General features: G+C 45.0%; 39 protein-coding genes and 3 tRNA genes (1 of these 42 running past the window's edge). 22 read left to right on the top strand and 20 right to left on the bottom strand.

Annotated features, from left to right (window positions below):
* The 3 genes from H9628_RS10605 to porU all read right to left on the bottom strand — a co-directional run.
* Window positions 1-2,232, bottom strand: partial view of an FUSC family protein gene (locus H9628_RS10605; protein ID WP_251834118.1) — the 5' portion only. 30 nt of this gene lie to the left of the window's left edge; 2,232 of the gene's 2,262 nt are visible here — the first part of the coding sequence; the start codon lies at window positions 2,230-2,232; its stop codon lies beyond the left edge, outside the window.
* 240 nt (window positions 2,233-2,472) lie between these two features.
* Complete coding sequence (gene porV, locus H9628_RS10600; protein ID WP_251834117.1) at window positions 2,473-3,591, bottom strand: type IX secretion system outer membrane channel protein PorV; 1,119 nt, start codon at window positions 3,589-3,591, stop codon at window positions 2,473-2,475.
* A gap of 25 nt (window positions 3,592-3,616) precedes the next feature.
* Window positions 3,617-7,582, bottom strand: a complete 3,966-nt coding sequence (gene porU / locus H9628_RS10595; protein ID WP_251834116.1) for a type IX secretion system sortase PorU — start codon at window positions 7,580-7,582, stop codon at window positions 3,617-3,619.
* 164 nt (window positions 7,583-7,746) lie between these two features.
* On the opposite strand from porU, the gene gldJ reads away from it, so the two are divergent.
* Together gldJ and H9628_RS10585 are read left to right on the top strand one after the other, a co-directional pair.
* Window positions 7,747-9,351, top strand: coding sequence for a gliding motility lipoprotein GldJ (gene gldJ / locus H9628_RS10590; RefSeq protein ID WP_251834115.1), 1,605 nt, complete (start codon window positions 7,747-7,749; stop codon window positions 9,349-9,351).
* 63 nt (window positions 9,352-9,414) lie between these two features.
* Window positions 9,415-10,686 carry a UDP-N-acetylmuramoyl-tripeptide--D-alanyl-D-alanine ligase gene (locus H9628_RS10585; protein ID WP_251834114.1) on the top strand — a complete coding sequence of 424 codons (1,272 nt, stop codon included), beginning with the start codon at window positions 9,415-9,417 and terminating at the stop codon, window positions 10,684-10,686.
* Window positions 10,687-10,692: 6 nt separating this feature from the next.
* On the opposite strand, the gene H9628_RS10580 is transcribed toward H9628_RS10585, so the two are convergent.
* A complete protein-coding gene (locus H9628_RS10580; RefSeq protein WP_251834113.1) occupies window positions 10,693-11,298 on the bottom strand; it encodes an NUDIX hydrolase in 606 nt (201 codons plus the stop codon).
* 36 nt (window positions 11,299-11,334) lie between these two features.
* Between H9628_RS10580 and H9628_RS10575 the strand changes: the two genes are divergently transcribed.
* Window positions 11,335-11,721, top strand: a complete 387-nt coding sequence (locus H9628_RS10575; RefSeq protein WP_251834112.1) for an SRPBCC family protein — start codon at window positions 11,335-11,337, stop codon at window positions 11,719-11,721.
* Window positions 11,722-11,769: 48 nt separating this feature from the next.
* On the opposite strand, the gene H9628_RS10570 is transcribed toward H9628_RS10575, so the two are convergent.
* From H9628_RS10570 to H9628_RS10550, 5 genes are all read right to left on the bottom strand, one after another.
* Window positions 11,770-12,468 (bottom strand): ABC transporter ATP-binding protein, encoded by a 699-nt coding sequence (locus tag H9628_RS10570; protein WP_251834111.1) that lies wholly within the window; start codon window positions 12,466-12,468, stop codon window positions 11,770-11,772.
* A gap of 269 nt (window positions 12,469-12,737) precedes the next feature.
* A complete protein-coding gene (locus tag H9628_RS10565; protein WP_251834110.1) occupies window positions 12,738-12,935 on the bottom strand; it encodes a GIY-YIG nuclease family protein in 198 nt (65 codons plus the stop codon).
* A 58-nt stretch (window positions 12,936-12,993) separates the two neighbouring features.
* Window positions 12,994-13,067: transfer RNA gene (locus H9628_RS10560), tRNA-Arg, on the bottom strand.
* 125 nt (window positions 13,068-13,192) lie between these two features.
* Window positions 13,193-13,267, bottom strand: a tRNA-Pro gene (locus tag H9628_RS10555).
* Between the two features lie 18 nt (window positions 13,268-13,285).
* Window positions 13,286-13,372 (bottom strand) — tRNA-Ser (locus H9628_RS10550).
* Window positions 13,373-13,508: 136 nt separating this feature from the next.
* Between H9628_RS10550 and H9628_RS10545 the strand changes: the two genes are divergently transcribed.
* The 3 genes from H9628_RS10545 to H9628_RS10535 all read left to right on the top strand — a co-directional run bounded on the left by H9628_RS10545 (window position 13,509) and on the right by H9628_RS10535 (window position 18,966).
* Complete coding sequence (locus H9628_RS10545; RefSeq protein ID WP_251834109.1) at window positions 13,509-14,537, top strand: N-acetylmuramoyl-L-alanine amidase; 1,029 nt, start codon at window positions 13,509-13,511, stop codon at window positions 14,535-14,537.
* Window positions 14,538-14,646: 109 nt separating this feature from the next.
* Window positions 14,647-16,047, top strand: a complete 1,401-nt coding sequence (gene aspA, locus H9628_RS10540) for an aspartate ammonia-lyase (RefSeq protein WP_251834108.1) — start codon at window positions 14,647-14,649, stop codon at window positions 16,045-16,047.
* 48 nt (window positions 16,048-16,095) lie between these two features.
* Window positions 16,096-18,966 carry a M16 family metallopeptidase gene (locus H9628_RS10535; RefSeq protein WP_251834107.1) on the top strand — a complete coding sequence of 957 codons (2,871 nt, stop codon included), beginning with the start codon at window positions 16,096-16,098 and terminating at the stop codon, window positions 18,964-18,966.
* A 210-nt stretch (window positions 18,967-19,176) separates the two neighbouring features.
* Here H9628_RS10535 and H9628_RS10530 read toward each other — a convergent pair whose 3' ends face one another.
* Window positions 19,177-21,318, bottom strand: a complete 2,142-nt coding sequence (locus H9628_RS10530) for a S46 family peptidase (protein ID WP_251834106.1) — start codon at window positions 21,316-21,318, stop codon at window positions 19,177-19,179.
* A gap of 174 nt (window positions 21,319-21,492) precedes the next feature.
* Between H9628_RS10530 and H9628_RS10525 the strand changes: the two genes are divergently transcribed.
* The 4 genes from H9628_RS10525 (at window position 21,493) to H9628_RS10510 (ending at window position 26,014) form a co-directional block, all read left to right on the top strand.
* Window positions 21,493-21,909, top strand: coding sequence for a hypothetical protein (locus H9628_RS10525; protein ID WP_251834105.1), 417 nt, complete (start codon window positions 21,493-21,495; stop codon window positions 21,907-21,909).
* 34 nt (window positions 21,910-21,943) lie between these two features.
* Window positions 21,944-22,408, top strand: a complete 465-nt coding sequence (locus H9628_RS10520) for a hypothetical protein (protein ID WP_251834104.1) — start codon at window positions 21,944-21,946, stop codon at window positions 22,406-22,408.
* Between the two features lie 246 nt (window positions 22,409-22,654).
* Window positions 22,655-24,559 carry a 1,4-alpha-glucan branching protein GlgB gene (glgB, locus tag H9628_RS10515; RefSeq protein ID WP_251834103.1) on the top strand — a complete coding sequence of 635 codons (1,905 nt, stop codon included), beginning with the start codon at window positions 22,655-22,657 and terminating at the stop codon, window positions 24,557-24,559.
* A 48-nt stretch (window positions 24,560-24,607) separates the two neighbouring features.
* Window positions 24,608-26,014, top strand: coding sequence for a glycogen synthase (locus H9628_RS10510; protein ID WP_251834102.1), 1,407 nt, complete (start codon window positions 24,608-24,610; stop codon window positions 26,012-26,014).
* 23 nt (window positions 26,015-26,037) lie between these two features.
* On the opposite strand, the gene H9628_RS10505 is transcribed toward H9628_RS10510, so the two are convergent.
* Both H9628_RS10505 and H9628_RS10500 read right to left on the bottom strand, forming a co-directional pair.
* Entirely contained in the window at window positions 26,038-26,571 is a 534-nt protein-coding gene (locus H9628_RS10505; RefSeq protein WP_251834101.1) for a hypothetical protein, read from the bottom strand.
* Window positions 26,561-27,895, bottom strand: a complete 1,335-nt coding sequence (locus H9628_RS10500) for an aspartyl protease family protein (protein WP_251834100.1) — start codon at window positions 27,893-27,895, stop codon at window positions 26,561-26,563. Before H9628_RS10500 ends, H9628_RS10505 begins: the two co-directional genes overlap by 11 nt.
* Before the next feature lie 89 nt (window positions 27,896-27,984).
* Here H9628_RS10500 and H9628_RS10495 point away from each other — a divergent pair, with 89 nt between their 5' ends.
* From H9628_RS10495 to H9628_RS10485, 3 genes are all read left to right on the top strand, one after another.
* Window positions 27,985-30,525, top strand: coding sequence for a phosphoenolpyruvate carboxylase (locus H9628_RS10495; RefSeq protein ID WP_251834099.1), 2,541 nt, complete (start codon window positions 27,985-27,987; stop codon window positions 30,523-30,525).
* A gap of 13 nt (window positions 30,526-30,538) precedes the next feature.
* Window positions 30,539-30,895: a DUF2200 domain-containing protein gene (locus H9628_RS10490; protein WP_251834098.1), complete on the top strand. Its 357-nt coding sequence runs from the start codon at window positions 30,539-30,541 to the stop codon at window positions 30,893-30,895.
* Between the two features lie 147 nt (window positions 30,896-31,042).
* Window positions 31,043-31,801, top strand: a complete 759-nt coding sequence (locus H9628_RS10485; protein WP_251834097.1) for a 4-hydroxy-tetrahydrodipicolinate reductase — start codon at window positions 31,043-31,045, stop codon at window positions 31,799-31,801.
* 57 nt (window positions 31,802-31,858) lie between these two features.
* On the opposite strand, the gene H9628_RS10480 is transcribed toward H9628_RS10485, so the two are convergent.
* Window positions 31,859-33,463 carry a S8 family peptidase gene (locus H9628_RS10480; protein WP_251834096.1) on the bottom strand — a complete coding sequence of 535 codons (1,605 nt, stop codon included), beginning with the start codon at window positions 33,461-33,463 and terminating at the stop codon, window positions 31,859-31,861.
* A 231-nt stretch (window positions 33,464-33,694) separates the two neighbouring features.
* Between H9628_RS10480 and H9628_RS10475 the strand changes: the two genes are divergently transcribed.
* From H9628_RS10475 to H9628_RS10455, 5 genes are read left to right on the top strand one after another with little or no spacing between them, the layout of a single operon-like run.
* Window positions 33,695-34,831, top strand: a complete 1,137-nt coding sequence (locus H9628_RS10475; protein ID WP_251834095.1) for a DegT/DnrJ/EryC1/StrS family aminotransferase — start codon at window positions 33,695-33,697, stop codon at window positions 34,829-34,831.
* A 59-nt stretch (window positions 34,832-34,890) separates the two neighbouring features.
* On the top strand, window positions 34,891-38,796 hold the full coding sequence (locus H9628_RS10470; RefSeq protein WP_251834094.1) for a response regulator: 3,906 nt from the start codon (window positions 34,891-34,893) through the stop codon (window positions 38,794-38,796).
* Window positions 38,797-38,810: 14 nt separating this feature from the next.
* Entirely contained in the window at window positions 38,811-39,170 is a 360-nt protein-coding gene (locus H9628_RS10465; protein ID WP_251834093.1) for a response regulator transcription factor, read from the top strand.
* An 11-nt stretch (window positions 39,171-39,181) separates the two neighbouring features.
* Entirely contained in the window at window positions 39,182-40,234 is a 1,053-nt protein-coding gene (locus H9628_RS10460; RefSeq protein ID WP_251834092.1) for a HEAT repeat domain-containing protein, read from the top strand.
* Complete coding sequence (locus H9628_RS10455; RefSeq protein ID WP_251834091.1) at window positions 40,231-43,650, top strand: sulfatase-like hydrolase/transferase; 3,420 nt, start codon at window positions 40,231-40,233, stop codon at window positions 43,648-43,650. Before H9628_RS10460 ends, H9628_RS10455 begins: the two co-directional genes overlap by 4 nt.
* A gap of 215 nt (window positions 43,651-43,865) precedes the next feature.
* On the opposite strand, the gene H9628_RS10450 is transcribed toward H9628_RS10455, so the two are convergent.
* Window positions 43,866-45,098, bottom strand: a complete 1,233-nt coding sequence (locus H9628_RS10450; protein WP_251834090.1) for a YaiO family outer membrane beta-barrel protein — start codon at window positions 45,096-45,098, stop codon at window positions 43,866-43,868.
* Between the two features lie 170 nt (window positions 45,099-45,268).
* Here H9628_RS10450 and galE point away from each other — a divergent pair, with 170 nt between their 5' ends.
* Complete coding sequence (galE, locus tag H9628_RS10445) at window positions 45,269-46,285, top strand: UDP-glucose 4-epimerase GalE (protein WP_251834089.1); 1,017 nt, start codon at window positions 45,269-45,271, stop codon at window positions 46,283-46,285.
* Window positions 46,286-46,393: 108 nt separating this feature from the next.
* Here galE and H9628_RS10440 read toward each other — a convergent pair whose 3' ends face one another.
* The 5 genes from H9628_RS10440 to pnuC form a co-directional block, all read right to left on the bottom strand.
* On the bottom strand, window positions 46,394-48,919 hold the full coding sequence (locus H9628_RS10440; RefSeq protein ID WP_251834088.1) for a TonB-dependent receptor domain-containing protein: 2,526 nt from the start codon (window positions 48,917-48,919) through the stop codon (window positions 46,394-46,396).
* A gap of 103 nt (window positions 48,920-49,022) precedes the next feature.
* Entirely contained in the window at window positions 49,023-50,057 is a 1,035-nt protein-coding gene (mltG, locus tag H9628_RS10435) for an endolytic transglycosylase MltG (protein ID WP_251834087.1), read from the bottom strand.
* A 14-nt stretch (window positions 50,058-50,071) separates the two neighbouring features.
* Window positions 50,072-50,839 carry a diaminopimelate epimerase gene (dapF, locus tag H9628_RS10430; protein ID WP_251834086.1) on the bottom strand — a complete coding sequence of 256 codons (768 nt, stop codon included), beginning with the start codon at window positions 50,837-50,839 and terminating at the stop codon, window positions 50,072-50,074.
* A 105-nt stretch (window positions 50,840-50,944) separates the two neighbouring features.
* The gene (locus H9628_RS10425) at window positions 50,945-51,541 is read right to left on the bottom strand and encodes a hypothetical protein (RefSeq protein WP_251834085.1); all 597 of its coding nucleotides are present in this window, start codon (window positions 51,539-51,541) and stop codon (window positions 50,945-50,947) included.
* A gap of 16 nt (window positions 51,542-51,557) precedes the next feature.
* Entirely contained in the window at window positions 51,558-52,214 is a 657-nt protein-coding gene (pnuC, locus tag H9628_RS10420; RefSeq protein WP_251834084.1) for a nicotinamide riboside transporter PnuC, read from the bottom strand.
* Between the two features lie 233 nt (window positions 52,215-52,447).
* Here pnuC and H9628_RS10415 point away from each other — a divergent pair, with 233 nt between their 5' ends.
* Both H9628_RS10415 and H9628_RS10410 read left to right on the top strand, forming a co-directional pair.
* Window positions 52,448-54,124 (top strand): amino acid permease, encoded by a 1,677-nt coding sequence (locus tag H9628_RS10415; RefSeq protein WP_251834083.1) that lies wholly within the window; start codon window positions 52,448-52,450, stop codon window positions 54,122-54,124.
* 217 nt (window positions 54,125-54,341) lie between these two features.
* Window positions 54,342-55,367: a WD40/YVTN/BNR-like repeat-containing protein gene (locus tag H9628_RS10410; protein WP_251834082.1), complete on the top strand. Its 1,026-nt coding sequence runs from the start codon at window positions 54,342-54,344 to the stop codon at window positions 55,365-55,367.
* Between the two features lie 30 nt (window positions 55,368-55,397).
* Here the strand turns inward: H9628_RS10410 and H9628_RS10405 are convergent, their stop codons facing one another.
* Window positions 55,398-56,114, bottom strand: a complete 717-nt coding sequence (locus H9628_RS10405) for a hypothetical protein (protein ID WP_251834081.1) — start codon at window positions 56,112-56,114, stop codon at window positions 55,398-55,400.
* A gap of 333 nt (window positions 56,115-56,447) precedes the next feature.
* Here H9628_RS10405 and xerA point away from each other — a divergent pair, with 333 nt between their 5' ends.
* Complete coding sequence (xerA, locus tag H9628_RS10400; protein WP_251834080.1) at window positions 56,448-57,491, top strand: site-specific tyrosine recombinase/integron integrase; 1,044 nt, start codon at window positions 56,448-56,450, stop codon at window positions 57,489-57,491.
* Window positions 57,492-57,671: the final 180 nt, after the last annotated feature.

Here is a 57,671-nt window from a genome sequence, read left to right as displayed (position 1 = left end):
CGGATCCAGGTGCTCCGCTACTTTTCGCTGTTCCCGTGCTACCTCATAGATGAGTTCCAGCACTTCCTGCAGGTTACGAAGTTCCGTCAGATGGGTAATCCTGTTCGGATCACGACGGTCTGTGATATCGTAATCGCGGATTTCTTTTTTACGTTTCTCAAGCAGTTTTTGTACGGAATCTCCCGGCTGCAGACGGCTTTCACTTATTATTTCATCTTTAAGTTCTTTCTTAGCTAAAATAAGTGTGGTTCGCAGCAATTCAGCGGAAATTTTAGTCATCCAGCTGCGGAAATCGATTTCGGGATACTCACGGCCGCTTTTCGAATACTGCGAAAGCGAGGCAATATAAGCCGTAAGCAATTGTGCGGTATTCACGAACTGGTGAATATGCTCCATCTTTTTCTGTTGGTTTTTCGGATCCGAAAGCATTCGCTGAAAACTGTCAGAAAGGTTCGCAAGGTCAATTACGGCATTCTTCCGGCTAAGTTTGTAATCCTCAACACCAATTTTTTTATTCATCAGCACATCCATCACAGAGCGGAAATATCGGAGATTACTTTTTGCTGATTTTTTCATCAAGCCGAGATTCTGCGTGTGTTCCCAAACAGGGAAGACAAAATAGGAAACCGCAAAAGCCACGATTCCGGCGATTGCCGTATCCGTAATGCGGTCTTTGAATAACAGATTAATATTCCCCGGATTCAGAAAATTAAAAGTGAGGAAAACGTAGATCGTCATGAACAGTACAGCCCAGAAATACTGTGCTTTTAAAAAACTGAAACACAGGATCATGCTGAGCATAAGCACGGCAAATAAAATTGAACTGTTATCAACTAAATGCAGCAGTCCGTACGCTGCAAACGCGCCTACTACTGTACCATAAAGCCGCAGAAGATTACGGTGTTTGGTGGTGGAATATGCGGGTCTCATGATCGCCAAAATGGTTATGAGCACCCAATATGAGCGTCCAATCCCGAGAAAACTGATACTTGAAATAAAATACCCCAAAAGCAGTGCGATCGTGACCCGCAGCGCATGCCGAAAATGCGAAGATTTAAGCGAAATATTTCCCACTAAAAGTTTTAGGTTGATTTTTTCCTCATCCGGGACAAATTTATTCAAATCAAGGCCTGTGGAAAGGCTTTTCGCAAGTTTTTGGTTTTGTGTAAAGACCCTGTACATCGTGCTGATATCTTCTGAAACGCCCGTAATCCGTACCAAGATCAGTCTCAGAATCATGAAGTTTTCTAAAGTAGACGCGTTCAGTTTTCTGTTTCTAAGGTCGAAATATTGATCATAAATGCGGTCAAGTTCTGTATCCAAATTGGTGACAGGACGCGCTTTCGTGCCGCTCTGCAAAGCAATTCCGATATTTTCCAGCTCATCTGCGAGCCCCGATAGATACGCACTTAGAGATTCCAGAAATCCGCTGTCATCAAAACTGTCATGAATCTTTCGGTAGTCACTTTCTGAAGTCATCAGTTTTTCGTGCAGATCGATGGAATTCAGGAACATAAGCATCAAAAGACGGCTCGTGGTGGTAGATTCATTGACGATCTTCCGTGTTTTAAAAACCGTTTCTCGGGTATCTTCCTGCAGGTTTTTTATTTTAACCTGTTGGGCGATTACCTGAAGATTCAGATCATCATAATCAGGGTTTTTGGCGTAATATTTTGACTTAATTTTTAAATAGTTCCCGAGTTCCACGTAGTTTTCACCAATCATCTGGCTGGCGAGTTTGTAAGGTTGGATTTTCGAAACTATCAGAAATACAATTAGATAGCAAATTCCACCGGCTAAAAATGTCAGCGAACTCTTTATCACTCCGCTATCACTGAGATGGCCGTCTGCAAAAATGGCGAGGACGACCAGTGAGAGTGAGCCGATTGCCGCGAAACGCTGACCGTAAACCCCGATCATTGAGAAAAATAAACCGAAAAGGAGCAGCTCCAGATAAACCAAAGGCGTAATACCCTGCAGTAAACTGGCGATCACGGCAACCACCGAAAATATACCGATTGCCATGATGAGAGCATTTCGGCGGCGGATGAAGGGTCCGGGTTGGTCTGTAAGACCTACAAAACTGGTTGCGAGCGGAAACAGGAAATATTCCTGCAGTAAACCGAAGTGCGCTAAAATGATACTTGGAACCACAATCGCCAGCGTAATCCGAACCGCAGAGTAAATATACTGGCTGGAGGCGAATTTTTTCAGTTCTGTGGCGTAATTCATTGTGCTAATTTAAGGGTATTTTACCATATAAAGCCCCATTAGAAGGTGCTTGGATTGGGAATAAAGCTGGTTACAAAAAAACGTGGCGCTGCAATTTTTGTGCTAATGTTTGAGGATTTATGATGTGCTGTTCGTAATTGTATCTGTGTTTCGAAATCTATTTTCAGCTTTGAAGATATATTTAATAAAAAAGCGGCCCCATTTACGGAGCCGCTGTATTTAAATAAAACACTGATTAACTTAATAATCGCTGTTTGAAGATTCTTCGCCGATGTTCCAGGTCAGACCGAAACGCAGGGTATTATCCAATGCTGAATTTACTTTAGAAGTATTGATGAGGTAAGACATATCAAGTCCGAATGACTGATACTTCAAACCTACACCCACGGTTGCAAACTGACGTGCTCCCTGCTCTTCGCTTTCGTGGAAGTAACCGCCACGCACGGCAAAAGCATTGTCGTATTCATATTCTACCGCACCACTGAACATGGTGCTTTTCTCGTTGTTGAATGATTTTCCGATACCTTCAATCACGCCTACATTTGGTACCACGCCATTTTCAGGTCCCGGAACAAGAAGTTTGGAGGCCTCGAAACTTAATCCTACACGGTTCAGGTCATCTACGAAAAGGTCATAACCTGCACCCAGTCTCGCCATGGTAGGAAGATAAGATCTCGATGCATCGTCGCCCGTATAGTCGAGTCGGGGACCAAGGTTCTGGATTGAGAAACCTGCACGCGCACGACCTTCAAAATCGTTGATGCTGGTATGTTTTTCAGACTGGAAATATCCGGAAACATCTACCGCGAAACTGTTCGCCGGCTTCAGTGTGTTGTCGGAACCAAGTCCGCCGCCCAAATCTGAACGGATGAAACGGCCGGTAACTGCCATCGAGTAATAATCTGAAAGCTTCAGACCATACGCCACGTCAATTGAAAACTCATTGGGCTTTGAAATACCTGCAGATTCCGGAACATTGCCACGAAGTTCGGTAAGTGCAACTTCGCCCATATTGAAGTAATAAAGACTCGCAGAGATGGTAGATCTTTCTTCTTCACCTAAAAACTGATGGTAAGCACCGTAAAGAAGGAAGACATCATTGGTCAGTTTTCCCATGTAGGGTGTGTAGTTGACACCTACTGCCGCAGTAGTTTTGCTGAATGGGTATTTTGCCGCGTTCCAAAACTGGGAAAAAGCGTCAGTGGTTGTAGCTACCCCCTGGTCACCCATACCGCCAGAGCGTGCATCCGGTGAAATTCTGAGAAATGGTGCACCCGTAAGAACAATATTGCTTTGTGAATAAGCCATCATGCTCATGCCCAGACCCAAACCTAAAAATAGTTTTTTACCTAATGTCATAAAGTTTTTTTTATCGTTTAATATTCTATTTCAATAATACCATTTTTTCGACTGCAGTTGCGCTTCCTTTGCATTTATCCTGATTTTGGCTGCGTGCAAATATCTTAAAAATGTATGTCCCTTTACCTACTGCATCGCCGAAATCATCCAGTCCGTCCCACTCGATCGCGGTGCGCGGCGTGCGGTAACCCTGGAAAAACGGTTCTGCCGTCACTGTGCTGCTGATGGTTTTCACCAGTTTACCGGTGATCGTATAGATCTGTACATTCACATCCAACATATCATCACAGTTGTGTTCAAACTGAACATAAGTCTTGCTCGTAAAAGGATTTGGCCAGTTCAGAGGCTTGTTTATTATCAAATTCTGATTCACCTCGTCTTTTACTACAAAATTTAACGTCCCTGTAGTAGAATTATTGTTGATATCCCAAACTTTGAACTGTAACTGATGCGGACCCGGCGCAAGATTACGGAACGGATAGCTTACATTGCCCTTTTGGTAATCTTTTAATGTTGGGTTTGTACAGCCGTTTCCGTCACCTGAGAAGTAAAAATCATTCAGTACGACTGTATCTATAATCTTTCCGTCCAAAATCACAGTAATGTCATGCCCGATACCGGAACCAGTAGAATTGACGCCTTTATCGTCTGTGACGCATGCAAGCAACATCGGATTCTGGTCTGTAATACCACCATCAGCAAAATTGGTGTTGTTCATGAAAAGCTGAATCTTCGGCGCTTCAGTGTCATTGATGCCATCCGGATTGATTCCGCCTACTTTTTGAACCTGATTATTAAAGACATCTAATTTCTTATTGTCTGCATAAACCAGTATTCTGCCGTCACCGTTTTCATAATTAATATCTTTTGGAACATAAAATTCAACCGTAAACTCACCGTTTACAGCCAAACCGGATGACTTCACGATCGGTCCGCTTTCTTCCGTATAGTTTAACAGAGGATTCATCTTCGGCATGTTATCGTTGTTCAAGGTCTTTTTGTTGATTCTTTTATCAAATATATTGATTGCAACGCGACCATTAAAACTTGTATCAATACCGCCTCCGGCCTTACTTATGTGACCTTTAACTTTCACAAAATCCAATGCACGCAACTGTCCGGGGACCGGTGATTCTACTTCATCGATTACAAGCAGCCTTTTAGGTCTGCTGAGTTTGGTAGCCGGGTCGCCAAGAAGATTTACGCGCAGATGATCTTCATTTGGGCCTTTTTCAAATTTAGCCTTTAAAAATGCATCACCCAGATTAATAAAATCGTCGTTAACAAGCTCGAACATGTGCTTCGTGAAAATGGTAGTGAAACTTTCACCATAGCCAACGCCAATTGCTCGGCTGGAAGTAATCATGATCGCTGCACCACCTTGCTTCGATTTCATGACCTGCTCACCGGCAGAAAAGGTGGAAGGTTCGTCCCAAAGTGTGAATTCACATGTTATAGTAGATACCAAAGGAAACCTTGAATATACATTGTTCCAGTTGTTGAACTGTTGAATTTCATCAATTGAAAGTACACGTTCCTGTGCCCAACCGTTGATGCCGCCATGTCCGAAGTAGAACATATAAAGACTGTTGCCCATATCATTCGAGATGGCCTGATTGACTTGCGGATAACGCTGGCCACCTGCTGATGTTTGCGCCTGGAATGCATCCAGATAAAGTTTGCGGATGTTGTATTCGGGAATTTTATTTACATAATTGGTAACCACTGGCGGCCCGCTTGGCGTATTTACGGTGATAGATCCGGTCTCCATGCTTGCTTTGAGGATTGCGTCATTCATCGTGTTGTGGAACGGAACTACATTATCTGCATCATCATCCACTACAAAATCGAGTTTCATGCGCCACTCGCCAAACGGTGTAGATTGTCCTGGTAGTGCGTTATTGTACGCAAGTGCTTTGTCAATGAGGAGTTTAGCTTCAGCAACATTGGCGGCCGGTAATCTGCCGACCGGAAAATCGGGTAAAATATTCGCAAGAGACACTGTGCCGGCAGCCTGCGGTTTGGTCATCGCGAAATAGTCATCCGTTACGTAAGACTGTTCGTAGTTATTACTTCTCTCACTTTGATAGGACGGAATAATATCAGACCCGGGATTATTTTTGCCTTTGAAATCATAGGAAGTATCACCGAGTATGAACATATATATTAGGTTACCTTTTGATTTTAATTGAGTCGCAAAATCGCGAATTGCGGTGATATCTTTTCCGCCACTGCTGAATTCGTTGTAGATTTTGTTTACATCTACCACCGCCACGTTGTATTTGTCCTGATAGTAGTTGGCCAGCCGCTGGGCCTGCCCCATCATCTCCGGCACGGTGATCATCAGGTAATCAATATTTTGCAGTGCCGCCAAATCCTGATTTTCAATTCTTCCAACAAATGCCGGGGCAAAGGCATCTTCTGCCTTGAAAGCTACAAACTCATTCACGAACGTGTCGCTGTTCGCCAGGTAACCAAAGGTAAACAGCGTACTGCTGCCAGATTTATTGACTTTCCGTTTTGCGTTGGTAATATCCGAAACCTGCCAAACCTGTTCGATAGCTGAAGCATCCGCAATGCCGAATGTGTATCGTGTACCAGTGTTCTCCGCGATGGCGTAGCTTCGGAAATTGAACTGCGAATTGCGGTATTTTAAATCCTCTTTATACTGCACCTCAGCATAATCGAAGTAGAATTTTCCGTTGGGGTTGCTAGACACCGTAGGGTTGTACGTAAATGTGAGCTGCGTTCCCTCCAGGTTGGTCATTGTGCCCGCACTGCCGCCCTGAAGCGGGTAAAGGATCTCGACATAATCTTTCGCATCGGTTTGAATGGTAGTGGTGCTGCCAGGCTTGTTGTTCAGACTTATTTCAATTTTATTACCCGCAGACTGATAACCTACAACGCGCGTCCGGAATCTGATGTCGTCTGTAGGTAAAATGGCTGATTTTGTGTTGAAAGTAATTGTCTTTAGGTCATTGAAGGCATCGCCAGTCCAGTTACGGCCTACCTTCATCAGGTTAAATTTTTCTTCATCAATGTACTGATACTCATCATAGCGCGTGATGACATCTGTAGTTACCGATTGATCATCAGCCTGTACCCGTTTTCCCGGACCGATATCGAAATTGATAAAATAATAGGCGAAATCTTCGTAGATATTCTGCACATGCGCAGCTGTATCTAGCCGGGTTTCTGTTCGCCGGTTGCCCGTTCCGTTTCCGGGGCTCTGATAAATATTATAACCAATCGGTCCCTGGGCATAAAAAAGAGCAAAATCCTGATCGTTCCATGCGCCGTCATCTTCTCCTACGACTTGAATGGCATTTTCCTGCAGGGCTGCGTAGCGGGTATCCAGATTATGCTCAGGAAGCATTACACCGCCATTACCGTAGATTCGGAAATTTTTAGGATTGATAGTAGAAGGATTAATACCGTTATCCCGCAAAAACTGTGATGTGATCTTGAAAATTCCGGATTTATCGACTTTGATTTTATAGAAATTTCCTGATTTCAGCGGGTTCTCCGTGCTGCCTACCAGGTTATTCCCCGGTGCCCGTCCCTGTGGATTTTTGGCAACAGAATTTACATCAAATGAAACCAGCCGGAAAAGGTTTCCTGACTCATTTTTTAGCAATGAGACCCGTATCAGGCCATGTTGTTCACCAGTGTATGGGTTTGCGAACGTTCCTGTTTCTGCTTTTTCAGTGCCCGGAATGTTATTCGGATTGAGATCGTAAAGGTCTTTAGCGGAAACTTTTTCCCAGATCAGATTTGAAACCGTTCGACCGGTGTTCGCTGACTTTTCATTCACTCTAATAAACAGGCTTCCTTCTTCATAAGCCAAACCTTCATTTTTGATTGCGGGAATCGTAACCTGGCTCGTGCCATAATCGATAACTTCAGTGCCTGACCATTCAATTTTATAAGACTGCGCAGATGCAGAACCTATCATAAAAAAAAGAGAGAAGATAGTAAATATGCGTATCATTTGGTTTTAAGTTTCGCGGTTACAAATTAAACGAAAAATAATATAATATAATATGACGCAATAAAATTAAAATGTAGGCGTTTTGCAGGAAATCAATATCATTTAATTTGATTAATTAAATAATTTCTATTTTCTTTGTACCCTGAAAATTATCTATGTAAACTATGAATAAACTGAAGTTGTTCACGATATTAATGTTTTGTTCTACACTTATCCTTATGAGTTGCGGCGGTGGCAACAGTAAGAAAGGTGGCGGAACAAAGCGTTTCACCAGTAAAACCGGCTGGAAACCCAACGACCAAAAAGGCTGGTTCTTTACCGGAAAACAGCAAAAACAGAAAGGTTGGCCAGGAATGGTTTACGTAGAAGGCGGTACCTTCACCATGGGTCTTGTGAAAGATGACGTGATGCATGACTGGAACAACACGCCGCGCCGTATGCAGGTAAGTGCCTTTTTCATCGGTGAAACTGAAATCACCAACTATGAATACCGCGAATACGTTACCTGGTTAAAATTTGTTTTTCCACCGTCTGACCCTAGCTTTAAAGAAATCTACAAAGGTGCTTTGCCAGATACACTTGTTTGGAATAATGAGCTTTCGCGAAATGATTTTGCTGAAACCTATTTCCGCCGTCCTGAATACGATTATTATCCTGTTGTAGGGGTTTCGTGGTTACAGGCGTCTCGCTACTGCGACTGGTTGACAGACCGTGCGAATGAGAAGGCGCTGATGGAGCAGGGTGTAATCTCGAAAGATTTTTACACGAATGATGCTAATAACCAAGGTGCGAACTCATTTAACCTTGATAAATTCAAAGCGAATGATCCGGAACTTGAAGCGTACATCAATACACAGCGTCTTCAGCAACGTTCGGGCATCAAGACGAGCAATCAGCGAATCTTAGCGGCAAACAGAAATGCTGCTGCAGGCGTAGTTGAAAAATTCCGTCTTCCAACTGAGGTTGAGTGGGAGTTTGCAGCACTGGGCATGCAAAAAGAACGCGAGTACAACCTTTATAAAAATAAAGAGCCACAAATCGAGGAGCTTAAAGGTAAAAAAGGCCGTGACCGCGGTATGTATCTTGAAAACTTCAAGCAGGGGCGGGGAGATTACTCCGGTGTTGCAGGTTGGAAAAATGACGGTTCACCTACAACGGCGGACGTAAAACAATACCCTTCCAACAATCTTGGAATCTATGGGATGTTCGGCAACGTTGCTGAATGGACTGCGGATGTGTACCGCCCGATCATTGATGATGAAGCAAGCGATTTCAACTATTACCGTGGAAATGTAGCGCAGGAAGTTGCAAGAAATGCTGACGGTACATTTAAAAAAGTAGAAGCGGCAAAATATGACACCTTAGCGGACGGCCGATTGGTTTACCGTGGATTGCCTGGTCAGTATGAGCGTGAAACCGTGGCAGATTACCGAAACTATCGTGACGGTGACTTCCAGTCTTCTCTGGACGCAGGTTATGGACGTGCGGAAGACAGTACTACTGCGGGATACAACATGTACAACTCTGAACGTAAAAGATTCATCGTAGATGGTCGCGGGCGTGTTGTGATGCAGAAAGATCCAATTGCACGTACGACAAGGATTTCGAATGAAGTCCGCGTCATCAAAGGTGGTTCTTGGCTTGACGGTGCTTATTGGCTCGATCCGGGTCAGCGTCGCTACAGAGACGAAGCCAAAGCGTATGGCTGGGTTGGTTTCCGTGTTGCGCAGGATGCTAAATCTGCCGGTAAGGGACGAACAAAACGTTAATTTAATTAAAAACATATTTAAAATCCTTTTGCTTACCGCAGAAGGATTTTTATTTTTGCGGTTATGAATGCAGCTATTTTTTATCCCGTTTTTTTGAAGGCAAACGGCGTGACCATTGACAGCCGGAAAGTAAAAACAGGAGACGTTTTTTTCGCTTTTTCGGGTGAAAGTTTTGATGCAGCGACGCTGGCCGAGGATGCGGTAAATCGCGGTGCAGTGGCAGTCATTGTGGAAAACGAAGCATTCGCTAACGCTTCCAGACAAATTTTTTACGTTCCATCGACGCTTGAATTTTTGCAGGAATTAGCGTCATACCACCGTCAGCAGCTGGATATACCGGTCATCGCGCTCACTGGCAGCAACGGGAAGACCACTACGAAGGAAATAATTCACGCTGTTCTTTCGCAAAAGTATAATGTACAGTTTACTCAGGGTAATCTGAATAATCATATCGGTGTACCGCTCACGCTGCTTTCTATCAATAAAACGCATGAAATGGCTGTAGTAGAGATGGGTGCAAACCATCAGAAAGAAATCGAGTTTCTGTGTGGCATTGCGAAACCTACAATTGGCTATATCACCAATTTCGGGAAAGCACATCTCGAAGGTTTCGGTGGGGTAGAAGGTGTGATCAAAGGAAAATCGGAGCTGTATGAATACCTTCAACAGAACGACGGCAAAATACTCCTAAATGAGAACGACCAGATTCAACTTGAAAAAACAGCCGGTTATCCGCACCTTATCACGTTTGGAAGAGAAAGTTCAGATTATTTTTTTAATGAAATCAATGAGCAGAATTTCGTTGGTCTGAATTACAAAGCCGAAAATGCACTTTCACGTTTGACCGGAGCTTATAACTTCACTAACCTGTGCGCCGCCGCGAGTTTAGGTTTCAATTTCGGATTGAATTTTACTCAAATCAAGACTGCGATCGAAAATTATCAACCGCAGAACATGCGCTCGCAAATCATGCAGAAAGCGGGCAAGACGCTTGTGTTAGATACCTATAATGCGAATCCGAGTTCTATGACAGAAGCTCTGAAGAATTTCAGCAATTTTGAAGGCTCAAAGACCGTCATCATGGGCGATATGCTCGAACTTGGAGCGGAATCGGATACCGAACACGCGTCCATCCTGCGTGAGGCGGAATCTTTGGGTTTCGAGGAAATAATTACCGTAGGAGAAAACTTTAAGAAAATAAACAATATTTCACAGGCGTATTCAAATGCTGCGGAATTCATTGAAATGCTGCGCCAGAATCCGCTAACATCGAAAAATATACTTCTGAAAGCCTCGCGCGGAATTGCGCTGGAGGCAGTTCTGGATTATATCTAAATATACTTAATGCTGAGCCCAGAAATCATTTAGAATCAATTTGATATTTTTAAAGGTTTGTGGTAAAACGTCGCGTGAAATGGCGTCGCTGTCTTTCCAGCAAACTTCCGAGATGCCTTCTTCAAGCTGGGGAACGGGTTTTTCGTTACCCACGTAACGCATTCGGAACCAATAAGTTGTTTTTAAGATTTTCTCGCCGTTGCGTTCGGTGTAGATGTGAAATGTATTGTTCAGAAATTCTTCCAGAATTATTTCTTTCAGCCCTGTTTCTTCCTCTATTTCCCTTACAGCAGCCTGTTCCAGCGATTCTCCTATCTCAATCTTACCTTTAGGCAAATCCCATCTGCCCAGTCGGCGTATAAACAGCACCTCGTTTTTCTGGTTGATCACCACGCCGCCGGCCGCTTCGATCACTTTGAACATATGCGTGAAGTCTTCCCAAATTTCCTCGATGTTTTCGCCATAAACATTAAGCTCTGGGCAAGAGGTGTTCTGAAGCAGGTCAACCGCAATCTCGAGTGTTGCAAATCCTTCGAACCTCAGTTTCTTTTCGATGTCCTCCGGGTACTTACTTAGTGTAAGTTTTTTTTCGTTCACAAAAACTTTATACATTTGCAACGGTATTTTAATCTTGCAAAAATATAAAAAATGAAGTTAGAAGGACGTAAAATAATCGTAAATAAATCCTCAGAACAATTGGTACAGATGCTTAAAAACCCGGCTGATTACCGTGATCTGATGCCGGATTCTCTGCAAAGTTTTGAAGCGCGCGAAGATGGTTTTAAATTCAGCCTGAAAGGTATGCCTGAAATTGCACTGAAAATTTCAGAGGTCTCTGACCGTGAAGTGGTGCTGAAATCAGCGGCATCCAATCTTGATTTTGAGCTGAAAGGAACGATGAATCCGATAGCTGAGAACCAAACGGAAGTTCAGTTGCTGTTCGACGGAAAATTCAATCCGTTCATTAAGATGATGGTGGAGAAACCGCTGCAAAATTTCATCAACTCCCTTTCAGACAGTTTGGAAAAGCTTTAATTGAAAGAAAAAATAGAAGCCCCGAAATCTTTCGGGGCTTTTTTTATGCTATTCGGTGGTGTAGTCTGCAAATGCTTCTTCGAGGCTTCCAAATTTGTCTTTAAATTCTGCGATAGGCGAATCCTGAATGATGTTTCCCTTGTGCAGTAAAATAACGCGTGAGCACAGCGCTTCTACCTCCTGCATCACGTGGGTTGAGAGAATCACGGTCTTCTCGCGCCCAATCTCTTTTATTACATTGCGTATTTCCACGATCTGATTGGGATCCAGTCCGTTTGTGGGTTCATCGAGGATCAAAAGTTCCGGTGAATGTAAAATCGCCTGCGCAAGGCCGACGCGTTGGCGGTAACCTTTGGAAAGCTGTGATATTTTCTTGGTTTTTTCCGGCGTAATACCCACAAGTTCAATCACCTCCTCAATTCTGGCTTTGGACACGCCGTGAATTTCTGCTACAAAAGTGAGATATTCTTTCACGTACATCTCGGCATAAAGCGGATTATTTTCCGGCAGAAATCCCATTTTACTTTTGGTTTCCAAAGAATGCTGGCTGATGTTTTTGCCTTCGAAAAAGATTTCGCCTTCATCAATTTTCAGTGCGCCTACAATCGATTTCATCAGGGTGGATTTTCCGGCCCCGTTCGGCCCGAGCAACCCAACGATCTCGCTTTTGCCGATTTTTAAACTGACGTTATTCAAGGCTGTTTGTGTTCCGAATTTTTTGGTGAGACTGTTTATCTGCAGCGACATATTTTCAAATGTTGAAGTGCAAATCTACATTAATTTGAAGAAAAAAGTAGTGATAAACGCTGCGAAGCTGTCGCTTTATCTTTAAATTCAGTTAGAAAAAATACATTTTGGGATGACTTATTTAAACAAAAAAAGACCGAGAAAAATCTCAGTCTATTTTTTAAGTGAGCGCGCCAGGATTCGAACCTGGGACCGGCCCTACTAAAAATCGGGATGCTCTATGCAATTTCGGATCAATTCCCTGATTTTCTTTTTGCTTTTCCAAGATTTTATCTGGAGTTCCCTCCGGTATGCTGAGCTTTTGTTTTCAAAACTCTCAAAATACACGACAAACAGTCCTTCGCTTTTGCTGTAAAACCCTTGTGATTTGAAAGATGTCGGCGCAATCTTTCTTTAAGCTCCTCACCCGTATGACCGATATAAAATTGATCGAGAGATTTGGAGTATAAAATGTAACAGAAATACATTTTGGAGTTGATTTAATTAAACAAAAAAGACTGAGAAAAATCTCAGTCAATTTTTAAGTGAGCGCGCCAGGATTCGAACCTGGGACCGTCTGCTTAGAAGGCAGATGCTCTATCCAGCTGAGCTACGCACCCGTTCTGTGTTTTTCTCGAACCTTCAGGACCGTTCCGATTATAATCGGAATGCTCTATCCAGCTGAGCTACGCACCCTTAGCGGGTAAAAAAAAATTCCCGAAGGAACTTTTTGTGATAAAAAATGTCGGGGCGGCAGGATTCGAACCTGCGACCTCCTGGTCCCAAACCAGGCGCGATGACCGGACTACGCTACGCCCCGAATATTTTCTGGTTGTTGCGGAGAGTAAGGGATTCGAACCCTTGGTACCGTTTCCAGTACGCATGTTTAGCAAACATGTCCTTTCGGCCTCTCAGGCAACTCTCCAAAAATGCAATATTTTGAATGACCTTCTGTTCTGTAATTGCGAGTGCAAATATAGAATACTTTCCAACATTAACCAAAATTTTTTACGTAATTTATTTTGTATTTTTGAGTCTGAATCTGCAATAAAAAATTGAAAATGCGTAAACCATTATATGTCATAGGATTAGCCATATTGATAAATTCATGCGCTTCCACCAAACCGGTGAAACAATCATCCACAAATACAAAAACAAACCAGCCAACCAAGACTGCCACCCCGAAAACGCCGCAACCGGCAGCGGCAAAACCCACAATTAAATCTGAAAGTGGCTATGATTTCTATAAGGTAAATATTGCTGACGCATCAAAAAACGATAACACCATCAGTTATGGCTCTATCGTATCGGCAAACCCTAATGGATACAAAGTCGTAAAGTCTTTTTTTCCCGCAGTCGCGCAGAATTTCCGTCAGAAATATATCATTTTGCATTATACGGCTTTGGACGATGACAAATCAGTTACAGTCCTTACACAGCAGTCTGTGAGTTCGCATTACTTGGTGAACAGCCACAGCGACCGTGAAATCTACCAGTTAGTGGATGAAAACAAAAGGTCTTACCACGCGGGTGTGAGTTCTTGGCGTAATGACACTTCGCTGAACGACACTTCAATCGGCATTGAGATTGTGAACGCGGGTTACAAAGTAGATTCTAGCGGTATCAAGATTTTTCCGGAATTTGACAACCATCAGATAAAAAAAGTCGGGGCATTGGTAAAGGATATTGCAGACCGATATATGATACCACCAACCAATATTTTGGCACATTCAGATATTGCTCCGACAAGGAAGCAGGATCCCGGCCCGAAATTTCCATGGAAGCAGCTTTATGAGGACTATCAGATCGGGATGTGGTACGATGCGCCTGTTAAGGATGGTTTCTTGAGTCAGACAACACCGGAAAATTTCGCAATGCAGTCGGGAAATTCAGAATTTATTTACAGTTACCAGTTGGCACTTAAAAAACTCGGTTACGGTTTAGAAGCCTCCGGACGTGTAGATGATGCCACAAAGAAAACAATCGAGGCATTTCAGTATCACTTCCGTCCTGAGAACTACGATGGCGTAATGGACGCGGAATCCTGGGCGATTTTGCAGGCACTCAATCAAAAATATGCTGCAAAGTAACAGCTATCAGAATTTAAATCGATAGGGGACGATTTTATTCGTCCTTTTTTATAATATCCCTTATTTTGGCCTTAATTCTTTCATCAAACAAATGTAATCTCATTTAAATATGGAAAACTTCAGATATGAGACTGACCTGCTGGGCACGCTACAGGTTCCGGCAGACGCATATTACGGCGTGCAGACACAGCGCGCTATAGATAATTTTAAGATTTCCGGGCAGCTTCTCTCGTCTTATCCGCATTTTATCCACGCGCTGGCAATGGTAAAAAAGGCGGCCGCGAAAACCAATTATGAACTTGGTTTGCTGGACGAAGAGATGAACAGCCTTATTGGCGAAACCTGCGATGAGATCATGGCCGGCCAATTGCACGACCAGTTTCCGATTGATATGATCCAGGGCGGAGCCGGAACATCAGTCAATATGAATGCGAATGAGGTTATTGCTAACCGCGTGCTCGAAAAGCGTGGCAAAGTGAAAGGCGATTACCAGTTTTGTTCGCCGAATGATCAGGTTAATCTCTCTCAATCTACCAATGATGCGTATCCTACGGCTATAAAAATGGCTTTGCTTAATATGAATTCTGAACTGGTAGAGAAGCTGCGCAAAACGATTTCGGCATTCCGTGCGAAAGGAGTTGAATTCTCCGATGTGATTAAAATGGGTCGTACACAACTTCAGGATGCGGTTCCTATGACGCTCGGGCAGGAGTTTGAAGCGTATGCGGCAACACTTGAAGAAGATATTTCAAAGCTGAACAGCAATGCTAAACTTTTCGTGGAAATCAATATGGGTGCTACTGCGATTGGTACGGGCCTCAATGCGCCTCCCGGGTACGCGCGTCTGTGTGCGAAAAATTTAGCGAAGATTTCGGGTTATCCAATTGTTTCCGCACCGAACCTGGTTGAGGCAACGCCCGATACCGGTTCTTACGTGATTTATTCGTCTGCCATGAAGCGTTTGGCAGTGAAACTTTCGAAGATTTGTAATGATCTCCGCTTGCTTTCTTCCGGACCGCGGGCAGGTTTGTTTGAGATCAATCTGCCGCCTATGCAGCCGGGCTCGTCAATTATGCCTGGGAAAGTGAATCCCGTGATACCCGAAGTGGTGAACCAGGTTTGTTTTAAAGTAATAGGGAATGATCTTACGGTTACTTTTGCCGCAGAAGCCGGGCAGCTACAGCTAAATGTGATGGAGCCTGTCCTTTCGCATTCCATTATGGAAAGCATTAATTTTTTGGGCAACGCACTTGATACGCTACGCGAAAAATGCATTACTGGAATTACGGCAAACCGCGAAGTTTGTCTATATATGGTGAAGCACAGCATCGGGATTGTAACCGCGCTGAATCCGTATATCGGTTACAAAAATTCCACTGAAATCGCTAAGGAAGCCCTTGAAACGGGCAAAAGTGTCTATAACCTGGTATTGGAAAAAGGGATTCTTTCCCAGGAAAAACTAGATGAGATTTTGGATCCAGCCAATATGCTGAAGCCTCATAACCTCTAAATAATTTACCCGAGAATTCGAAACGACGTATAAACGGCGGCACGCACAATGACGAACACACAGGCATTCAGAACAGTTAAGGCAACAGATTCACTCGGTTATACTTATGAAACCGTAGAAAACGACAAGAACGGCGTACGTATTTACACTCTGGAAAACGGACTGAAAGTCTACCTGGCGCAAAATACCGACGCACCAAAAATACAGACGTACATACCGGTAAGGACGGGCAGTAACAACGACCCGGCTGATAATACCGGGCTTGCGCATTATCTCGAACATATGATGTTCAAAGGAACATCGAGACTCGGAACCACTAACTGGGCTAAGGAAAAACCATTATTGGATGAAATTTCGAACCTGTACGAACAGCATAAAGCCGAACAAAATCCGGAAAAGAAAAAGGAAATCTACCGAAAAATAGATGATATTTCGCAGGAAGCCGCCAAATACGCTATCGCGAATGAGTACGATAAGGCCATTTCCTCGCTGGGCGCATCGGGCACGAACGCGCATACCTGGCTTGATGAGACGGTTTATAAGAACAACATTCCGAATAACGAACTTGAAAAATGGCTGAAGATTGAGCGTGAACGTTTTTCGGAAGTCGTGTTGAGGCTGTTCCATACCGAGCTTGAATCGGTTTACGAAGAATTCAACCGTGCGCAGGATAATGACATGCGGTTGGTGCATTATGAACTAATGGACGCGCTTTTTCCCAAGCATCCAAACGGGCAGCAGACCACAATCGGGAAGCCGGATCATCTGAAAAACCCGTCAATGGTGGCAATCCATTCGTATTTTAATACGTATTACGTACCGAATAACTATGCTTTGGTTTTGGTAGGCGATTTAGATTTTGAAAATACTATACAACTTGTCGATCAATATTTTGGCACTTTTAAGTTTAAAGAGTTGCCCGCAAAAACGTCGGTTACTGAAGAACCGATGACGGAAATCGTTGAGCGAACTGTGAAAAGTGCGTCGGCTACGCGTATGCAACTCGCCTGGAGAACAGATTCATACGGAACGCCGAATGCCAGGCTTGCAGAAATAACAGCCAATCTGTTAAGCAATTCCGGTGAATCAGGCCTGATTGATTTAAATATAAATCAGAGCCAGAAAGCGCTGCGTGCCATGGCATATGCGTCGGCATTTAAAAATTACGGCAGCTTCTCGATGGTCGTCATTCCAAAGAGTGGGCAGACGCTGGATGAGGCCAAAAATCTTCTGCTGGAACAGATTGAAAACATAAAAAAAGGCAATTTTGAAGAATGGCTCATTCCAGCGATCGTGAATGACATGAAAATTCACCGCATGAAGTCTTTCGAAACAGCGGATGGCCTTGCAACAGCGCTTTATGGGGCATACATCCATGACAGATCATGGGCTGAGGAGCTGAATGAGATCGCGGCATTTGAAAAGATTTCGAAGGCTGATGTAGTAGAATTTGCCAATGAGTTTTTTAAAGATAACTACGTAGTCATACGTAAAGAAAAAGGCGAGAATGACAAGCTTGTGCGTGTAGAAAATCCCGGTATCACGCCTATAAAACTCAATAAAGAATCGCAGTCACCATTCTTACAGTCAATTTTAGACCAGAAATCAGACGAAATCCAACCTGAATTTGTCGATTACCAAAAAGTGATAAAAACAGAGTGGGTAAGTGGCAAAAAGGTAAGTTTTGTTACCAATAGCTACAATGATGTAGCCCAGGTTTTTTTCATCTATCTATTCGGCACAGATCACGACAGGGAACTCTCACTGGCGACGCAGGTGCTGCATTATCTTGGCACGGATGAACTTTCGGCGGAAGACCTAAAACGGGAGTTGTTCAAACTGGGTATTACCAATGATTTCCGAATCTTACAGGATCAGCTTACCATTTCTCTGGCCGGACTCGAAGAAAATATGCCCGCGGCGATTTCGCTTCTGAAGCACTGGATGCAAAACGCACAGCCTGACCAACAGGTTTATGAAGAAAACGTGCAGACCATTCTGGAAAGCCGTGAAGTTGCCAAAAAAGACAAAGGCCGCATCATGACCGCGCTTACCAATTATGCTAAATACGGCCGCGAGTCCAGATTCCGTGATGTACTTTCGGAGGAGCGTTTGAAGCAAATCAAATCGGCAGACATGACGCAGAAAATCCAGGATTTGCTGCTTATGCCTTATCAAATCTTTTTTTACGGTAATGATTTTGAAAAATTTCAGAAATATGTAGAAGTCTTCATCGAAGAGGAAACCATCGAAATCCCGCCTAGGAAGGTATACCCTGAACCTGCAGCCGAAGGAATCGTTTACTTCACGCCGTATGATATGGTGCAGACCGAAATGAGCCGTGTGGCAAAAGCCGGCAATGTAAACCTGAAGAATATGGGTAAAATAAACGTTTTCAACGAATATTTTGGCCGCGGACTGTCGTCCATCGTTTTCCAGGAAATCCGCGAAAGCAAAAGTCTGGCCTATTCAGCGTATGTGTATTACGCGCCCGCTTCGGAAATTGGCAGACCAGATTATGTCACCACTTACATTGGAACTCAGGTTGATAAACTGGCGCAGGCCATCGATTCAATGGATGAACTCATGACTGTTTTCCCCGAAGTTCCGGCCCAGTTTGAAAATGCGAGAACAGCAGCGCTGAAGCAGATCGCCGCGGGCAGAATCAACAGGACAACCCTTTTTTTTAATCTTTTGAATCTGCAGAAATTAGGTGTAGATTATGATGTGCGTAAGGATCTGTATGCGGAAATCAGTTCGCTTAGCCTTTCAGATGTAGCGCAGTTTTACAACGAACACATGAGACCATTAAAGTTTAATACGGCGCTTATCGGCAAAAAAGAAAATCTGGATATGGCTGCGCTTGCGAAACTCGGCACATTGAAGGAATTAAGCCTGCAAGAGATTTTCGGATATTAGACCTTTAGCCATTAAGATCGTGAAAAGAAATCGTTTATGACTTTTTTAAATGACTTATGTTGATTTAACTAGTTAATTTTTGGGTGAAATAACGGCAGATAATTACGCGAGATTTACGAAGTTTGCTATTCCAAATCTGATCACCATAACCATGAAAACTACAAAACTCCGGCATTTGCCGGAGTTTTGGTTTTAAGTAAAATGTATGGTCTATTTCACGACCTTCATTTCGTTGATCAGCCATTTGGCATCCGCATATTTATCGATGATGAACAGAATATACTTCGTGTCCACCATGATGTTACGGCTGAAACGCGGATCAAAGTTGATGTCGCTCATCGTGCCCTCCCACTGACGGTCAAAATTCAGTCCGATAAGGTTTCCGTTCGCATCCAGCGCCGGGCTTCCGGAGTTTCCGCCCGTTGTGTGGTTGGTCGCCGTGAAATTCACAGGAACGTCGCCGGTTTTGTCCTTGTATATCCCGTAATCTTTCGTGTTGTAAAGATCAATGAGTTTTTTCGGTACATCAAATTCATAATCGCCAGGCACATATTTCTCCATGATCCCTGAAAGATGCGTTTGATATCCGTAATAAACCGCATCACGCGGATTTGAACCTTTAATTTGACCGTAGGTTACACGCAAAGTAGAGTTCGCATCCGGGAAAAACTTGCGGTCTTTGTCCGTTTCCATCTGCTGTGCCATGAATTTTTTCTGTAGCACGTCAATCTGGTCCTGTAGGGGTGCAAACTTGCTTTCTGAAGTTGCCATATACGTTTCGCGCATTCCGGCAGCCAACTGTATGATCGGATCATTTTTTAAAGCTTTCATAAGCTCCGCAGAATTTGCAAAAACTTTATTGATATCCGCAGATGCAGTGGCTCCGTCCAGTGCATGACGCCCGGTGACAACCGAATTTTTTGACCAGTTTTCAATTGCGGTCAGGTTTTTATTTTCATCAGCAAACTGATCGAAATTGGCAGGTAAAAATGCTTTCGGCGTTTTATTGGCGTAGAGAGCCAGCAGTTTGGCCGTCACTTTTGCATCCAGTTCCGCATCATAGTCTTTGTAGAAGGACTGAAGTCGGTTTGTAAATGAAGTTTTGGTTTTTTCGTCCATCTTTCCCGCCTCTACATTCTGCATGAAGTTGAGATAAAGATTTGCCAAGGTCAGTGTTTCGGCGTTACGTATTACTTCGCTGTAGTAGGCGCGGTTCAGCGCATAAGGCGCCTGCTCCGTGTACAGACGGTTCAGCTCATCAATGGTTGGTTTTATCTGCGCGTTTTTAGCGACTAAGCTTTGCTCGTACTGTTTCTTTTTTCCTACAGCATCAGATTTTTTCAAGCCTTCCACCTCGCCAATCCATTTTTTCCAGTAATTAGCCACAGAAGCATATTTTGAAGCATATTTAATGCGCGTTTCGGCATCTGCACGCATTTTTTCGTCTAAAGTTTTCAGTGCCACTTCACGTACTGAGATCATCGCAGGATCGGTATCCGTCATTACTTTTTCTACCGCAATTGCCGGAAGGTATTCCGTAGTTCTGCCCGGGAAGCCGAATACGAACGTGAAATCGTTCTCGTTTTTATCTTTAATGGAAACAGGTAAAAAATGTTTTGGCTTGTAAGGTACATTGTCTTTCGAATATTCCGCGGGCCTGTTGTTTTTGTCCGCATAGATTCTGAACATCGAAAAATCGCCCGTGTGGCGCGGCCAAACCCAGTTGTCGGTGTCTGAACCGAACTTGCCGATGCTGGAAGGCGGGGCACCCACCAATCTCACATCCTTATAAGTATCGATTACGTAAGCATAATATTTATTGCCATAATACATCGGTCTGATCACCACTTTCTGCCACGGCTCCAGTTTGAATGTCGCTTTTACACGCTCGGTATTTTTATCAATAAGTGCTTGCGCCGCCGGCGCGTCAAGATCTTTCGTTCCTGCAAGCACCTGGTCTGTCACTTCTTTGATATCTGCAATGAAATCTACGGTTACACCCGGATTCGGAAGTTCACCCGACATGTTTTTTGCCCAAAAACCATCCGTCAGATAGTCATTCTGCACGCTCGAATGCTTTTGAATTTGCCCGTATCCGCAGTGGTGATTGGTAAGTAAAAGTCCCTGTGGTGAGATGATTTCTGCAGTACAGCCACCGTTAAACTGCACGACAGCGTCTTTAATGCTTGGTTTCGATGGATCAAATATCTGTTTAGCGGAAATCTTCATTCCCAAATCCTTCATTTCCTTCTCATTCAGTTCGGTCGGAATCCACATTCCGCCATACTGCTGGCCAAATGCCATCACAGCGGGAAAAATTATTGCAGCAAGCAATAGATGTTTTCTGTTCATTCTAGTAAAATTTGGTCTAAAAATAGAGATTTTTAGGCGAATAAAAAAAGCACGCAACTGCCATGGGACAATAAGCTTGAATTGTGGAAGAGGGACTGCAAGTGCGCCCGATCGCTGTAGGTTCGCGTGGCATTACTTTTGACGTGCTGAGATTTGACATTAAACATTGAAAATATGCTATTATTAGCTGAGCAGCTACTTTGGTTATTCCTGCTTGCGATACCCATTGCCTGCATTGCCTGGACGGTAACACACGAAGAAATATTCCGGGAACCGCGGGAATACTGCGTGAAGCGTTCGCAGGAAAGTGAGAAACTTTATCAGCGCAAATTTTTCTATCTGTTCACGTGCGAATACTGTTTCAGCCACTACGTAACGGCGTTTTTTCTGATTGTTACTAAATATAGGCTGCTTTTCGATGACTGGCGGGGCTATCTGATTTCATTCTTTGCACTGGTGTTTTTGGCTAACGTTTACATGAGTCTTTTTGCGCTGCTTAGGCAGAATCTAAAGGTTGAAAAATTGGAAGCCAAATTAAAAGACAACGAGTGGCATGAAGTGAAGGAAGAGATAGAAGCGGAGAAAAAATAATGGACTTTTAGTTTTAAACAATAAAAATAAAGATATGGACAACACGGAAAGACTTGAAAAGTACGAGTATGATGATTACACGGTAGTTACCAACTTCGAAACTTACGAACAGGCTGAAGAGTACGCACGCCAGCATAATTCTGAACTTATTGAAGTCGGTTTCACGGACGGTTCAGACAACCCGATGCCTGACACGACGGGTAATTTAATCGCAGAGCGTAGAACTTTTAAAGTTGGCCTCGATAAAGAATATCAGGTTTATTACTCGCAGGATGAAGGATTTCAGGCGATGGCCGAGCAGGTTTTGGAAGAACTGAAGAAAAAAGAAGACGACGATACGCCTGAAGATTGGCTTGCAGACCAAAACATTGCGCCACGGGACCGCATCATCATCATTAAAAACGGCGAAGTTAACACAGTGACCACGCGTGAAAGAATCAAATTTTTAATGCGCGGAAGCCTGTACGAACTTGCTGTGAAAGTTCCGAAGACCGACTAAGGACGAAGTAGGCAATCTCGTTTTTTAAAATTTTTTTCAACTCATAAATTCCGCAAAACCGCTTCCGGAGCTTTGCGGTTTTTGCTGTTTAGAATTACTGTTTTTAAAGCAAAATTGCGTGGTACGGGTTCTGTTATTAATTAGAAGTCGATCCAGAGTAGCATTTAGCTTAAAATTAAATATATTTGAAGAAGCAAGCCTGAAGCTTCTTTTCTCATGTAAAACCTTTCCCAAAACGCGCCTATTATGGACAAAGTGCTGCCATTCTCCCTTTTTACGGACCATGATGTTTATCTGTTTCGCGAGGGCAAACATTTCAGGCTTTACGACAAATTCGGGGCACATACAATTGAACATGACGGCGTAAAAGGCTCCTATTTTGCGGTCTGGGCACCCAATGCCGAGGAAGTATCCGTGATAGGGACGTTCAACAACTGGAACAGCGAATCGCACAAACTTTTACCGAGATGGGATGGTTCCGGAATTTGGGAAGGTTTCATCGCCCATATTGCTTGGGGAAACCTTTATAAATACGCGATTCGTAGCAATAGGGATGTGCTTCTCGAAAAAGGCGATCCGTTTGCTTTGGCCTGGGAGCAGAACGTGCAGGCTGCATCCGTGGTTTCCACCACATGGTTTGACTGGAAAGACCGGGAATGGATGCGTAAGAGGAAGAAGAACAACAGTCTGAAATCGCCCATTTCGGTGTACGAAATGCACTTGGCTTCCTGGATGCGCGGCACCACGGACCCCGAAAGATTCTTCAGCTACCGCGAAATAGCCGAGCGCCTGGTGCCTTACCTCAGGGAGATGAACTTTACGCATGTAGAATTCATGCCTGTGATGGAATACCCTTATGACCCGAGCTGGGGCTATCAGGTCACTGGTTTTTACGCTGCTACTTCGCGCTTTGGTTCACCACAGGATCTGATGTATTTAATTAACGAGCTTCACCGCCATGAAATCGGCATAATCCTCGATTGGGTACCGTCTCATTTTCCTGGCGACGCAAACGGGCTGCATTATTTTGACGGGACTTACCTTTATGAACACGAGGATCCGCGCAAAGGATTTCATCCCGAATGGAAATCGCATATTTTTAATTACGGCCGACCGGAAGTAAGGTCATTTTTAATTTCAAATGCCATGTTTTGGCTGGACCGTTATCATGCGGACGGCCTCCGCGTGGATGCGGTAACATCGATGCTGCATCTTGATTATGCTCGGAATGAGGGCGAATGGGAGCCCAATGCCGAAGGTGGGAATGTCAACCTAGAAGCATTGAAGTTCCTGCAGGATTTTAATACCGCGGTTTATAAGGGATTTCCGGACGTGATGACTATCGCCGAAGAGAGTTCAGACTTTCCGATGCTTACAAAACCTGTGCATGACGGCGGTGTAGGTTTCGGGATGAAATGGATGATGGGCTGGATGCATGATACTTTAAAATATTTCAAGGAAGACCCGCTCTTCCGAAAATATGAGCACAACAAGATCACCTTTTCGTCCATGTACGTGTACAACGAAAATTACATGATGCCGCTTTCTCACGATGAGGTTGTGCATGGAAAATCGAGCCTGATCTACAAGATGCCGGGCGACGAGTGGCAGAAATTTGCAAATCTCCGTGCACTTTACACCTACATGTACACGCATCCGGGCGCAAAACTGCTTTTCATGGGTGGCGAATTCGGCCAGACCGGCGAATGGAATTTTACACGCTCGCTTGATTGGCATCTTCTTGAACATTCGGTTCACAAAGGTCTGCAGGAGTACGTAAAAGAACTGAACAGGCTGTACAGAACCGAAACTTCGCTGTATGAAAATCAGTTTGACAGAAGTGGTTTTGAATGGGTGGAAGCGAACGATGACAACAATTCTGTATTCGTTTATTTAAGAAAGGGCAGTGCGGAAAATGACATGACGATGATCGTCTTGAACCTGACTCCGCGCGTTTTCGATTATAAAATAGGAGTTGATGAAGGCACGAACTGGGAAGTGATCTTGAACTCCGATGACAAAAAGTTTGGTGGAAGTGGAGTTTTTCCCGAAATTTTAGATGAAGAAGATGACGAATGGATGTACAGACCAAATTCATTGGTTCTAAGGTTGCCACCATTGGCCGGCGTGGTCTTAAAGCAGAAAAAATAGTTTAAGCCCACATTTTGGTCTAAATAAAAAATTTTTAAATCTGGCCCTATGAAGATAATCAATCTTTCGATGGAGTGTTATCCGGTTGCTAAGGTCGGCGGCCTGGCAGATGTGGTAGGCGCTTTACCAAAGTATTTGAATAAGATTGAAGGAATATCAGCTTGCGTCGTGATGCCTTTTTATGACCGTAGTTTTGTGCATCAGCATGAATTTGAAATCGTTTTTGAAGGACAGATTCGTCAGAACTACCAGCATTTCAACGTCCAAGTACTCAAAGAAAAGAACGATGTCCTGGGATTTGAACTATTCCTTGTCAAAGTTCCGGGGCTTCTAGACCGTGAAAATCCTTATGGCTATTGGGATGAAAGTCAGCAGTTCCTGGCGTTTCAGCACGCTGTGCTGCATTGGCTGACCGCGCAGCAAATTCGCCCCGATATTCTGCATTGCCATGATTATCACACCGGTCTCGTACCTTTCATGATTGAAAACTGCCCGGAATTCGGCTTTTTGCAAGGTGTGAAAACCATCGGCACCATTCACAACGGCGAGTATCAGGGACAGATGAAATGGGAAATGGCCGATTATTTCCCGTGGTACCGCAGTGAAAATGCCGGATTGCTCGATTGGGACGGCGTCATCAATCCGCTTGCAGCGATGATCAAATGCTGCCACGCTTTCAATGCGGTTTCGGAAGGATATCTGCACGAACTTTTTCAGCATTTTCGGGGTCTTGAGCGCCTGGTACAACAGGAACATGCTAAGGCTTTCGGCATTATCAACGGGATTGATACAGAAGTCTGGGATCCGGCAACCGATGAGTTTCTGGACTTTAATTTTAATAATGAAAATGCACTCCAAGGTAAATCTGAAAATAAAAAAGCGCTTTGTCACGCTTATGGTCTGAATCCTGACTTGCCTCTGTTCAGTTTTATCGGTCGCTTTGCCGGTGAAAAAGGCGCAGACCTTTTGCCGGAAATTGTGGCGAAGGCAATACAAAGTACCGGGGGCGCGCTGAATATCATGATTCTTGGTTCCGGCGACAAGCGGATCGAGTTTGAACTTACAGAACTGAATAAGACGTTTGACAATCTCGCACTTGAACTCGGCTACAAAGAATATCTTTCGCATAAGATCTATGCGGGCGCTGACTTCCTGCTGATGCCTTCACGGGTGGAGCCCTGTGGCCTGAACCAAATGTATGCGATGCGGTACGGCACCGTACCGGTTGTGCGCTACACCGGAGGTCTTCGTGATACCGTGAATGATATATCACGCGGCGGCAGCGGACTTAATTTTGGAAGTGCAACCGCTGAAGACGTGACTCACGCGATCCACCGGGCGCTTCACATTTATTACGAGCCCGGCATGATGGGTGATTTGGTGCATTCCAACATGAAATTCGATTTTTCCTGGGACAGCTCTGCCTTACGTTATCTGGATTTGTACCGGCGGTAGGAAAGCTTTTCACTGATTTTCTCCTAGGTATTAATTTCTTCAATTTTTATTACAGATCTCTCCGCGAAACTGCGCAGTTTCTGCATTTCGGTGCGCGCTTTCCTTTGGCCAAAGAGTGACGCCAAATAGGTGAGTACCAACAGAAAAACCGTGATGAAAGATGCAGTGAGTGCCCACGGGAAATCATCGCTGCCGATTTGTCGTTCAACAAACCAAATGGTAATGAAGACCATCCAAAGGATTGAAAGTACAAAATAGATGAACATAAAGAAAGTCCAGACCGCCGAACTTGGCCCGAAAATACCACGGACTGTCGTGATATTTTCGCCGTCTTCACGCTCGGCGCGCAGCGCTAAATTTGGTTTCCAGTAATCATTTTCTGTTGTCTTTACGGTGATTATGGCGGTTTCGGAATTAATCACACCCGAAAATTCATCTGAGTTTTCCCCAAGGAAGTTTCGCAGGTACGCTGTGTATTGCTGCGGACTGATATCCGTATACATCTTGAAACGCGGCCGCGAACGGATGCTGTCGAGCGTAGATTCCTCAATTTTCATCTCGGTAGGGAATGGGATCGATCAGTTTTATTGAAAAATCAAATTGCTGTCCCTTACGGTCAACTTTCAGTGTCAATCGTGTCCCGTCCGGTGCTTTCAGCAATTGATTGATTTGTGGCAGTGTCATATTCCCGACTTTCTGATTGTTTATCCGGAGCAGTTTATCGCCTTTCAGCAGGCCGGCCTCACTGCACGGCGAATCATTACGGCAACCCGCGACGGAATATTTCGGTCTGAGGACAAAATTATAGCGGAACCCTTCACGGGCGTCATACACTTTGATGCCGTCCGGATCGCTGCCTTTCTTGGTGGTTTCTACGCGCACAAGATCACTTTCCCAGGTTGCGCCATCGTGCTGTATGTCAAGCCCGGTTTTATTTATCTGAAAAAGATCGTTAAAATGCCGGTTCTTTTTAAGTAAAATCCTGCTTCCGGGATAATCAAATATCACTGTAAAACGCCGTAAAATCTCACTGCCGACAGAACCTTTGCGATCCGGCACAAGTTTCAGATTTTGGATTGAATATTCGTCTGGCATGGCCGCAATGGGTTTTTCAAAGGTAAATTCGCCCAGATACAGCCTGTGGATCCGGCTTCTTTTACCAAAGATATCACCATTGAAGCCCTGTCCGAGATAATCGTAAATGTTCGGTCGGTTGTACACAAAATTATCGATTAGTTTTGGGAATAGCCATACGGCGTCACTGTTACCGAGGTCTATGAGCATTTTAGAATCCCTCTTCTCGTCTTTCTGTTCTATACCAGCCGTGATGTATGGTTTATTACCTTCAATAGACAGCGGAAACTCCGTGAATTTTTTAAATTTTCCTGCGCTTGCGGTACTTTTCGGAAAGACTGTCAGTTTTTTAGCCATAAAATCTATCTGCACCGCATGATTCGCAAAAAACTGATAGCCGATGATACCATGCACCGGAATTCCCACGTGCGAGGAAAAATTGATGCTCTCATCCAGGATGATGAAAACTGTATGTTTTGGATCGCTGAAACCTTTGCCGATGGTCATTGTATTATTGTCGGAGCGCAAACCTTCAATATTTTTGGTTTCACCAAGGCCTGAAAATTTTATTTTTTCGATATCGTTGAAATTTACCTCGCGTTCGTCAAGGCTGAACAAAATCGTTTCATTCACACCCGAGTCGAGCAGGAAAGTGAGATCTACGCCATTGATCTGTACCGGTATGAAGATCAGATTATTGATAAATTTAAACGGAATTGTCGCTTTCTTACCGCCTGCAAGACCAAAACCCTGCTGCGAGTGAAGTAGGGTGGTGACCAACATAAAAATAGAAACGAAAAATTTCATTATTTGAAGTTACAATTTTTTGCCTTTCTGCAACGGTATTTCATGAAAAAGCAGGGGGTGTGGAGCTTTAAATATTATAAATTTGTGATATGCAAAACCACGAAAAAAGCGAAAAGTTCCGGCAGATCGTCGAGAATAAATTCCAAATCTACAATTCACTCTTCATGAGTTTACCTTATGATAAGATGAGCAATATAGGTATGTTGCTGCCTTTTTTGTATGAAGAGAGCAAGGCCGGCTATGAGAAAGGGAAGACGCCGGAAGAGATCGTCGAAGAATTTTTTGCCAGCCATACAAGTCTTGAAAGCGAAGAGCAGAAAACGGAGCTTCTTTTCAAGATCATACAGTATATCGAGCGGCAGGTGGTACTTTTTGACAGTATTGAAGATGCCTCGTTTGCTGAGCTGCATCCCGCGGGTGAAAGCGGCACATTGCTCAATCTTTATGACCGTGCCGTACAGCAGGATCTTCTTGCCGCGGTACGGGAAAAAATGAAAGATTTCGGTGTGCGCGTGGTTTTTACAGCGCATCCCACGCAGTTCTATCCCAGTTCTGTGCAGCGGATCCTTCATGATTTGCGTTCCGCTATTATGAAAGATTCAGTAACAGAAATAGATATGCTTTTGCAGCAGCTGGGGAAAACACCTTTCCTGAACCGCGAAAAACCTACGCCCTTTGACGAAGCATTAAGCATCATTTTCTATCTGAGGTATGTTTATTATGATTCGCTGGGAGAACTTTACGCACAAATAAAATACCGGTTTGCTGACAAAGATTTCACTCCGCCACATGATATTTTACAACTGGGGTTCTGGCCGGGCGGCGACCGTGATGGAAACCCTTTCGTGACTGCCGAAACTACACTGAAAGTAGCTGATGAACTGTATTCTTCAGTGCTTAAATCCTATTATGAACATCTGAAAAAGCTGAGACGAAGGTTAAGTTTCAGTGGCGTTTCAGAACTTCTGGCGGCACTGAGCGATGAACTTTACGACGCGATTTTCCGGGAACAGACCATCACTTCAGACCGGATTTTAATGACCGTCAGCGAAGCACAGCAAATTTTACTTCAAAAACACAACGGCCTTTTCAAAGATCTTCTCGATGATTTTGAGGACAGGGTAAAGATTTTCGGAACCCATTTTGCGACACTTGATATACGTCAGGACAGCCGCGTGCACCAAAGCGTGATTGACGAAATCATTAATAAAAAGTCAGGAATGGAGTTCGAAAACATCTCCACAGAAGAAAAACTGCAATGGCTTCTGGAAACGGACACGGTTTTAGATCCTGAAGATTTTGAAGACGTAACGCGGGATACACTCAGAAACATCAGAAACATTAAAGCAATCCAAAAAAAAAATGGCCAGCGCGGACTGAGCCGCTATATCATCTCCAATTCTGACCAGATAAAAGATGTACTGAATGTTTTTGGACTTTTCCGCCTTTGCGGTTACAGCGAAGACGAAATAAATATAGATATCGTTCCGCTTTTTGAGACGATGGAAGGTCTTGATGCAGGCGAGGATGTGATGCGGCAACTTTATGCCCTTCCCGTTTACAGGAAACACCTAGAGCGCCGCGGAAATCAACAGACGATTATGCTCGGTTTTTCAGACGGCACCAAAGACGGCGGCTATCTGAAGGCCAACTGGGAAATTTACGAGACGAAAGAACAGCTTACGAAAGCAGCTGATGAGAAGGGAATCCGTGTAATTTTCTTCGACGGACGCGGCGGCCCACCCGCGCGGGGCGGTGGAAAAACGCACGATTTTTACGCGTCGCAGGGTAAAACGATCGCGAATAACAAAATAGAGATTACCATTCAGGGACAGACAATCACCAGCGTCTTCGGGAATAAGGACCAGGCGAAGTTTAATTTTGAGCAGCTGCTCACGGCCGGTATCGAAAACGATGTCTTTAAAAATACCAAAAAAGATTTAACCGAGGCAGAAAGGAAACTTATCGAAGAACTGGCGGAAATCAGCTTTGAAAAGTATTCCCAACTTAAAGCGCACCCGATGTTTGTGCCGTATCTGCAGGAAATGAGCACGCTTGAATATTACGGGAAAACCAATATCGGCAGCCGCCCGACCAAAAGGGCCGGAAGCAGTGAGCTGAAGTTCGAAGATCTGCGCGCGATTCCGTTTGTGGGTTCGTGGAGCCAGCTGAAACAGAATGTTCCGGGGTTTTTCGGTTTTGGGTTTGCGGTGAATGAACTTAAGAAACAGGGAAGATTTGATGAGGTGAAGGCGCTTTATAAAGGTTCGGATTTCTTCAAAACGTTGGTTTTAAATTCGATGATGAGTATGAATAAATCTTATTTTCCGCTCACGTACTACATGAAAAACAACGAAAAATTCGGTGATTTCTGGACGGTCATTTTCGATGAGTACACGCTTTCGCGCGACCTGATGCTCGAACTCAGCGGTTTCAGGATGCTGATGGAGGAAGAACCGCTTTCAAGGAAATCTGTGAAAATCCGCGAAAAGATAGTGTTGCCGCTGCTAAGTATCCAGCAATTCGCGCTGATGAAAATCCAGAAAGGTGAAGGCAACCGAGATGTGTATGAAAAACTGGTGATGCGCTCGCTGTTTGGAAATATTAATGCCAGCCGGAATTCGGCTTAAAAAAATTAATCCCATGAAATCATCCAACGAACGCGTTTTCAAGATGTCTTTCGCCAGCGTCTATCCGCATTACGTCGCAAAAGCAGAGAAGAAGAACCGCACCAAAGCGGAGCTCGACCAAATTATCTTTTGGCTGACGGGTTATGATGAAGCCGCGCAAAAAAGTATTTTGGCTGACAAAACCAATTTTGAGGATTTCTTCGGCAACGCACCACAATTAAACCCTAATGTTTCGAAAATCACCGGTGTGATCTGTGGCTGCCGGGTGGAGGAAATAGAAGATCCGCTGATGCAGAAAATCCGTTATCTCGACAAGTTGGTTGATGAACTTGCCAAAGGCAAACCAATGGAGAAAATATTAAGAAACTGATTTTTAAAAGTTATAAGTTGAGTTTTTGTAATAAGTTTAAAATCAGAGTTTTAGGTTGTTTATTTTGAATTTTCGTATATTAAGGTCGCTTAGGCAGTTTCAAAAGCTTTAAAAAAGCGGAAAATACAGTTCAAAAATTTACGACATATGAAAATAGGTTTACTCGGATTCGGAAAGACAGGAAAGGCCGTCGCGGCCGTGATTTTACAAAACAAAGAATTCTCGCTGGAGTGGGTTTACAGAAGAACGCCACATCTTGAAGGACGCAATGTGCCGGAATTTCTGGGAATTGAATCTGACCATCCGGGCCGTGTATATTCAGCCGAAACCATCGGGATGTCGGCTTTGCTTGCTCAGCATCCGGTGGATCTGATCATCGATTTCTCCTCAGAAACCGGAATTTATACCTATGGTGAAGCGGCTGCCGAACTTGGTGTAAAAATTATCAGTGCCGTGTCGCATTATAGTGAGAATGAAAAAGAACTTTTGAAAAAACTGGCCGAAAAAACAGTTGTTTTTTGGAGTCCAAACATCACTTTAGGCGTGAATTATCTGCTGTTTGCCGCGCAGTTTCTGAAGAAAATAGCACCGTGGGTGGATATAGAAATTAACGAGGAGCACTTTAAGGAAAAAGTGGGTACATCGGGAACAGCAGTAAAGCTTGCCAAAGCGCTTGAACTTCCGGAAGAAGAAATCAACTCTGTAAGAGCGGGCGGTATTGTAGGTAAGCATGAAGTGATATTCGGCTTTCCGTTTCAGACAGTGAGGCTGATTCACGAATCCATTTCGCGCGAGGCGTTTGGAAACGGCGTGGTTTTCGTGGCACAAAACATTAAGGACCGGGCTGCGGGACTTTATAAATTTGAAGATATCCTACTTCCTTATTTTTCAACGGAGCAAAACTAAATTCTGATCAACATTACGAGTTAAAAAACAAAGACCCTCATGCGAGGGTCTTTCAATTTAGTTTTTAATTATTTTTTCGATGTATTCTTTGGCATCGGTTTTTACTTTAAGAAAGTAAACGCCTTTTGCCACACCTTCGAGCGTGTTCGTCTTTTCGGTTGGCAGCGACTTAATCTTGCGGCCAAGTGTGTCATAAAGTTCAATTGATTTTATTTTTTCGTCCGTCTGTACGCTGAATATGCTCGAGACCGGATTCGGATATACTTTCAACGTTGATTTTACGCCAACGTCGCCTGCCGCCAATAGTGCATCATTCAGGGTTTCGGAAAAGTTCAGGATTCCATAGCCCATTTGGGGTGTAGTAGATGGATATAGTGAGGCGTTTTCGCGGAGCAGTAAACGCAGAAAGTCGTGAGGTTTCGTGGGTTGTGCCTGAAGCAGACATGCCACGCCGCCCGCCGCCAAAGGTGTGGCGAAAGAGGTGCCGCTGCTGGTCGTTGCATTGTTGTTGTATGCCATCGCGGTGCCGGTTCCGCGTGCACTGGCATCGGGTTTTACCACGCCTACAGCATTAGGGCCATACGAGGAGAAACCTGAGCTGGTATTTGTGGAGGTCACCGCGCCTATGGTAAATACTTTCGGGTTGTCAGCCGGAGTGATGATGTATTTCCACGCATTTTGGCCTTCGTTGCCGGCGGCGTTCAGCACAAAAATCCCTTTTTCTGTGGCGATCTGGGCGGTTCTGGCGATAAATGAGGTCTGTCCATCCATGTCGGAGTAAAGTAAATTGTAGCGGCTGTCATCGAAATCATAATAGCCTAGTGAGCTTGAAATCACGTCAACGCCTTTGCGGTCGGCTTCTTCAGCAGCCTCAGTCCAGTAAATTAGTTCTTCAGGATATTCATCGGCCGCATCTTCGGTTGCATACAGGTAAAAATCGGCATCAGGTGCGGAGCCTACATATTGGTTTTGGATAAAGCCGGCGATGACGCCCAAACAGTAAGAACCGTGATTATTTAGCGAAGTGCTGTATATATCCGTGTTTTTGCTGATGAAATTGTACCCGCCTTTGATCTGACCGTTATTCCGGATCCTGGCGTAGGTGCTGCCGGTATTCACGGTCGGAAAGCCGGTGTCGATCACCGCAATGGTGACGCCTGTTCCGGTATATCCGGCGATGTGCAGTGGACGAAGGTTGATTTGGTTGATTTGTGAAAGTCCGATGCCGTAATTGAAATCAGTTTTGCCGACGGTATTATTAAATTCTTCAAATTTATTTACACGCGCCGGATTTTTGCCACCGTTGGGATGCTTGATAAACCTTTCGACAGACTGTACGTAAGTTTGCGCCTGAAGCGTGGCAATCTGTGCAGGTGTCGCGTTCACGGCGACGCCGTTCATCCATTTTGAATAATCAGTTACTGTAAAACCAAGGTTGCGTACATTCTGTATATAAGTCTGTTCAATCGGGGCATCCTGATCATTGAGTGGGATGCTGAGCCGCGCGCGTCTGTCCAGAGACTTTTGCGTGAGTTCGGTAAGGGGGTTTGCATAAAATGCAGCTTTGTTCGGCTTGTCTTTGAAGTAAACAAAAACAAGTTCCGTCTGCGCACTGATAATTAAAAACAGAAACAAAGCGAAAACGGATAAATATTTTTTCATTTGGAAGGAGTTATTAATCTTTCACAAAAATAGATAAAAGCGTATAAAAAATTGTTTTTGCTTTAAGGTTAATTTCAATTAATTCAATGGAAACTTTTAATCATTGATGTTTTAAGAAACGATGTTTTTAAACTTTCAATGTATAAATAAAGAAATTGAGCAGCGAAAACAGCTTGTTTTAATATTTTCCGGTCGAAGTTTAATTTCTTAATTTTGGGATAAATATTTTATATGAAGAAAATACAGATGGTGGACTTGCAGAGTCAGTACTATAAGATAAAGGCAGATGTAGATAACGCGATGCTGGCTGTGATGAATTCCGCGGCATTTATAAACGGACCTGAAGTAAAATCATTCCAAAATGAACTGGAACAGTACCTGGATGTGAAGCACGTTATTCCGTGTGCCAACGGTACAGATGCACTACAGATTGCACTGATGGCGCTGGATCTGAAAGAAGGCGACGAGGTGATAACGGCAGATTTTACTTTTGCCGCCACCGTGGAAGTGATTCACCTTCTTAAACTTAAATCAGTGCTGGTTGATGTAGATTACGATACTTTCACGATAGATACAGAGAAACTGAAAGCCGCGATTACGCCGCGCACGAAAGCCATTATTCCGGTGCATCTTTTCGGCCAGTGCGCAAACATGGAAGAAGTCCTGAAAATTGCAAAACAACACAATCTGCATGTGATCGAGGACAATGCTCAGGCAATCGGCGCTGATTTTACATTTTCGGATAGCACCGTGAAAAAATCCGGTACGATGGGAACAATCGGCACTACTTCCTTTTTCCCCTCTAAAAATCTGGGTTGCTATGGTGATGGCGGTGCACTATTCACCAATGATGATGAACTAGCGCACAAAATCCGCGGAATTGCCAATCACGGTATGTATGAGCGTTATTACCACGATGAGGTGGGTGTAAATTCACGTCTTGACAGTTTGCAGGCCACAGTTTTAAGAAAAAAACTTCCGCTGCTCGACACGTACAATGAAGCTCGCCGCAAGGCAGCAGATTTCTATGATGAAGCTTTTGCAAACCAACCCGGAATCCTTATCCCGAAACGGGCAGATTATACCAGCCATGTTTTCCACCAGTATACGCTGAGGATTCTGGACGGTAAACGTAATGAGTTGCAGGCGTTCCTTACCGAGAAAGAAATTCCCGCGATGATTTATTATCCGGTGGCGCTGAGAAAGCAGAAGGCCTATTTTCAGGAAAGCAACGACGAAGACTTTAAAAATACAGACAGACTTTTGAATGAAGTGATTTCGCTGCCGATGCACACCGAACTCGATGAAGAGCAGCAGAAATATATCACCGATGCCGTGCTCGAATTTTTAGGTAACAGTCAGCAGTAGCGCGCGCTCCAATAACGGTCTTAGACTTCTGTGACTTCATACAACCCAATATTCACCGAATGAAAAAATTTCCTTTACCGGAAAACGAGGAGGAGCGCCTCGAGAAACTGAGTCTGCACAACCTGCTGGATCTCGGAAAATATCCGGACCTCGATGTTTTGGCTCAAAGTGCCGCCTTGCTCACGGACTGTCCTGCATCGCTCATCGCAGTGATGGAGCGGGATACACAGACCGTACAGAGCTGTGTAGGAGTGGATTTCAGTTTTGTGGACCGTCAGAACACCGTCTGCCAATATGCCGTAGCCAGCGGAGAACCTGTAATCATCAATGATACACTGCAGGACGAGCGGTCATCTTCCAATCAATTAATTCTGGAAGGAGGGGTACGCTTTTACGCCGGCATTCCGCTGAAAGATGAGGAGGGATATGTGCTGGGAACGTTATGTGTGATAGATTTTAAGCCTAAAAACCTTCCGCAAAACCAAATAGACGGACTTACCAAAATGGGAGAAGCCGTGTCGCGCATCCTTCTGGCTAAGCGGCGATATGCCCTGGCCGACTATTTCGAGCAACTTTTCATTGTCACCAATAATATCATCTGCGTACTTGATAACGATTTCAATATAAAGATCGTAAATAAATCCTTCGAGCGCAATTTGGGACTTCCGCTCAACAGTGCGGTCGGGGAAAAATTCTGTGATGTGATGAATGAGGCAGATCCCTCGCTTTCGCTTCATTCCGGCATGTTTGCAGACAAAGACGAATATTCTTTCCGCTCAAATAGAGCGCATGAAAGTGGGGATGTTTCGGTAATTGAATGGAGCATAAAACGCAATCCGAAACAAAAGGAAATCTTTTGCTTTGGCCGCAACATTACGGTGATCATCGAAGAGAAGCAAAAACTTCTTCGGTCTGAGCGCCGTTTCCGGTCTTTCTTCGAGAGCGGAATTGGCCTGATGAGCATGCATGATATGGATGGAAATATCCTGGCTGTAAACCAGCGCGGGCGCGAAACGCTCAATTATACCGAAGAAGAAGCGGTAAAACTTAACCTGAAAGACCTCGTGCCGGTTCCAAGCCAAGGCTTCCTTCAGGCCTATTTGCAAAGGATTGCGACCGAAAAGGAAGATTCAGGACTGATGGAACTGCGCTCCAAGGACGGGCAGGATCACATCTGGATGTATCATAATGTACTCGAAATCAATGAAGAAGGTCAACCTTATGTCATCAGCACCGCGCTGAATGTGACGGAAAGGATTTCGATGGAAAAAGACCTTATCTATACCAAAAAAATCCTTGAACAGACGAGTTCCGTGGCGCAGGTTGGCGGTTGGGAGGTCAATCTTGTACAGAATAAAGTCTTCTGGTCTGACGCGACGAAGAAAATTCATGAAGTGGAACGGGACTTTGAACCTGATTTTGAAAGCGCCTTGGGCTTCTATGGGCCGGAAAGTGAAGAGCGGATGCGTGACCTTTTCAGCCGTGCGGTAAATGAGGGAATTTCTTACGATGAAGAACTTGAGTTGCAGCAAAAGAATGGCGAAAAAATCTGGGTGCGCGTTATCGGTATCCCGGAATTTGATGAGGGTATTTGCAAGAAGGTCTTTGGAATCATTCAGAATATAGACCAGCCGAAAAAGACGTATTTGGAACTGGCCAAGAAAGAGGCTATGCTGCAGTCTTTCATCAGCGATGTGCCCGTGGCTGCGGCGATGCTTGATAAGGATCTCAAATTCCTGGCGGTGAGTCAGTGCTGGCTCGAAGAATTTTCATTGAACGCTGACGATATCATCGGAAAGACGATTTTCGAAGCCTCACCTTCAATTCCCGAATACAGGATTCGTATTTACATGGACGCACTGCAGGGCAAATCTTTCAAAGCAGAAGAACTGCTTCTGCCGGTTCCGAATAAGGAGGCGCTGCAGCGCTACAACATGGAGGTGAGCCCCTGGTATCTCTCGGAAGACGAAATCGGCGGTATGATAGTTTCAGCGCAGAATGTCACAGAGCGCGTGAAAACAACGCTGGAGCTGAAGAATGCAAAGGAAATGGCCGACCTCGCAAGTCGTGCTAAATCTGAATTCCTGGCCAATATGAGCCACGAAATACGCACACCGCTCAACGGCGTTATCGGGTTTTCGGATCTGTTGCTGAAGACGCCGCTGAACGAGATGCAGACTCAGTATCTGAACTACATCAACGAGTCCGGAGAAACTTTGCTTAACATCATTAATGACATCCTCGACTTTTCAAAGATCGAATCGGGCAAGATGGAACTTGTGATAGAGCAAAGCTATGTTTATGAGATGGTGAGCCAGGTGATGAATGTGATTCTTTATCAGTCTCAGAAGAAAAATCTGGAACTTTTGATGAATATCGAGCCGGGTCTGCCTGAAATCCTCTTCATCGATGAATCGCGCATCAAGCAAATCCTTATCAACCTGTTGGGTAATGCAGTGAAGTTTACATCTGAAGGCGAGATTGAACTTAAGGTTACAAAGCTGCAGCAGGATGACAAAAACATAAAACTGCGCTTTTCCGTACGTGATACCGGTATCGGGATCCCGCTGGATAAACAGCAGCGCATATTTGATGCCTTCACACAGGAAGACAGTTCCGTTAGCAAAAAGTATGGCGGCACCGGCCTCGGACTTACCATTTCAAATAATATCCTGCAGTATATGAACAGTACACTGTCCCTTACCAGCACGCCCGGTAAAGGTTCGGAGTTCTTTTTCGATATTGAGGTGCCGTACGAAGAAAGTGACGAAAATGATGGCGAAGATATTTCAGATTTAGGTATAAACAGGGTGCTGATCGTAGATGATAACGCGAACAACCGTATGATCCTGCAACATATGCTCGCCTACAAAAATATCGAGTCCCGTCTTGCGGCAAACGGGATGGAAGCCCTGCAGCTGATAATGGCGGGCGAACATTTCGATATAATCCTGATGGACTACCATATGCCGGTAATCTCGGGGCTGGAAACCATCGACAAGATCCGTGCGCTGTACAGCCGCCAGGATGATGTCTCGCCTTTGGTTGTGCTTCATACGTCTTCGGAGGAACATGAAGTGGTAAACACTTTTCGCAAAAATGAAAACAGTTTCTGTCTGTTAAAACCTATCAAATCACGAGACCTGTACATGACGCTTAAACAGGCTGTGAAACAGACCGAACGCAAAGCTGTGACGTCTGACGTGGAAGCACGTTCAAGACCTTCAATAACGGGGCTGAAAGTTTTATTGGTTGATGACAATCCGGTCAATATGGTGCTGAACAACAAAATGATGCAGTCTTTGGTCCCTGATGCTGTCTTTACGGAAGCCGTGGATGGCCAGAAAGCCCTTGAATACTGCCGTACCAATACATATGACCTTATTTTAATGGATGTACAGATGCCGCTGATGGACGGTATCGAGGCCACGAAACAGATCAGGCTGTTACCAAACGGTAAAGACATGGTCATCATCGGTGTGACGGCCGGAAATGTAAAGGGCGAAAAAGAAAAGTGTCTGGCCGCGGGCATGGATGATTTCCTTACAAAGCCCCTGCGCAGCGCAGATCTCATGGAAGCCCTGAAGAAGCATCTTTTCACTGAAAATGATGAATCAGAAGGTATCACCAATCCTGAGCTGTATCTCGACATTAAACATCTTGAGCAGCAGGTGGGTGATGATGCTGAATTCCGGGAAGTATTCCTCACACTCGTCATACAGCAGCTGGAGGTTTCGCGAAAAGAACTCGCCGAAGCGATTGACAGAAACGATTTGGCAGAGATGAAAAGGCTTTTACATAAACTAAAAGGGACAAGTGGTACCTCAGGTTTGTTTAATCTGGCTGATACCGCGGCGAAGTGGGAAAACAGGATGGAGCGTAACCCCGATCTGGATGCCCTGCGAAACGAAATAAACAGCGCCATTGGCACAGGCTTGGCACTCGTAAATAAATTGATTGACTAAAAAATTGTTTTTAAATGCCGATATTGATTGCTGAAGATGATGAATTAATTTTGAAAACCATTGAGCATAAGCTGCTGAAGGAAGGGTATGAGGTCATTCTTACACGCAACGGCCAGGATGCGATCAACACGATCCTTTCAACCGAGGTGGACATCGTAATCACTGATATTATGATGCCTTTCGCCTCCGGCATTGAGATCCTTTCCGCTGTGAAAACTGCGGGTAAAGACATTCCTGTCATCATGCTGTCGAGCATGGGGCAGGAGGATGTAATCCTCAATGCTTTTGATCTTGGCGCCGCGGATTTTATCGTCAAACCTTTCAGCCCTAATGAACTGATGCTTCGCGTGAAAAGAATTGCCGCGAGAATGTAATACCTGTCTACTTGAGTACTTCCCTTCATATTTTAATCGTTACGTTTATTGTTCTGCTGGTGGTGATCGCCTTGCTGATCCTCGCAGTGTTGCTCTACGCGTTTTATGGTTACAGATATTTCCAGCGTGCTGATGCCTGGTCTGAAGTCATCGGGCAGGAGGTTGTACAATCCATCGTAAGCGGTGAGGTGGCTGAGAACGAGGCCATCGACCGGCTGAGCAGGAAACCGTCTTTCCGGATGTATTTCCTTGAAAAGCTGGTGAATGCGGAAGGTAAATTCTCCGGGATGGCCGGAAGCGTGATCCGCCGGATATTTTCAGAATATCATCTGGAGAAAGAAGCGCTGCAAAAACTTAAGCAAAAGAAACTTTTTCTTATTGCCGGCGGAATCCAGGAGCTTACCGCGATGCGCGCCGAAAAAGCACTGCCCGAAATTTCAAAATTCCTTAATCACAGTTCGCCACAGGTCTATCAGGAAGCGCAGTATGCGCAGGTAACGTTTCGGGGATTTGAAGGTTTGCGCTTTCTGGGTTCCGCCAAAGGTGTACTTTCCGATTGGCAACAGCTCCGCCTTTTAAATTCAGTCGCCTCCGTTCCGCCAGATGGGACTGAACTGGTGCGCAGTTGGCTTCAGAGTGAGAATGCGTCCGTGGTCATATTTACTTTAAGGCTTATACGGAAATTTCAATTGCTTACTATTTATCCCGAACTGCTTATCTTACTGCGGCATGAATCTGAGCAGGTTCGGATCCAGACCGTGCAGACTCTCCAGGCGCTGGAAAACGATACCACACTCGAAGAACTTGAAGATACTTTTTTGAGCCAACCCCACGAAGTGCAGGTTGAAATCCTTAATGTACTGAAGAAAATGGGCGATGTGCGCGCCAAAGACTTCCTTTTTCAGCAACTTCACGGGCACATAGCCCCGGCCGTGAGGATCAAGGCTGCTGAAGCTATTCATTCACTTGGCATGAAACACGAACTGACACAAATCACAGATGACGAAAATACCTCCGAAGAACTTATTTTTATAATTAAACATGCATTGCAGGAAAGGAAATGACGGAATTTTCACATATCATCTTTGAAGTTGTCATCTGGTTTTTTCTGCTTTACGGAGCAGCCGTCCTTGTGGTTTACACCTGGATGGGGATGTATGCGCTTGGCGCTGTACTGCGCTATAAACGCGAGAATACTTTTACCGATTACAGCATCGTCGCCTCCAATCCGAACGCACCCGTCTTCAGTATCATAGCGCCGGCCTACAATGAAGGAATGACCATTGTAGAAAACGTGCGTTCACTCTTGTCGCTGTATTACCATAATCTCGAGATCATCATTGTGAACGACGGCAGCAAGGATGATTCAATGCAGAAACTCATCGAAGCTTATGAGCTTGAATCCGTCACTTTCTTCATTCAGGGACAAATTCCGACTTCCGAGGTGAAAGCGATTTACAAAAGTAAAAATCCGGCGTTCAGAAAACTGCTGGTCGTGGATAAATTTAACGGCGGAAAAGCAGACGCGCTGAATGTAGGTGTGAATGTTTCGGGCGGAGAATATTTGGTCTGCATCGACGTAGACTGTATCCTGGAGCAGGATGCGATCTTGAAACTAGCCAAACCTTTCCTCGAACAAACCGATAAAAAGCTGATTGCCTGCGGCGGTGTCATCCGTCTGGCGAATAACTGTAAGATTGAAAACGGTAAAGTAGTTGAGGTCAATCTTCCGCGGACACTCATTGGCAAAAGCCAGGTTTTGGAGTATATCCGTGCTTTTGTACTGGGACGTATGGCTTGGTCACGTGCATCGGGACTTATCTTAATTTCAGGAGCTTTTGGCGTCTTTGACCGAAAGATTGTGCTTAAGGTCGGCGGATACGACAGAAAAACCGTTGGTGAAGACATGGAACTCGTGGTGCGCATGAGAAAGTACATGGAAGAGCGCAAAGAGCCTTATGAGGTAATCAACATCCCGGATCCACTATGCTGGACGGAAGCGCCAGAAACCAAGGAAATCCTTACAAAGCAGCGAAACCGCTGGATGCGCGGTACCATGGAAACCCTATGGAAGCACCGCCGTATGATATTCAATCCACGGTATGGGAAACTCGGCATGGTAAGTTTGCCGTACTGGCTTTTTTTCGAATTCTTAGGCCCGCTGATTGAGTTTGCCGGATACATCGTCTTTATCGTATTTGTACTGCTGGGAATTGTTAACTGGCCCTTTTTCCTGATACTTTTTGCCCTTGTCATTTCATCAGGATTTCTTTATTCATTTTATGCGATTCTGGTGGATGTGGTAAGCCGCCAGGTTTACACAAGGCCGAAAGATTTTGTTTCGCTGATCGGGACAGCTTTGCTGGAACCGTTTTCTTTCCATCCCACGATCGTGAAAGCCAGTGTGAAAGGCTTCGTTGATTATTTTAAGAAGTCGCATTCGTGGGGCGAGATGACGAGGCAGGGTTTCAATGTGGATACACGAAATCTTCCGTTTGGCAAAAGAATCTGGATCATTCTGCAGCAAGGCCTGCGGAGTTACGGTTCCGTGGCTGCACTGCTTTTTGGCTTGTTCATGCTTGGAGTAACGGCTGAAGCCTTGTGGTACCGGTATCTTTACCCAGAAAATTACACCAACCAGATTACCCTCAGCCTTTTCCGCACCAATACGCTCTTCATGCTGCGTTTCATTTTCGGGTTTGGACTCATTTATCTGCTTGTTTATCTCATTAAAGCGGCGTGGGCACGTACATTAGCGGTTTGGGGTCTCGCGGCTGTGGTCATCTTCCAGTTTGTGCTGTTTACCTATTTTGCGGAGTCCCATAACTTGCTTGGTGCCGATATTCAGTATTATACTAAAGTAGAACTTCAGCAAACCCTTGAAGCAAGCGGAATGCTTAATTTTAAAAATACCGCATTGGCCATTTTGATGGTCCTGTTGTTTCTGCCTCCTTTCTGGATCGTGGCACGGCGTCCGTTCCGGCATTATGCAGCCGGAATCGCAATTTTGTTTATTGGATTAATGGCTTTCTTAGTGCCGAAACATCCTAAAGATCAAACGCACACATCAGAATTTGAAGAAAGTGCATCCAAAAGCAAGTGGGATTATTTTTTAAGTTCAAATGTCGATGATTTTATCGGCCAGCATCCTGAATTGGCCGCACTTACCGGTGAATCTAATGATTTCGGAAACACCGCAGCGATGCTTAATCCCGATTTTCCTTTCCTCAAGAAAGAAAACACCAGAGATTTCCTCGGTTCCTATATGAACAAGGCGGAGCAACCACCGAATCTTGTACTCGTTATTCTGGAAGGAATGGGACATGCCTACACCTCACCGCAAGGATATATCGGCAACTTTACGCCTTTTATTGATTCTCTCAGCCAGAAAAGTCTTTACTGGGAAAACGCGTTGAGTACAGCGGGACGAACATTTGGTGCGGTGCCGTCACTCACGGGTTCACTGCCTTTCGGTAAAAGTGGCTTCCTTGAAATCGATCAGACGCCGGAACACTTTAATTTGTATAACGTGCTGAAAAGTAACGGCTTTGATACGGGTTTTTTCTACGGCGGCCAAGAAACTTTTGACAAGATGGACCGATACCTAAAGTACAGTAAGGTGGACAAAATAGTTGGGGAAGGAATGTACAGGGGAAATTACCAGAAGTTGCCCGCGCAAAACGGCGAAAGCTGGGGTTATGATGATGGTTCTGTTTACCGGAAGTTACTCGCAGACCAGCCGCTGCAGAGTAGGCCCTATTTTAATACGGTTCTTACGCTAAGTTCGCACAGTCCGTTTCTTATCAATAACGAAGCGAAATACCGCCGTATATTTTCAGAGCTGCTGAATTCCGGTAAATTGACTGCAGAGCAGCACAGCTGGGCGAGTATGCACCAGAAACAACTCATCGCCACGCTCTACACCGATGATGCACTGCGAGGATTTTTCGCACAGTATAAAAACCGCCCCGATTTTACCAACACCATTTTTATCGTGACGGGCGATCACAGTATGCCTGAAATCACCCTTCAGAGCAGGATTGACCGATATCGCGTACCACTGATGATCTATTCGCCGCTGCTAAAGCAGGCAAAAACCTTCAGAAAGATTGCGAGTCACTTCGATGTGGCGCCAACACTTCTGGCATTCTACCGGGAGAATTATAAACTGCACACACCGAACACGGTGACCTGGGTAGGTAACGGCTTTACCGAAGATTTGGACAGATCAGCTGCGGGTGTTCCAATAAAGAAGAGTAAGGATATGCTGAATAACTATGTTTACGGGGGATATCACCTCGAGGGTAATTCGCTGTATCAGCTTACGAACATGAACGAAGACGCAGTGACGGATCCCGGTAAGAAGAAGGAGGTGGAAAGTAAGTTCAGTGACTTTAAGGCAAGAAACGCACGTTTTATTTCCAGCCAAAAGCTGATGCCGGACAGTGTGAAGGCCAACTTTTTTAAAGGTTTTAAATAATCAGTTTCCTGACCGAAATTCCAATTATTCAAAATAAATAATACCGTAGTGAACCAACGTCGCCGGCGTCATCACTATTTGGAATTTACTTGTTTAAATTAATTACAAAACGCATTCCTATCTGTGGCTTTATTTACATGTGTATCGCGAGAACGCAAATCTTCAGCAGATATATTGAAGTAAGTAAAAAGAACAAATCGTCCGGTATTTCTTGGTTAGAACAGTTTCGTGTAACCTAAAGAAACATCAAGTTGATTTCCTCTGGTTTCCGGCCGGTACTCCTGGTTGAACCAGGTAGCACCTACCGAAAACAGGTTGGTCTTCTTTACCGAAAAATTATAATCGGCGCCAAGCTTGAAGGTCTTCAGCTTATAGGTGTCATCATTCAGCAGGTTGTTCCTGTTATCATCCGGACTGATACCGGTTCCGGCCTGTACCGAGAAATAATCCTGAGCACCTTTGGTATAATAACGCGCCGTAGCCGTGTAAGAGTGCGAAATGTTGCTGCTGTCCGGCGTGATGTAGGTACGCAGGTTGAACCACCAGTTCTTATAATATTTACCGATTGCCGCGGTGTACAGCAAGATATTTTCGCTGAAATAAAGCTGACGGTAACCGATTTCGGCTTCAAAGCTTTTTGGTAGGTTTGCATTCAGCGATGCACCCGTTCTGTATTTAGGAAAAATACCTACGTCACCTGAAAATCCGGCACCCAGATATAGATAGAAGGTCGGTGAAATCCTCGGATAGGCTTCAAGTTCGACCTGCGTGCCGCTTTCACCGAATTTATACGCGTAATTGCCTTTGAGGATAACTGAACCCAGCTTTGTCGCACGCTTATAGCTTAGGCCGGCCGTGTGCCAGTCCTGATCGAACTGTGTATCAAAATGCGTGAATCCGTAAGAAATACCCACGGAGTTTTTTGCGGTGAGGCTCTGCAGCTGAATCAACATGGCCCTCGCTTCGGCATTTTCCGGGTTAAATTCAAGAATTTTGGTGATTGCGGTCTGTGAAGCGTCAAATTGATCCGCACTGTTGTGGATCTTCGCTTTCAGCATCCATAATGCTTCAGATTTTGGATTATATTGAAGTCCTTTCTCCAGAATTTCGAGTGCTTTCGCATAATTATCATTCCAGTATTCGAGTGACGCATAAGCCAGGTAGAAATCTTCGTCCCTAACTTCTTTCTGCTCTAAACCCTGAAAAACCTCACGCGCCGCCGCCACATTCTTGTCCCACGTGTAGAGCCTACCCAAAAAGATGGAAATATCAGTATAATCAGGTGACTGATTTAGCGCCTGTTTTGCAAGCTCGACCGCTGCCGGATAGTTTTTGTTTTCAAAAGCTTCATTCCGCGCCCTGGTAAACAATTCGTCGGACGAAAGTTCCTGCGCTGACAGGGCGGTGTATAAAAGTATAAAGATGAACGATAACAATATTTTTCTCATAGATAGCTGTGAATAGCGAATAACGATTGATAGAACTGGTGTGCAAATATATTGAAGATTTCTTTCACAGATTCGTGCTCAACTTTAATATTTGGGATCACACGGCGTCCGTTTGTGTCGGCGTGCCTTTCTGCACCCGCGTTTTTGTATATTTGCGGAAATACCTATTTATGGCAATTCTCGTTACAGGCGGCCTCGGCTATATCGGTTCTCACACCGTTGTGGAACTTTTGAACAATAATTTTGAAGTCGTCATCGTGGATGACCTTTCCAATTCGGAAAAATTCATATTAGACAATATTGAGGAAGTGACGGGCAAAAGACCCTATTTCTTTCCTTTCGACCTGAAGCGTAAGGAACTGCTGGCGCAGGTTTTTGATGCATTTGATATTACAGGCTGCATTAATTTCGCGGCCTTCAAAGCCGTAGGTGAGAGCCAGGAAAAACCGCTTGATTATTATGAGAACAATCTGTTCTCGCTCATCAACATCCTGCAGGAATTTAAACAGAGAAATATCTCCAATTTCATCTTCAGTTCGTCATGTACCGTATACGGGCAGGCCGACCAAATGCCGATTGAGGAAAGTACGCCGCTTAAAACTCCCGAATCGTCTTACGGCAAAACCAAGCAAATGGGCGAAGAGATACTTAAGGATTTTGCCGTTGCACACCATAAAAAAATTGCGCTGCTAAGATACTTCAACCCGATTGGTGCACATCCGAGCGCGCTGCTGGGTGAATTACCGATCGGTGTACCGAACAATCTGGTGCCGTACGTAACGCAAACTGCAGCGGGCATCCGTGAGAAACTCAATATTTGGGGAAATGACTACCCAACCGAAGACGGCACTGCCATCCGCGACTATATATACGTGGTAGATCTGGCGAAAGCCCACGTGAAAGCTTTGCAGAAGCTTATGGCCTCAGATGAAGAAACCGTCATCGATATCTTCAACCTCGGGACCGGCAGAGGTTCATCCGTTCTTGAGGTTGTGGAAGCGTACGAACGCGCAAATAATGTTGCTGTTCCCTACCAAATCTGCGAAAGAAGGGCAGGTGACATCACGATTGCTTACGCCAACGCCGATAAAGCGGAACGCGAGTTGGGCTGGAAAGCCGATACTACGCTCGAAGAAGCGCTACGCACAACGTGGGAATGGCAGAAGTATCTGGAGAGCAGAGGGTAGATGTGAGATGTGAGATGTTAGATGGGAGATGTGAGATGTGAGATGTCATTATAAAAATAAATCCTGAAAAATTAATTTCAGGATTTGTTTTTTGTTGGAATCAGGACACTACATTGGTCCCTGCGGTTCATCGTCGCCTGAGGAATTACTGTTGATGTCTTTTTTGCGTTTTGGCTGATCCACTTTTTCACCCTGCTTGAAGCGGTAGGTAAGTGACAGGTTAAAGGACCTTGGATTCCAGCGCATCAGTGATTCTCTTTCGAAATCATTACCGAAGCTGGTGACCTCACGGCCACGCGTTCCGAAGATATCCTGAATGTTGAAGGCTACGGTTCCGTTGCCTTTCCAGATTGTTTTGTTTGCACCGAAGTTCAGTACGTACATTGGCTTGGTCACGTTTGAAGCAGTCTTTTCACCTCCTCTGTAGAAGCCCTGAACCTGCATGCTGAAAGTTTTGTCAACCTTGAAGCTGTTCGTAAGTCTGAAACGTGTTGAGAAGCCGTCGCCCTCAAAAGACTGTGGCGCGACCATTGTGGCGGCATTGAAGTATTCGCCCTCAGATTTGTAACCGAACAGATCGGCACTTGCCATCACTTTCCACCACGGAAGTAAATCAGCTGTTAGATTTAAATCCAAACCATACTGCGTCTCACTTCCTACGTTGTACGGACGCGTAATCAATACATTTGAACCCGGCGCCTCGCTGGTTACTACAAACTGCGTTTCATCCTGTGTTGCGCGGTAGTAAAGCGTTGGATTGATCGTGAATTTTTTCTTCTGAATCGCGTAACCCAATTCGAATGAATCGATATATTCAGGATTCAGATCCGGATTACCCTGGAAACGGTTCTGGCGGTTAGCCAAAGAGGTTGGGTAGGGAATCAGGAACCATGAACGCGGACGGTTGATCCGGCGTGAATAGTTCAATAAAAGCTGGTCGTTGGTACTTCCCAGATCGTAACTTAAGAATACACTTGGGAAGAAACCGGTGTAGTTTTTATCCGTTCTTGAAGTTTTATCGCCGTTCAGACTCAGGTAATCAATGCCGATATCAGAATTTTCGGCACGCAAACCAATCTGGTATCCCAGCTTGTCGATCTTGCTTTTAAACTGAGCATATACGGCGTTTATCGTTTCGCTGTACACTGTGTTTCCGCTATAATCTGCCGCAGTCTGATAAATCAGATCATCGTCAGTCAATGTATTCAAGAAACTGTAATCATTGTTGTTGTGATCTATCCGGTAACCTGCTTCAATCTTTGAAGCCTCGCCAACCGGAAGTTCATAATCAACCTTTCCGATTACAGATTTGTTGACGGTCTTGCTGTCTCCTGTAGAACCGTTCACAAACACGTTGTCAGCATACTCGCGGGAATCTTCATTGTTTTTATTGTCGCTTTTCTGAAGACTTAATGATAGGTAGAGGTTGTGGCCGGCATCATTAAACTTATGATCCAAACCTAAATCCCCCTGCAGGGATAGGTTGCGGCTGTTACCCAGTGCGTCTGTCTGCGTAAAATACTGGAAGACCCGCGCTGCGTTGAAATTGGTATTGTCGATGGTATTCTGGTTTTCGCTTTGGAAACCACGAATCATACCCGATAGGTTAAAAGCTGTTTTCTCTGAAAGATCAACGGTGAAACCTGCGTTAGCGTTATAGTTTTTGTTCTGACTTTTATTTAATGAGTTCTGCTCAAAGAAATACGTCGTAGCACCGGATGTAGGATCGAAGTAGCGTGTATCATTGTCATTTCGGCCTTCACTTTCGCGGTATCCGCCGCCACCGTTCAAGAACCAGGTCCAGCTGCCTTTTTTCCAGCTGAGGTTCGTGTTCAGGTTTGTACTTGGCAACCAACCGAGACTTCCGGTTACGCTGCCGTTGAAGCCCATTCCTTTGGTTTTCTTCAGGATGATATTTAAGATACCTGCGGTTCCGCTGGCTTCAAATTTTGAGGATGGGTTGGTAATCACCTCGATTCTTTCAATCTGGTCTGCCGGGATAGACTGCAGGGCATTTGCGCCGCTGTCGATACCCAACAACGCGGAGGGCTTGCCATTAATTAAAAATCTTACGTTGCTATTGCCACGCATAGATACGGTACCGTCTGTTTCCACGGAAACCGAGGGTACATTGGTGAGCACATCCTGCAGGTTTCCGCCTTTGCTGATAATGTCGGTGGAAGGATCATAGACTTTCTTATCGAGTTCTACACGGTAAGGTTTTACGGCTGCGGCGGTTATTACCACACCCTGTATATCCTGTGTTCTGCCGTTTGTCGCAGAAGATTCCGCTTCAATGGTAAGTACACCCAAATTTCCGGCGGCAGTGATTTCTTTTGTCAGTACAGATTTCTTATAGTCTATCGCTTCAATGGTGATATCATAAGTTCCGGGTACCAGTGCAAGGCTGTAGGCTCCTTTTTCGTCGGTAAGTGCCGCGTCGCTGAACATTTTATTCGTCTTGTGGCTGAAGGTTACCGAAGCATAAGGCACCGCGGCGTTTTGGCGGTCGGCGATGATTCCCGAAACATTTACTTTCTGCTGTGCAAATGCAAGGCTGGCCGCGCCAAGCACAAAAGTTAAACCGAGGGTCTTTCGGCGGATCATTGATGAAATCTCAATCTTGTTTGTCATAATAATAGTTTACAATAGTACTGATGCCTTTTCAGGGCAATAGTTAAATAAATGCTTGTTTAAAATTTTGTTAATACAGAACCTCTATGCGCTAGTATGCTGATTATCTGATATCCCGGCTATCGAGCCAGCGCTGATAATCTTTTGCATTTTTTTCATGTTCCACATCGCTGGCGGTGAAACGGTGCAGGCCAGGTCTGTCGGGATCCGCGGCCATGAAAATATAGCTGTTCTTTTCCGCGTTCAGCACCGCATCCACCGAATTTTTATCTGTGATGCATATTGGGCCCGGCGGAATTCCGGCATTTGCGTAGGTGTTGTATGGTGAAGGATGCGAAAGATGTTTGTAGAGCACTCTTTTTATCGGCGTGGTGAAATTGCTTTCTTTATTGATTGCATAGATCACGGTGGGGTCACTCTGCAGTTTCATTCCTTTGCGGTAACGGTTCAGATATAGTCCGGCAATAGTCTTCTGCTCGTCCGGTCTGCCACCCGATTCTTTGTACACGATGGAGGCCAGCGCGTAGATTTGGTTTCGGGTAAGTCCGCTGGCTTTTTCTTTGGCTATGCGTTCGGCGGTCCAGAAATCCCTGTAAATTCCGTCAAATTTATCGAAGAATTCCTGAGGGGTCACGGTCCAGAAAAAGTTGTAGGTATCGATGAAGAAATATTTCTTAAGGTCTTCGGCATCACGGTAGCCTTTTTCTTGCGCTATTTTATCGAGATCTTTCGCGAAACGCAGAGAATCCAACTCGGTTTTGCGGCTTACGCGGCCTACCATCTGGTACACATCGCCGAAATCAATGATGCGGAAAGTGTCTTCCGTCTGGTTTCCGGCTTTGATCATATTCACAAGGTCGGTATTGCTCGCGCCTTTTTCTATTTTGTACCGGCCGGCTTTAAAGAAATTATTAAGGTTTTTGTCTAAAGCGACCTCTTTGAACTGCTCAGCATCCTGCAGATGCGGGGCGAGCGAATCCATGATGCTTTCGAAACCTGCCGAATGAGGTATCAGTACGAAGCCTTCTTCCTTTACGTTATTTCCATACAGTTTCTGATAATATCTGAAACCGATGACACTCCCGATTAACAGGATTATTACCATCACAGATGACAGAATTTTAGTTCCGCTTTTCATGTATTGTCTGAATTTTATTGTACCGTTATCTCACCTTTAAAAACCTGTTCTGCCGGGCCTTCGAGCCAAATATTTTTAAATGAATCGCCATCTCTCCCGGCGTACACCTTCAGGTTTCCACCCAAAACCATTACTTTCACTTCACTGGCGTCTTTGTCTTTTAAAAAAGTAAGTGCCGCCGCCGTGGCGCCCGTACCGCAGCTGAAAGTCTCATCTTCAACCCCACGTTCATAGGTGCGGACCGCGATTTCATTTTCGGAAATCTGTTCGGCAAAGTTTACGTTGATTCCTTCCCTGCTGTAAGTCGCAGAATTCCGGATTTTGTTACCATTATTATAGACATCGAAGTTCTGAAGATCGCTTATCCAGCTCACCAGATGAGGCGAACCGGTATTGAGGGTGTGACCGTCAGCAGCTTCATAGATCCTGTCAACATCAATCATTTTAAGTTTTACAATACCATTCCGGATATAGGCTTCGTGTGTGCCGTCGATGGCTTCAAATGTTGTCCGGCCCGCGATGATTCCGAGAAATTCAGCAAAGGCCACGATGCAGCGGCCGCCGTTTCCGCACATGGTACTCTCGCTGCCGTCTGAATTGAAATAGACCATTTTGAAATCTGCGGTTTCGTGATTTTCGAGTAAGATGAGTCCGTCACCACCGATCCCGAATCGCCTGTCGCAGAGTTTTGCTACCAGTGCTTTGTTTTTCGGAAACTGAAGATTACGGTTGTCGATCATCACAAAATCGTTGCCGGTTCCCTGGTATTTGTAGAATTCCATAGCAGTATTAAAGTTTTTTTGAGGGCTGCAAAATTACGTTTTAAAATGTGCTGTACGCACAAAAAAAGGGCCGAAAACTTCAACCCTTTGTTTCTAAATTATAGTTTACCGCGAACCACGCGTGCCGGCCGGTAAGTTCTGCTTTGCCGATTCCCTGATTACGGGAGCTGCAGGTGCAGACTGCGTTTGCGGAGCAGTGTTTCGGAAACCGCGCTGGCTTTGTGCCGCCTGAGCGGGAGTCTGTGTGCGTGTCGTGGTAGTGGCGCGAAGACTTTCTTTGCGTGCAGTAGTTTGGCTTGCACTGTTTGGCGCTCTAAAGCCCTGGTTCGCTGTGTTACGTGTCCGGACATTAGCTGCCGGTGAGCTCTGCACCGTTCCGCTGTTTCTGAATGTAGCAGAGTTTGTATTTCCGCTGTTTCCCGCTCCGGCTTGTCTTACTACATAGATTTTCGTGTTGTTTCGGCCTACATAATAGGGAACGCCATTATCATAATAATAATTCATGTTGTCGCGGTAGTAGTAACCGTCGTTTCCGTAATATCCGCCGGAACCATAATAGGACGAAGGCGCGTAATAATATCCGTTACTGTAGTACGGGTCACCATACCTGCTGTTGTCTGCGTAGCCATCCTGATAGGCCACGCAGGAAGTGAGGCCTGCGAAACCGATTATCATCGCTACTATTTTTATTGAATTTTTCATTTTATTTTAAATTAAATTATTTTAAACTTCTGTACCATTCCCGATACCCGATGATGGCCATTACCGTAAAAACCAAATACTGTACCGAAGTAATACCCAGGCCTTTATGCAGCATCATGGGTATGCATATGAGGTCTCCAACGATCCAGAAAATCCAGTTTTCAATCCGTCTTTTTGCCATCAGCCACATCCCGACGAGGAAAATTGCAGTGGTGAAGACATCCAACCAGTTGGCCCAGTCGAGGTGGTCTAGTCCTAAGATTACTTTTTCGGCAGAAAGTTGGGTGTCAAGTAAAGGTTTGTAGTAATAAACTGCGGTGACCAATATCAGACTGATGACAAACAGGAGGCTGCATAGCAGCCATTCGCGTCTGGTGGTGCGCGAAACCTCGACATGGACGTGATCATCGGAACTTCTGGCCCATAAAACCCAGCCATATACGCTCATCACCGTGTAATAGAAGTTGATCAGCATGTCGCCCAGCAGGCCGAATTTAAATAAAATATACACATACAGTACGGTGGAAACAATACCCGTAGGGTAGACCCAGATGTTTTTGCGGATCGAGAAATACACACTCAGCAGCCCGAAGAAAGTGGCGGTGAATTCCAGGATGATCTGGTAGGTATGGTAAGATTCGTAAGGCTTTATAAACAGCGTATGCAGATCCATGGGTCAAAGATAGATAAATGAACAAAAAAAGAGTGACCGGGGAGCTGCTAAATGGAAACATTCAAACGGTTTCCTTTTAAAGTGCATCAGGATATACACAGGTCTAAATTCAACAATTCGTTATGATATTCAGAAATTTAGCTGTTTTATAAATTTTATCGGAAAAGAAAGTGTCGGAAAACAGTTAATCATTGGCAAATTTTTATATTTTTGGAAATCTTAAAAACGAAAAAATGTCGAATCTCTGGAGAACAAAACCTCTCAACCAGCTCATGGCGGAAGCCGATGAATCTGAGCACGGGCTGAAGAAAACCTTATCCTCACTCTCACTTGTAGCCTTAGGCATCGGCGCTATCATCGGTGCCGGCCTATTCTCAATCACAGGAATGGCTGCGGCGAACTACGCCGGGCCCGGCATCATGATTTCCTTCATTATCGCGGCCCTGGGCTGTGCTTTTGCGGGTCTGTGCTATGCTGAGTTTGCCTCGATGATCCCGGTAGCGGGAAGTGCCTATACGTACTCTTACGCCACCATGGGCGAATTCATCGCGTGGATCATCGGCTGGGATCTGGTTCTTGAATATGCGGTGGGCGCTGCAACCGTGGCATCGAGCTGGAGTGGATACCTCGGGAAGTTTTTCCATTCCTTCGGCGTCGCTTTACCCGAAACACTGATGACCACCCCGTTTGACATCACTGCGAGCGGAGCGAGCGGCATCATCAACCTGCCTGCCATCTTCATCGTGCTGGTCATGTCGCTGATCCTGATCAAAGGCACCAGCGAATCTGCAGGCGTAAACGGTGCAATCGTGGTCCTGAAAGTAGCCATTGTACTTATCTTCATCATTGTAGGATTTAAATATGTAAAGCCTGAAAACCTTACCCCGCTTATCCCTGAAAACACAGGTAAGTTTGGCGAGTACGGCTGGTCCGGAATCATAAGGGCCGCGGCGGTCGTCTTCTTCGCCTATATAGGCTTCGACGCGGTTTCTACGGCTGCGCAGGAAACTAAAAATCCGAAGAAAGCAATGCCGATCGGTATTATGGGATCACTGCTGATCTGTACAGTACTCTATATCATCTTCGCTTATGTGATGGTAGGTGTTGTACATTACAAAGCTTTCACCGCCGGAGGCGGTTCAGACCATTTGGCACCGGTAGCTATCGCGATCGATGCGATGGGCGAGGTAGTGAACGGAGCAGTAGTTCCTGCCTATCCGTGGCTGAATACATCGATCATTCTGGCAATCCTTTTAGGTTATGCGTCCGTAATTCTTGTGATGCTTATGGGCCAGAGCCGCGTTTTCTACTCGATGAGTAAAGACGGTCTGCTGCCGAAAGTTTTCAGCGAAGTTCATCCGAAATACCGCACACCCTGGAAATCCAACCTTTTCTTCCTGGTTTTCGTGAGTCTGTTCGCCGCCTTCATTCCGGGCAGAGTAGTGGGTGAGATGACCAGTATCGGTACGCTGTTCGCATTCATCCTCGTGTGTGTGGGCGTACTTGTCCTCAGAAAAACCCAGCCCGATGCACCACGTGCGTTCCGTACGCCTTTGGTGCCGCTGGTTCCGGTTCTGGGTATTCTCGTATGTTTCGGGATGATGGCGTTCCTGCCGTTTGACACCTGGATCCGTTTGGTTTGCTGGATGATGATCGGCCTTGATGTGTACCTGTTCCGCGGGATCAAAAACTCTTTCCTTGGCAAGGCCAATAACACTACAGACAGCCCGAAAAACTATACGGTAACGGCTATTTCCGGTTTCGGGCTCACCGTGACGCTGGCAGTTTTGGCCTACCTGCATCATCAGAATGCGGAAACCGATGACAGCGGTCTGATTATGTTCTCGGTCTTTATGATCGTGGTTCACGCCGTTCTGTACGGATACTATTATTTTAAATTTAAAAAGTAAATGAGGGCCCTGCGTTTTGTGGGGCTTTTTTGTGAGTGAGTGATTGAGTGTTTGAGTTGTTAAGTAATTGAGTTGTTGAGTGCGTTTGCTTTGCAAACGGGTTTGCTTCTCCGCCGCGGCGGATCGCAATGACAAAGTTATTGCAGACGGGTTTGCTTTAGTGCGCGCGATGACAAAAACGGAGTGGAGCGAAATATTTATTAAAAATTAAGATAAAGTGAGGGGTAAGTTGCAGTTTTTAATCATCATCTTCATGTCCAGTTATCTGTATGGGCAGACCGTGGCGTTTGAAACTTTATTAAAAGACAACATCTCAATCCGTGCGCTGCAGATCTACGGCGGAAAGGTTTGGTATGCCGGCACCGATTCTAAATTTGGCTACGTGAGCCTGAGAGATACGGCTGACCGGAAACAGATTCGGGTGGCCGATGAGAAACTGGAGTTCCGCACATTAGCCCAAAGCAGCAAACATTTTGAACTGATCAATATCCTGAGTCCGGCGTATTTATTTAAAATTCACAAAAAGACCTTAAAGGTATCGCTTTTTATGACCGACCGAAAGAAGTCGGCATTTTTTGATGCTTTTATGTATGACCGTCATCACCGCGGACTGGCGATAAGCGATCCTGATGAGAACGGACGTGCTAATCCGATCATATTGCTGCCTGTAGGAAATTACCAGTCCGGCGTTGCAAAAATAGATTTCCCTACCTACTTTCCGGGCGAGGCGCATTTCGCTGCCAGCAATTCTAATATCGCGATGAAAGGCAGCCGGGTGTGGATTGCCAGCGGTGGGTCCAGAGCGCGTATTTTCACATTTCAGTGGAATAAGCCTACGAAGTGGCAAGCTTTCGAAACACCCTTCATTCAGGGCACATCTTCGCAGGGTATCTATTCAATCGACTTTTATGATGAAAAATTCGGAATCGCGGTGGGGGGAGATTACACGAAACAGACAGAAAACATCAACAATATCGCCACGACGCATGACGGTGGTAAGACCTGGCAGATTCAGGCTTCTGGAAAAAATGGCGGTTACAAGACCTGCGTGAAATTCAGACCCGGATCAAAAGGCCGGGAAATTCTCGCGGTAGGGGACCGGAACATTGAGTTTTCAAATGATTCCGGGAAAACGTGGACCACGGTTTCGGAGGAAAAAGGACTGTATATCTGTGAATGGATCGATCGCAACACCGTGGTTTTAGCCGGCAAAAACAGGATCGTGAAAATGAGACTCATTTAGTGCGGTTTTCTTAAAAAATCATGTACTTCCCTAACCAGTCAGGCCTGCCCACAAGTATGTTGCGGCAAACTGCTGCGTGGCATCAAGCTCATTCTTAGATTTAAATTTCAGACAGGCTGCGATTAAAAGCCAGCCGGCAGACAGACCGGCGGGGAAAGTCCATTCCTGCCCGGGTGCAGACGAGCCTTCACTTATATCGAGCTCAAGTCTTGACATTATGTTTAACGGAACGGAGGTACTGTTCAGATCTACCGTCAGGGCAAGGAGGGTGAGTCTGCCGGAAGTGCTGTTTTTGGGTGGCATGATTTGTTCTTTCCATTTAATTTCGGGTAGGATAACCTTCATTTCAGAGACGGACTGTATGACGAACTCGGGGAAAAAATTGGTGCAGCTCTGCCATTCAGTTTTTGGATTAAAACTGAAGCCGGCAAGTGCCTGCGGATTGCTGAACGTGGGATTGTCTGTGCTGGTGCCGCTGCTCTGCGCTGTCAGTGTTTTCCGTATCCGGGCGCGGTGGCGGGCAGCAAAATATTGCAGGGCGGGGATGCCCATCTCATGCAATAAGCGGAGGCGGAAGATTTTTTCGCGGTTGCTGACGAGGCCAAACGTCCGGGAAGAATCTTTGGTGCGCTGAGACTGTTTCACTCGGTTGGTTATGGCGCGGGCAAACACGCGGTCGCCGTCATTTACAAAAACAATATTGCCAATTGCCCCACTCAGATTCCCGTTTTTCTTTATATTTGCCATATCAATCCAGCGTATAAGGTTAACGTTTTATGAACCTCGCTGCAAATCATTTTCTTCCTGACCTTCAATGGGTTCCGTCCGTTAAAGATACAACATTAAAGCATTGTTTCCGCATTGAATCTCTAATAATTTATTGCATAAATATTGCACTTATATTGGACTTATATTGCAGATAGCCCGAAGGAAATTAAGGGATGCGCCGAGGATTGAAGCAAGGGACAGGTACCAAAAACGGACTTTCGGCAGCCGCCCGGGCATTCATCCACAATTTTCAGACTTCTGGGCATATATTTCCTGACTTTATTTACCTTTAATCAGACAATTCTGTATGCCATGAGATGGAAAGCCAGACTGATCAAACATCATCATACTGACCGTATCGCTGTAGAATTCGAACGGGATGCGGAACTGATCCGAAGAATCAAGCTGCTTGATGATGCCCGCTGGAATCCTCAGAAAAAATATTGGCATCTGCCGGATACGGCGGAGAACAGGGAAAGATTTAAGCTGATCCCAAAACAGGACACTGAGCCCTCAGCAGAAGGGCAGGAGCATCTGGTGAAATTCGGCCGCTGGCTTTCTGCCAAACGGTACAGTGCGAGCACCATCGATACCTATAAACAGGCCTTAAGAGTTTTTCTGGTATATTACCGCAAGAAAGAGGTTGGTGCACTGACGAACGCCGATGTGCTCGACTTTAATAATGATTATATCCTGAAGAAAAATCTCTCGGCGTCTTACCAGAATCAGGTGACCAATGCGATAAAACTGTATTTCAGGACGGTGCTTGATACACAGATTGAAACCGATAAAATTGACCGCCCCAAGAAGCCTAAAACATTACCGAACGTTTTGAGTAAAGAAGAGGTGAAAAATATCCTGGAGGCTCACTATAACATCAAGCATAAAACGATGCTGTGCCTTATCTACAGCTGCGGATTGAGGCGGAGTGAGCTGCTTCACCTGAAACCAGAGGATATAGATTCGCAGAGGAACGTGGTACTCATCAGGCAATCTAAAGGCCGCAAAGACAGAATTACGCCGCTTTCGGCTAAAGTACTGGATCTGCTGCGGCAATATTACATAGCGTACCGGCCACAAACGTGGCTTTTTGAGGGGCAACGTTCGGGAGAACAATACAGTGAGCAAAGTCTGCAGCGCGTTTTGAAACTGGCTTTGGAAAAAGCAAAGGTCACTAAACCTGTGACACTGCACTGGCTTCGGCACAGCTACGCTACGCATCTGTTGGAGAGCGGCACTGATCTGCGGTATATCCAGGAACTGCTGGGACACAGCAGCAGCAGGACCACCGAGATTTATACGCACGTGAGTATGAAAAGTCTGCAGCAAATAAAAAGTCCGTTTGATGATTTGTAAGTGTTTTTTCTCTATTTTTATCAAACGAATAATGTATTGTTTTTTTATACCTATACGCCGCGTGTATGTTGGCTTTGTATAACTTAGTGATACATATAAGCGAGTTACCGCCCATACTACCTTCCGCCGGTCCAAAATCCGTTTTTGTAATTAATTCAGCATTGGAAATCCGGGCTTTTT

Origin of the sequence: Kaistella pullorum (genome assembly GCF_014837035.1) — a bacterium.
Classification (GTDB): Bacteria; Bacteroidota; Bacteroidia; order Flavobacteriales; family Weeksellaceae; genus Kaistella; species Kaistella rhinocerotis.
This window is presented reverse-complemented; position numbering and strand designations above follow the sequence as displayed.

What these genes read in the sequence shown, in the direction of transcription:
- H9628_RS10505 (WP_251834101.1), bottom strand. Translation starts at nt 26,571, where the DNA reads ATGAAAATTGAGGAATCTACGCTCGACAGCATCCGTTCGCGGCCGCGT.
- H9628_RS10575 (WP_251834112.1), top strand. Translation starts at nt 11,335, where the DNA reads ATGAAGTTAGAAGGACGTAAAATAATCGTAAATAAATCCTCAGAACAA.
- H9628_RS10570 (WP_251834111.1), bottom strand. Translation starts at nt 12,468, where the DNA reads ATGTCGCTGCAGATAAACAGTCTCACCAAAAAATTCGGAACACAAACA.
- H9628_RS10580 (WP_251834113.1), bottom strand. Translation starts at nt 11,298, where the DNA reads ATGTATAAAGTTTTTGTGAACGAAAAAAAACTTACACTAAGTAAGTAC.
- galE (WP_251834089.1), top strand. Translation starts at nt 45,269, where the DNA reads ATGGCAATTCTCGTTACAGGCGGCCTCGGCTATATCGGTTCTCACACC.
- H9628_RS10565 (WP_251834110.1), bottom strand. Translation starts at nt 12,935, where the DNA reads ATGTATTTCTGTTACATTTTATACTCCAAATCTCTCGATCAATTTTAT.
- H9628_RS10520 (WP_251834104.1), top strand. Translation starts at nt 21,944, where the DNA reads ATGGACAACACGGAAAGACTTGAAAAGTACGAGTATGATGATTACACG.
- H9628_RS10440 (WP_251834088.1), bottom strand. Translation starts at nt 48,919, where the DNA reads ATGACAAACAAGATTGAGATTTCATCAATGATCCGCCGAAAGACCCTC.
- mltG (WP_251834087.1), bottom strand. Translation starts at nt 50,057, where the DNA reads ATGAAAAGCGGAACTAAAATTCTGTCATCTGTGATGGTAATAATCCTG.
- porV (WP_251834117.1), bottom strand. Translation starts at nt 3,591, where the DNA reads ATGACATTAGGTAAAAAACTATTTTTAGGTTTGGGTCTGGGCATGAGC.
- gldJ (WP_251834115.1), top strand. Translation starts at nt 7,747, where the DNA reads ATGAATAAACTGAAGTTGTTCACGATATTAATGTTTTGTTCTACACTT.
- H9628_RS10525 (WP_251834105.1), top strand. Translation starts at nt 21,493, where the DNA reads ATGCTATTATTAGCTGAGCAGCTACTTTGGTTATTCCTGCTTGCGATA.
- H9628_RS10545 (WP_251834109.1), top strand. Translation starts at nt 13,509, where the DNA reads ATGCGTAAACCATTATATGTCATAGGATTAGCCATATTGATAAATTCA.
- H9628_RS10485 (WP_251834097.1), top strand. Translation starts at nt 31,043, where the DNA reads ATGAAAATAGGTTTACTCGGATTCGGAAAGACAGGAAAGGCCGTCGCG.
- H9628_RS10470 (WP_251834094.1), top strand. Translation starts at nt 34,891, where the DNA reads ATGAAAAAATTTCCTTTACCGGAAAACGAGGAGGAGCGCCTCGAGAAA.
- H9628_RS10465 (WP_251834093.1), top strand. Translation starts at nt 38,811, where the DNA reads ATGCCGATATTGATTGCTGAAGATGATGAATTAATTTTGAAAACCATT.
- H9628_RS10535 (WP_251834107.1), top strand. Translation starts at nt 16,096, where the DNA reads ATGACGAACACACAGGCATTCAGAACAGTTAAGGCAACAGATTCACTC.
- H9628_RS10495 (WP_251834099.1), top strand. Translation starts at nt 27,985, where the DNA reads ATGCAAAACCACGAAAAAAGCGAAAAGTTCCGGCAGATCGTCGAGAAT.
- H9628_RS10405 (WP_251834081.1), bottom strand. Translation starts at nt 56,114, where the DNA reads ATGGCAAATATAAAGAAAAACGGGAATCTGAGTGGGGCAATTGGCAAT.
- H9628_RS10510 (WP_251834102.1), top strand. Translation starts at nt 24,608, where the DNA reads ATGAAGATAATCAATCTTTCGATGGAGTGTTATCCGGTTGCTAAGGTC.
- H9628_RS10530 (WP_251834106.1), bottom strand. Translation starts at nt 21,318, where the DNA reads ATGAACAGAAAACATCTATTGCTTGCTGCAATAATTTTTCCCGCTGTG.
- xerA (WP_251834080.1), top strand. Translation starts at nt 56,448, where the DNA reads ATGAGATGGAAAGCCAGACTGATCAAACATCATCATACTGACCGTATC.
- pnuC (WP_251834084.1), bottom strand. Translation starts at nt 52,214, where the DNA reads ATGGATCTGCATACGCTGTTTATAAAGCCTTACGAATCTTACCATACC.
- H9628_RS10425 (WP_251834085.1), bottom strand. Translation starts at nt 51,541, where the DNA reads ATGAAAAATTCAATAAAAATAGTAGCGATGATAATCGGTTTCGCAGGC.
- H9628_RS10500 (WP_251834100.1), bottom strand. Translation starts at nt 27,895, where the DNA reads ATGAAATTTTTCGTTTCTATTTTTATGTTGGTCACCACCCTACTTCAC.
- H9628_RS10455 (WP_251834091.1), top strand. Translation starts at nt 40,231, where the DNA reads ATGACGGAATTTTCACATATCATCTTTGAAGTTGTCATCTGGTTTTTT.
- H9628_RS10415 (WP_251834083.1), top strand. Translation starts at nt 52,448, where the DNA reads ATGTCGAATCTCTGGAGAACAAAACCTCTCAACCAGCTCATGGCGGAA.
- H9628_RS10475 (WP_251834095.1), top strand. Translation starts at nt 33,695, where the DNA reads ATGAAGAAAATACAGATGGTGGACTTGCAGAGTCAGTACTATAAGATA.
- glgB (WP_251834103.1), top strand. Translation starts at nt 22,655, where the DNA reads ATGGACAAAGTGCTGCCATTCTCCCTTTTTACGGACCATGATGTTTAT.
- H9628_RS10490 (WP_251834098.1), top strand. Translation starts at nt 30,539, where the DNA reads ATGAAATCATCCAACGAACGCGTTTTCAAGATGTCTTTCGCCAGCGTC.
- H9628_RS10585 (WP_251834114.1), top strand. Translation starts at nt 9,415, where the DNA reads ATGAATGCAGCTATTTTTTATCCCGTTTTTTTGAAGGCAAACGGCGTG.
- dapF (WP_251834086.1), bottom strand. Translation starts at nt 50,839, where the DNA reads ATGGAATTCTACAAATACCAGGGAACCGGCAACGATTTTGTGATGATC.
- porU (WP_251834116.1), bottom strand. Translation starts at nt 7,582, where the DNA reads ATGATACGCATATTTACTATCTTCTCTCTTTTTTTTATGATAGGTTCT.
- H9628_RS10480 (WP_251834096.1), bottom strand. Translation starts at nt 33,463, where the DNA reads ATGAAAAAATATTTATCCGTTTTCGCTTTGTTTCTGTTTTTAATTATC.
- aspA (WP_251834108.1), top strand. Translation starts at nt 14,647, where the DNA reads ATGGAAAACTTCAGATATGAGACTGACCTGCTGGGCACGCTACAGGTT.
- H9628_RS10450 (WP_251834090.1), bottom strand. Translation starts at nt 45,098, where the DNA reads ATGAGAAAAATATTGTTATCGTTCATCTTTATACTTTTATACACCGCC.